Annotated in this window: 46 protein-coding genes and 2 pseudogenes (1 of these 48 running past the window's edge); 30 read left to right on the top strand and 18 right to left on the bottom strand. The window is 55.2% G+C overall.

The annotated features are described in order from the left end of the window. Nucleotides 1-336: the start of a TRAP transporter substrate-binding protein gene (locus ACR0IM_RS20730; RefSeq protein WP_480595269.1), read on the bottom strand. The gene continues 903 nt to the left of window position 1, outside the view; only the first 336 of its 1,239 coding nucleotides appear in the window; its start codon is at nucleotides 334-336; the stop codon falls past the left edge of the window. Nucleotides 337-445: 109 nt separating this feature from the next. On the opposite strand from ACR0IM_RS20730, the gene ACR0IM_RS20725 reads away from it, so the two are divergent. Beyond that, nucleotides 446-2,041 carry a GMC family oxidoreductase gene (locus ACR0IM_RS20725; protein ID WP_480595267.1) on the top strand — a complete coding sequence of 532 codons (1,596 nt, stop codon included), beginning with the start codon at nucleotides 446-448 and terminating at the stop codon, nucleotides 2,039-2,041. Nucleotides 2,042-2,805: 764 nt separating this feature from the next. Continuing rightward, nucleotides 2,806-3,279 (top strand): annotated as a pseudogene (locus ACR0IM_RS20720) (tyrosine-type recombinase/integrase). A gap of 209 nt (nucleotides 3,280-3,488) precedes the next feature. Here ACR0IM_RS20720 and ACR0IM_RS20715 read toward each other — a convergent pair. Next, nucleotides 3,489-4,409 carry a LysR substrate-binding domain-containing protein gene (locus ACR0IM_RS20715; protein WP_480683092.1) on the bottom strand — a complete coding sequence of 307 codons (921 nt, stop codon included), beginning with the start codon at nucleotides 4,407-4,409 and terminating at the stop codon, nucleotides 3,489-3,491. A 125-nt stretch (nucleotides 4,410-4,534) separates the two neighbouring features. Here ACR0IM_RS20715 and ACR0IM_RS20710 point away from each other — a divergent pair, with 125 nt between their 5' ends. The 7 genes from ACR0IM_RS20710 (at nucleotide 4,535) to ACR0IM_RS20680 (ending at nucleotide 10,542) form a co-directional block, all read left to right on the top strand. Next, on the top strand, nucleotides 4,535-5,014 hold the full coding sequence (locus ACR0IM_RS20710; RefSeq protein ID WP_480534004.1) for a TRAP transporter small permease: 480 nt from the start codon (nucleotides 4,535-4,537) through the stop codon (nucleotides 5,012-5,014). Continuing rightward, entirely contained in the window at nucleotides 5,007-6,305 is a 1,299-nt protein-coding gene (locus tag ACR0IM_RS20705) for a TRAP transporter large permease (RefSeq protein WP_480534002.1), read from the top strand. Before ACR0IM_RS20710 ends, ACR0IM_RS20705 begins: the two co-directional genes overlap by 8 nt. Nucleotides 6,306-6,341: 36 nt before the next feature. Beyond that, entirely contained in the window at nucleotides 6,342-7,331 is a 990-nt protein-coding gene (gene dctP, locus ACR0IM_RS20700) for a TRAP transporter substrate-binding protein DctP (RefSeq protein WP_480683091.1), read from the top strand. A gap of 83 nt (nucleotides 7,332-7,414) precedes the next feature. Further along, nucleotides 7,415-8,515, top strand: a complete 1,101-nt coding sequence (locus tag ACR0IM_RS20695) for an NAD(P)/FAD-dependent oxidoreductase (protein ID WP_480683090.1) — start codon at nucleotides 7,415-7,417, stop codon at nucleotides 8,513-8,515. Then, nucleotides 8,490-8,804, top strand: coding sequence for a (2Fe-2S)-binding protein (locus ACR0IM_RS20690; protein WP_480595258.1), 315 nt, complete (start codon nucleotides 8,490-8,492; stop codon nucleotides 8,802-8,804). The genes ACR0IM_RS20695 and ACR0IM_RS20690 overlap by 26 nt, the downstream gene beginning before the upstream one ends. Beyond that, the gene (locus ACR0IM_RS20685; protein ID WP_480683088.1) at nucleotides 8,791-10,185 is read left to right on the top strand and encodes an FAD/NAD(P)-dependent oxidoreductase; all 1,395 of its coding nucleotides are present in this window, start codon (nucleotides 8,791-8,793) and stop codon (nucleotides 10,183-10,185) included. Before ACR0IM_RS20690 ends, ACR0IM_RS20685 begins: the two co-directional genes overlap by 14 nt. A 12-nt stretch (nucleotides 10,186-10,197) precedes the next feature. Next, complete coding sequence (locus ACR0IM_RS20680; RefSeq protein WP_480595254.1) at nucleotides 10,198-10,542, top strand: RidA family protein; 345 nt, start codon at nucleotides 10,198-10,200, stop codon at nucleotides 10,540-10,542. 377 nt (nucleotides 10,543-10,919) lie between these two features. On the opposite strand, the gene ACR0IM_RS20675 is transcribed toward ACR0IM_RS20680, so the two are convergent. The 5 genes from ACR0IM_RS20675 to ACR0IM_RS20655 all read right to left on the bottom strand — a co-directional run bounded on the left by ACR0IM_RS20675 (nucleotide 10,920) and on the right by ACR0IM_RS20655 (nucleotide 15,713). Beyond that, nucleotides 10,920-11,222, bottom strand: a complete 303-nt coding sequence (locus tag ACR0IM_RS20675) for an SH3 domain-containing protein (RefSeq protein WP_480595252.1) — start codon at nucleotides 11,220-11,222, stop codon at nucleotides 10,920-10,922. 774 nt (nucleotides 11,223-11,996) lie between these two features. Beyond that, nucleotides 11,997-12,737: a maleate cis-trans isomerase family protein gene (locus ACR0IM_RS20670; protein WP_480643024.1), complete on the bottom strand. Its 741-nt coding sequence runs from the start codon at nucleotides 12,735-12,737 to the stop codon at nucleotides 11,997-11,999. A gap of 8 nt (nucleotides 12,738-12,745) precedes the next feature. Further along, complete coding sequence (locus tag ACR0IM_RS20665; RefSeq protein ID WP_480595248.1) at nucleotides 12,746-13,909, bottom strand: M24 family metallopeptidase; 1,164 nt, start codon at nucleotides 13,907-13,909, stop codon at nucleotides 12,746-12,748. Next, a complete protein-coding gene (locus ACR0IM_RS20660; RefSeq protein WP_480595247.1) occupies nucleotides 13,906-15,060 on the bottom strand; it encodes an amidohydrolase in 1,155 nt (384 codons plus the stop codon). Before ACR0IM_RS20660 ends, ACR0IM_RS20665 begins: the two co-directional genes overlap by 4 nt. 188 nt (nucleotides 15,061-15,248) lie before the next feature. Continuing rightward, nucleotides 15,249-15,713 carry an Lrp/AsnC family transcriptional regulator gene (locus tag ACR0IM_RS20655; RefSeq protein WP_480595244.1) on the bottom strand — a complete coding sequence of 155 codons (465 nt, stop codon included), beginning with the start codon at nucleotides 15,711-15,713 and terminating at the stop codon, nucleotides 15,249-15,251. A gap of 125 nt (nucleotides 15,714-15,838) precedes the next feature. On the opposite strand from ACR0IM_RS20655, the gene ACR0IM_RS20650 reads away from it, so the two are divergent. The 4 genes from ACR0IM_RS20650 to ACR0IM_RS20635 all read left to right on the top strand — a co-directional run bounded on the left by ACR0IM_RS20650 (nucleotide 15,839) and on the right by ACR0IM_RS20635 (nucleotide 19,939). Beyond that, nucleotides 15,839-16,888: a pyridoxal-phosphate dependent enzyme gene (locus tag ACR0IM_RS20650; protein ID WP_480643030.1), complete on the top strand. Its 1,050-nt coding sequence runs from the start codon at nucleotides 15,839-15,841 to the stop codon at nucleotides 16,886-16,888. A gap of 23 nt (nucleotides 16,889-16,911) precedes the next feature. Continuing rightward, complete coding sequence (locus ACR0IM_RS20645; protein ID WP_480643032.1) at nucleotides 16,912-17,961, top strand: TRAP transporter substrate-binding protein; 1,050 nt, start codon at nucleotides 16,912-16,914, stop codon at nucleotides 17,959-17,961. Nucleotides 17,962-18,057: 96 nt separating this feature from the next. Further along, complete coding sequence (locus ACR0IM_RS20640) at nucleotides 18,058-18,594, top strand: TRAP transporter small permease (protein ID WP_480643033.1); 537 nt, start codon at nucleotides 18,058-18,060, stop codon at nucleotides 18,592-18,594. A gap of 61 nt (nucleotides 18,595-18,655) precedes the next feature. Next, nucleotides 18,656-19,939 carry a TRAP transporter large permease gene (locus ACR0IM_RS20635; protein WP_480643057.1) on the top strand — a complete coding sequence of 428 codons (1,284 nt, stop codon included), beginning with the start codon at nucleotides 18,656-18,658 and terminating at the stop codon, nucleotides 19,937-19,939. Between the two features lie 604 nt (nucleotides 19,940-20,543). On the opposite strand, the gene ACR0IM_RS20630 is transcribed toward ACR0IM_RS20635, so the two are convergent. Then, nucleotides 20,544-21,305 carry a helix-turn-helix transcriptional regulator gene (locus ACR0IM_RS20630; RefSeq protein WP_480595233.1) on the bottom strand — a complete coding sequence of 254 codons (762 nt, stop codon included), beginning with the start codon at nucleotides 21,303-21,305 and terminating at the stop codon, nucleotides 20,544-20,546. Between the two features lie 129 nt (nucleotides 21,306-21,434). Between ACR0IM_RS20630 and ACR0IM_RS20625 the strand changes: the two genes are divergently transcribed. From ACR0IM_RS20625 to ACR0IM_RS20590, 8 genes are all read left to right on the top strand, one after another. Beyond that, nucleotides 21,435-23,411 (top strand): CocE/NonD family hydrolase, encoded by a 1,977-nt coding sequence (locus ACR0IM_RS20625; RefSeq protein WP_480683087.1) that lies wholly within the window; start codon nucleotides 21,435-21,437, stop codon nucleotides 23,409-23,411. Nucleotides 23,412-23,432: 21 nt separating this feature from the next. Beyond that, a complete protein-coding gene (locus tag ACR0IM_RS20620) occupies nucleotides 23,433-24,998 on the top strand; it encodes an ABC transporter substrate-binding protein (RefSeq protein ID WP_480683086.1) in 1,566 nt (521 codons plus the stop codon). 86 nt (nucleotides 24,999-25,084) lie between these two features. Next, nucleotides 25,085-26,023 carry an ABC transporter permease gene (locus ACR0IM_RS20615; RefSeq protein WP_480595226.1) on the top strand — a complete coding sequence of 313 codons (939 nt, stop codon included), beginning with the start codon at nucleotides 25,085-25,087 and terminating at the stop codon, nucleotides 26,021-26,023. Nucleotides 26,024-26,035: 12 nt separating this feature from the next. After that, complete coding sequence (locus tag ACR0IM_RS20610) at nucleotides 26,036-26,893, top strand: ABC transporter permease (protein ID WP_480683085.1); 858 nt, start codon at nucleotides 26,036-26,038, stop codon at nucleotides 26,891-26,893. Further along, nucleotides 26,890-27,870: an ABC transporter ATP-binding protein gene (locus ACR0IM_RS20605; protein ID WP_480683084.1), complete on the top strand. Its 981-nt coding sequence runs from the start codon at nucleotides 26,890-26,892 to the stop codon at nucleotides 27,868-27,870. The genes ACR0IM_RS20610 and ACR0IM_RS20605 overlap by 4 nt, the downstream gene beginning before the upstream one ends. Beyond that, nucleotides 27,867-28,790 carry an oligopeptide/dipeptide ABC transporter ATP-binding protein gene (locus ACR0IM_RS20600; protein ID WP_480683083.1) on the top strand — a complete coding sequence of 308 codons (924 nt, stop codon included), beginning with the start codon at nucleotides 27,867-27,869 and terminating at the stop codon, nucleotides 28,788-28,790. Before ACR0IM_RS20605 ends, ACR0IM_RS20600 begins: the two co-directional genes overlap by 4 nt. Before the next feature lie 11 nt (nucleotides 28,791-28,801). Beyond that, nucleotides 28,802-30,448 (top strand): amidohydrolase, encoded by a 1,647-nt coding sequence (locus ACR0IM_RS20595; RefSeq protein ID WP_480683082.1) that lies wholly within the window; start codon nucleotides 28,802-28,804, stop codon nucleotides 30,446-30,448. Beyond that, the gene (locus ACR0IM_RS20590) at nucleotides 30,448-31,953 is read left to right on the top strand and encodes a M81 family metallopeptidase (protein ID WP_480683081.1); all 1,506 of its coding nucleotides are present in this window, start codon (nucleotides 30,448-30,450) and stop codon (nucleotides 31,951-31,953) included. The genes ACR0IM_RS20595 and ACR0IM_RS20590 overlap by 1 nt, the downstream gene beginning before the upstream one ends. Nucleotides 31,954-32,305: 352 nt before the next feature. Here the strand turns inward: ACR0IM_RS20590 and ACR0IM_RS20585 are convergent. The 8 genes and pseudogenes from ACR0IM_RS20585 to ACR0IM_RS20550 all read right to left on the bottom strand — a co-directional run. Beyond that, a pseudogene (locus tag ACR0IM_RS20585) lies at nucleotides 32,306-33,310 on the bottom strand (IS1182 family transposase); the annotation flags it as partial. 403 nt (nucleotides 33,311-33,713) lie between these two features. Next, complete coding sequence (locus tag ACR0IM_RS20580) at nucleotides 33,714-35,069, bottom strand: NAD(P)/FAD-dependent oxidoreductase (protein WP_480683080.1); 1,356 nt, start codon at nucleotides 35,067-35,069, stop codon at nucleotides 33,714-33,716. Nucleotides 35,070-35,097: 28 nt separating this feature from the next. Next, nucleotides 35,098-36,525 carry an aldehyde dehydrogenase family protein gene (locus tag ACR0IM_RS20575; RefSeq protein ID WP_480683079.1) on the bottom strand — a complete coding sequence of 476 codons (1,428 nt, stop codon included), beginning with the start codon at nucleotides 36,523-36,525 and terminating at the stop codon, nucleotides 35,098-35,100. A 29-nt stretch (nucleotides 36,526-36,554) separates the two neighbouring features. Beyond that, on the bottom strand, nucleotides 36,555-37,376 hold the full coding sequence (locus tag ACR0IM_RS20570) for an ABC transporter permease (RefSeq protein WP_480683078.1): 822 nt from the start codon (nucleotides 37,374-37,376) through the stop codon (nucleotides 36,555-36,557). Continuing rightward, nucleotides 37,373-38,269, bottom strand: coding sequence for an ABC transporter permease subunit (locus tag ACR0IM_RS20565; RefSeq protein ID WP_480683077.1), 897 nt, complete (start codon nucleotides 38,267-38,269; stop codon nucleotides 37,373-37,375). The genes ACR0IM_RS20570 and ACR0IM_RS20565 overlap by 4 nt, the downstream gene beginning before the upstream one ends. 10 nt (nucleotides 38,270-38,279) lie before the next feature. After that, nucleotides 38,280-39,440 carry an ABC transporter ATP-binding protein gene (locus ACR0IM_RS20560; protein ID WP_480683076.1) on the bottom strand — a complete coding sequence of 387 codons (1,161 nt, stop codon included), beginning with the start codon at nucleotides 39,438-39,440 and terminating at the stop codon, nucleotides 38,280-38,282. A gap of 93 nt (nucleotides 39,441-39,533) precedes the next feature. Beyond that, entirely contained in the window at nucleotides 39,534-40,625 is a 1,092-nt protein-coding gene (locus tag ACR0IM_RS20555) for an extracellular solute-binding protein (RefSeq protein ID WP_480683075.1), read from the bottom strand. A 46-nt stretch (nucleotides 40,626-40,671) separates the two neighbouring features. After that, a complete protein-coding gene (locus ACR0IM_RS20550; protein ID WP_480683074.1) occupies nucleotides 40,672-42,084 on the bottom strand; it encodes an aminotransferase in 1,413 nt (470 codons plus the stop codon). A gap of 59 nt (nucleotides 42,085-42,143) precedes the next feature. On the opposite strand from ACR0IM_RS20550, the gene ACR0IM_RS20545 reads away from it, so the two are divergent. Then, nucleotides 42,144-42,881, top strand: a complete 738-nt coding sequence (locus ACR0IM_RS20545) for a TetR/AcrR family transcriptional regulator (RefSeq protein ID WP_480683073.1) — start codon at nucleotides 42,144-42,146, stop codon at nucleotides 42,879-42,881. Between the two features lie 167 nt (nucleotides 42,882-43,048). Here the strand turns inward: ACR0IM_RS20545 and ACR0IM_RS20540 are convergent, their stop codons facing one another. Then, entirely contained in the window at nucleotides 43,049-43,225 is a 177-nt protein-coding gene (locus ACR0IM_RS20540) for an integrase core domain-containing protein (RefSeq protein WP_480683072.1), read from the bottom strand. Between the two features lie 319 nt (nucleotides 43,226-43,544). Then, nucleotides 43,545-43,775, bottom strand: a complete 231-nt coding sequence (locus ACR0IM_RS20535) for a hypothetical protein (RefSeq protein WP_480683071.1) — start codon at nucleotides 43,773-43,775, stop codon at nucleotides 43,545-43,547. A 189-nt stretch (nucleotides 43,776-43,964) separates the two neighbouring features. Here ACR0IM_RS20535 and ACR0IM_RS20530 point away from each other — a divergent pair, with 189 nt between their 5' ends. The 8 genes from ACR0IM_RS20530 to ACR0IM_RS20495 all read left to right on the top strand — a co-directional run bounded on the left by ACR0IM_RS20530 (nucleotide 43,965) and on the right by ACR0IM_RS20495 (nucleotide 57,619). After that, nucleotides 43,965-44,612, top strand: coding sequence for a glycine-rich domain-containing protein (locus ACR0IM_RS20530; protein ID WP_480683070.1), 648 nt, complete (start codon nucleotides 43,965-43,967; stop codon nucleotides 44,610-44,612). 1,303 nt (nucleotides 44,613-45,915) lie between these two features. Then, complete coding sequence (locus tag ACR0IM_RS20525; RefSeq protein ID WP_480643051.1) at nucleotides 45,916-46,728, top strand: tetratricopeptide repeat protein; 813 nt, start codon at nucleotides 45,916-45,918, stop codon at nucleotides 46,726-46,728. A 450-nt stretch (nucleotides 46,729-47,178) separates the two neighbouring features. Continuing rightward, nucleotides 47,179-47,664, top strand: coding sequence for an invasion associated locus B family protein (locus ACR0IM_RS20520; protein WP_480595163.1), 486 nt, complete (start codon nucleotides 47,179-47,181; stop codon nucleotides 47,662-47,664). After that, nucleotides 47,664-49,388, top strand: a complete 1,725-nt coding sequence (locus ACR0IM_RS20515) for a ShlB/FhaC/HecB family hemolysin secretion/activation protein (RefSeq protein WP_480683069.1) — start codon at nucleotides 47,664-47,666, stop codon at nucleotides 49,386-49,388. The genes ACR0IM_RS20520 and ACR0IM_RS20515 overlap by 1 nt, the downstream gene beginning before the upstream one ends. Before the next feature lie 42 nt (nucleotides 49,389-49,430). Then, nucleotides 49,431-55,898: a two-partner secretion domain-containing protein gene (locus ACR0IM_RS20510; RefSeq protein WP_480683068.1), complete on the top strand. Its 6,468-nt coding sequence runs from the start codon at nucleotides 49,431-49,433 to the stop codon at nucleotides 55,896-55,898. Next, a complete protein-coding gene (locus tag ACR0IM_RS20505; RefSeq protein WP_480683067.1) occupies nucleotides 55,898-56,272 on the top strand; it encodes a hypothetical protein in 375 nt (124 codons plus the stop codon). Before ACR0IM_RS20510 ends, ACR0IM_RS20505 begins: the two co-directional genes overlap by 1 nt. Nucleotides 56,273-56,428: 156 nt before the next feature. Beyond that, nucleotides 56,429-57,094 carry a hypothetical protein gene (locus tag ACR0IM_RS20500; protein ID WP_480683066.1) on the top strand — a complete coding sequence of 222 codons (666 nt, stop codon included), beginning with the start codon at nucleotides 56,429-56,431 and terminating at the stop codon, nucleotides 57,092-57,094. Between the two features lie 102 nt (nucleotides 57,095-57,196). Continuing rightward, on the top strand, nucleotides 57,197-57,619 hold the full coding sequence (locus ACR0IM_RS20495; protein ID WP_480683065.1) for a hypothetical protein: 423 nt from the start codon (nucleotides 57,197-57,199) through the stop codon (nucleotides 57,617-57,619). Nucleotides 57,620-57,671: the final 52 nt, after the last annotated feature.

Here is a 57,671-nt window from a genome sequence, read left to right as displayed (position 1 = left end):
GCTCAGCTGGCCGCAAATCTGGTTGTCGCCGATGAATTCAATCCGAATCTCACCATCTGTGCGTTCTTCCAGATCCCGCGCAAACTCGATTGCGCCCGCGCGCTCGATCAGCAGATTGCGTGTATTGAAGCCAGATGCGCCAAATTTCAGCGTGTGCTTTGGCTCTTTCGAAAAGCGCTTTTCATAGGTTGATTCGGCTGCTTGCGCCAGATTCGCCAAGCTCATCGCGCCGCCAAACCCGCCTGCCGCCAGCAGTGTCGAACTCATTCCATAACGCCCGGCCACGCGGAAAAAATCCCGCCGCGAAATACCACTTAGTTTCCGACCAATCTCCATTGCTTACCTCCCTGATCGCAAATAATGAGACATTTTGTATCAAAAAATGCTAGTATAATTCTTGCATCTTGCATAGAGTTTTTTTCAACGACGTTGTGAGGAGGCGGTCATGGAAGTGGATTATGCAGTTGTTGGCGCGGGGTCTTCGGGCTGTGTCATTGCCAATCGGCTGAGTGCCGACCCCAACACAACTGTTGCATTGCTCGAGGCAGGTGGTCGCGATACAAACCCGTGGATTCACATCCCCGTTGGCTATTTCAAAACCATGCATAACCCTTCGGTTGACTGGTGCTATCGCACCGAACCTGATCCGGGGTTGAACGGTCGGTCCATCGACTGGCCACGCGGCAAGGTTCTGGGCGGCTCGTCCTCGCTGAACGGACTGCTCTATGTTCGTGGGCAAAAAGAGGACTATGACCGCTGGCGGCAAATGGGCAATGAAGGTTGGGGGTGGGACGATGTCCTGCCCCTGTTTAAACGCAGCGAGGATCAAGAACGCGGTGAAGATGAGTTTCACGGCGTTGGTGGGCCTTTGTCTGTGTCGAACATGCGCATTCAGCGTCCTATCTGCGACGCCTGGGTCGCTGCGGCACAGGTCGCAGGCTACCCGTTCAATCCCGACTACAATGGCGCTGAACAAGAAGGTGTAGGCTATTTCCAATTGACCACCCGCAACGGTCGTCGCTGTAGTGCTGCAGTGGCCTATCTTAAACCCATTCGAAGTCGTCAGAATCTTAACATCATCACCAAGGCATTGGTGACACGCGTGGTTTTGGACGGGAAAAAGGCAACCGGACTGGTTTACCGGGATAGGTCGGGGGTCGAGCAAACCCTGAAAGTTCGGCGCGAGATTATCCTGTCTGGCGGCGCGATCAACTCTCCTCAGATTTTAATGCTGTCAGGAATCGGCGACCCTGACCACCTGAAGAAAAACGGGATCGAACCGGTCCACACCCTGCCTGGCGTCGGTAAGGGCTTGCAGGATCATTTGCAGGCGCGATTGGTATTCAAGTGCAATGAACCAACGCTGAATGATGAAGTCCGCAGCCTCTTCAATCAGGCGCGGATTGCTCTGAAATACGCTCTGTTCCGTGCCGGGCCAATGACCATGGCGGCCAGCCTTGCCACCGGCTTTATGAAAACACGCCCGGATGTAGAGACACCCGACATACAGTTTCACGTCCAACCCTGGTCTGCTGACAGCCCGGGCGAGGGTGTACATCCGTTCTCGGCCTTCACAATGTCGGTCTGTCAATTGCGCCCGGAAAGCAGGGGGGAATTGCGATTGAACGGCCCGGACCCGTCCAATCATGTCAAGATCATCCCGAACTACCTATCCACTGAAACAGATTGCCGAACCATCGTCGACGGTGTGAATATCGCGCGCAGGATTGCCAAACAGAATCCACTGGCCTCGAAGATATCGGAAGAGTTTCGACCGACGGCAGACCTGAGTCACGATGATTATGAAGGCACACTTGATTGGGCCAGGTCCAACACCACATCAATCTATCACCCCACCGGCACTTGTGCGATGGGAAGCAACGACATGTCTGTTGTCGACGCTAAACTAAATGTACATGGAATAATGAACCTACGGGTAGCTGATTGCTCCATTATGCCGGAAATCGTCAGTGGCAATACTAATGCTCCAGCAATTATGATAGGCGAAAAGGCAAGCGAATTGATAAGTGCAGATGCCTGACGGACCCTCCGGTTTACCTGCATGCCGTGCTGAATGTTCAAAACGCTCGCAACCGATGGATCAGTGCGCCAATCGCGCAAGCTCAAACTGTTCGGTTGATGGTGTCTGGCCGCAACTCGCGCACTGCCCAGCACTTGCCTCATGACTGACCGTGAACTGGGAGGGTGAGCCTAGGTCAACGATCTGTGGAGCATTAGCGCAGATATTAACGTCACAACAATCTCGCGAAGCTTGCACAAGTGGTCGCGGACACTACTTGATTTTTCTTATAATTCAGATCGTTACGTCCGCATTCCTATTTTTAGGCGTGCAAGTACTGCTCTTGAAGAGAGAGACATACGCAGCCCTGGGTCGCGAGCCTGAATGCCCCTAATGTTCTGGCTGCGGGCACTGCGTCGGTTAACGCTATTGGCTGCTAAATCCGCTCACCCGTCAATAGTTATCCGGTTTTGAACGTCCGGAAAGCGACGTGCCGCACACGCACAAGGCCTAAGCTTGGGTGACGGCGGCTTTGGGCTCGGAGCCGCGCAGCGTTTCCGCGATATCGTGGTGCGTTAACAACGGGTTGTTGTTTTGGGAGGGCGTGGTGGATCGGAGGATCAGTCATGGAAACACCAAACTTACCTGCCATTCGTGCGCTGCGGCCTGCTTGGAACAAAGGTTGGGTCGCCGTAAAGAAACGCCCTCTGATGCCAATGCACGTCCAGGCTATCCGGGTTTGCCTTGAACTGGCTGAAAACCACCGCGACCTCGCATAGTTCAACATGGCCATCGACGGCAGGCTTTGGGGCTGTGATCTGGTGACGATTAAGGTTGTTGATGTCATTGCGTCGGATCAAATCAGGGAACGGGCCTCGGTGCTGCAAAACAAGACGCAGACGCTCGTGCGGGTCGAGATTATTGAGGGAACACGCGCCACCATCGAGAATTGGATAGAAGACGAGCTGATGGTCGGATCCGAATACCTGCGGCCTGGGCGACTTCATAAACGCTCGCACATCTCCATACTCCGGTACGCACCGATCGTACGCGATTGAGTCACCTCGATTGGATTGAAGGCGAGCGTTTACGAAACCCATTCCACGCGTCGGACGAGGGTGACGTAGATTTACAAGAAACCGGGCGACTTCAGAGCGGTATAACTGCTACTTGGACACACCAAGATAGTTATCACGGTTAGCTATCTAGGCATTGAACTCGAAGACACGTTGGCCATCGCGGAAGCAATTGAAATCTAATCCTTGAGGGCCGTCTTCGTGGGCGGCCCAAAGCTGCCGTTTGCCGATGGTCGCGATGCTGTGGTTACAGCCCGCTATCCAGACATTCGCCGCACCGGCATAGCTTACGGGTTGGCGAACTCACAGAAAGCGCAACGAAGATGACTTTCGGTACAGCTGCACCAAAGCCCGGTTGTGGAACCGGACTTTGCTCTGGTAACGAACCGAGTTCAGGGCAAAACGGTTGCCCTCATAGCGTTTATGTCCTCAGCCAGTTTCTGGCTAAAGCTTTGAGTTATCAGAGACGTCGGGCGATGTGCCGGGGTGAGAATTGAAACGCTGCTGCTGATTCTGGGGCTAAAGCGGCGAAATACGATACCATCGGTACCGTGTAGGGGGTCGTTGCAGCTAAAAGCTGTGATTAAATCGCAAATCAAATAGCACAGACCCGCTTTTACAAACTGCAGCCCCGGTAAGAAAGTCCGCAGTTCGAATCTACGCTCAAAACTCTTTCCAGTATTCTTAAAGGCCGCAGAGGTCTGAAGGAATGTCGGATGCTCTGAGAAAAGTGTTGCCAGATTTGCGCCATCCAGATCTTCTGTTGAAATTAGGGATCTTGCAGCCAGCGGATCCGAAGAGGGCATGGCACAAAGACACTCCAGATCGAAGTCCTGCTGATGAATTGATTTTCGCGGTTCAGGTGTTTCGGTAAATCCGAGGTCGTATTGCTGCGAGGCGATCAGTTCCTCAATGACTTTGGATGAGCGCATCATCAACGACGCCTTGATGGCGGGCTTGTCTTGCAAAAACTGACCAAGAACACTTGGCATGAAGAACCCTGATGCGGCTGGGTGGCAAGCGACGCGCAGACGGCCACGCTTCAGGTTCGATATCTCCTGTAAAGTGTTCGTGGACTGTGTAAGCCGTGACAGGACGGCCTCGGCCTCTTTCAGAAAATAATGCGCTTCGGGCGTCGGTGTCAGCCGGCCATGCTCTCGTTCGAACAGTCGAAATCCGATCTCATTCTCCAGGCCCGCAATCATCGCGCTGACCGATGGTTGCGTGCGCCCGAGCGTGCGCCCGGCTTCGGATATGGACCCAGTGCGTAACACTTCGCGAAATGTCGTGAGTTGACGGATTGTCAGGTTCATGTGGCTGGATCCCCATTGCACCCCATAGAGGCAAACTATGGATATAACGTAATTTCCAATTTGCTTCTATGGAAGTGGAGAAAGTAGGTATTTCGACGACGGACAATCACGTCGCGAGGGGGGAAATGGAGCGTTTCGTAAAATACCTGCTGACCAGCATTATTTGCATCGTGGCTTTGGGCCAGTTTGTTCAGGTTATCACCCGCTATGTTCTGCAAGTACCGGTGATGGGGCTTGAGGAAACCATGGCATATCCGGCGCTGTGGCTCTACGTCCTTGGGGCGGTAAATGCCTCGCGGGAAAACACTCATATCCGCGCAAATGTGCTTGAGATCTTCCTGAAGACGCCACGCCAGCACGTCATTCTGGCGATTATCGGCGAAGTGATCAGCCTGATTGTCGGACTCTGGCTGCTAAGTTGGTCCTGGGAATTCACCCGCTATTCGTGGCGTGTATGGAAAGAGAGCCCGACGCTCTACATTCCCACATTTTATGCTGAGGTGGCTCTGACCATCGGTCTGGCGCTGATGATGATCTACACGGCGATTCATCTGGTCCGCCACATTCTTGGATATGATACTGACGAGGAGATTCACCTTGGTTGAAGTCGCCCTGCTTGCCGTTGCTGTCCTGGTGATCCTGCTGACCCTCGGGGTGCCGTTGCCCTATTGCTTCGGGGGTGCGCTGATGGTGATGTATTTCATCGGCGGCGCCACCATGAAGGGCAACATGCTCTGGGGGTTCCAGCAACTTGGAAACCCGATTTTGCTGGCCATTCCGCTATTTGTTCTGGCCGGATCCATCATGAGCGAAAGCGGTATTGCCGCCTCTCTGCTGCGCTTCGTCAGTGCCTTTATCGGCCACGTGCGTGGCGGTCTGGGTGTCGTGGCGGCGGTCAGCTGTGCAGTGATCGGGGCGATCTCGGGGTCCGGCCTGACCGGTATCGCGGCGATCGGACCGCTGTTGATCCCGGAAATGGAAAAGCGCGGCTATCCCCGCGAATACGCGACCGCACTGATTGCCAATTCCTCGATCCTTGGTTTGTTGATCCCACCCTCGGTCACCATGATCATCTACGGCTGGGTCACTGACACGTCGATCCTCGCCTGTTTCCTCGCGACGCTTGGGCCGGGTCTGTTCATCATGTTCAACTTTTCAATGGTGAACCTATGGATGTCGCGCAAGTTCAACCTGATACTGGATGAAAAGCCCACGTTCAGCGAACTCAGTAGCGAGGTTGCCAAACGCGGCGTTCACGCCTTCCCCGCACTGTTGATGCCGGTAATCATCCTGGGCGGCATCTATGGCGGCATCATGACCCCGACAGAAGCTGCCGCAGTAGCGGTGATCTATGCACTGCCCGTCGGCTTTCTGATCTACAAGGGGCTCAGGTGGGAAAACTTCCTGATGGCCGGTAAGGAGTCCGCAACCGCCGTCGGTGCAATTCTGCTTATGATCCTGTTTTCGATGATCCTAAGCCAGATGTATGTGATGGAAGGTATCCCGCAGGCGCTGGTCGCCTCGATATTTGAGATCACTGACAACAAGGTTCTGCTGCTTATCCTGATCAACATTATGCTGTTTCTGGTCGGCATGGTCGTGAACGACGTCACCGCAATCATCCTGATAGCGCCGCTGCTCTTGCCTCTGATGAATGCCATTGGTGTCAGCCCGGTGCAGTTCGCCGCGATCATGGGGGTCAACACCGCGATGGGGGGCGTGACACCGCCCTATGCCTCGATCCTCTATCTCGGGGCTCGGATCGGCAACGTGAAGGTCACCAAGGTGATCCCGCCCGCGATGATCCTGATCGTGACCGGTTATGTGCCCGTGGTGTTCCTGACATCGCTCTGGCCGGACCTGTCGCTCTTCCTGCCCAGACTCTTTGGCTACTGATCCTGAACTAACTAAACCCAAAACGGAGGAAACCAAATGAAACGCATGATGATAACTGCTGCAACCGGCGCGCTGATGGCGCTGTCGACCACCGCGATGGCGGCTGACCTGAAGATGAGCCATGTGCGCCCGCAAGGTACGACGATCGACGTCGAGTTGAACGCCTTTGCCGCCGCCGTGGACGAAGCAACCGGCGGTGACGTCAAAGTGAAAATTTATGCCGCCTCGGCGTTGGGCGACTATACAACAGTGCAGGAACGTATCTCGGTCGGCGCGGTTGACATGGCGACACAGCCGGCCGCCGCCGCAGCAGACCGTAAGATGCAGATCAGTTCGTTCCCCTACCTCGCCGGAAACTGGGAACAGGCCCGCGCGATCTACGGCCCCGGTGGCGTGGTGCGTGAAACCATGGATGGGCTTTACGCCAAGCAGGACATCACGATGCTGGCCGCCTATCCGGTTTACTTTGGTGGCATCGCGCTCAACACCGACGCAGTGTCGCCGGGCGATCCGTCTGTCGACAACGGCATCAAGGTGCGGGTGCCCGGCATCAAGAGCTTCCAGTTAACCGGCGATGCATTGGGCTACATCCCCGCGCCTATCCCGTTTTCCGAAGCTTTCACGGCGGTGCAGACCGGCGTTGTTGATGGTGTGATCGGCTCGGGTGCCGAAGGCTACTATGCCTCGTTCCGCGACGTGACCAAAACATACATCCCGGCCAATACCCATTTCGAAGTCTGGTACATGATCATCTCGAATGAATCCCTTGCCGGCCTGGACGCCGAGGATCAGGACGCGCTGAAAGCGGCTGCGGCAGAATTTGAAGCGACCCGTTGGACCGTGGCAGAAGCCGACCAAAAGGCCAACGAACAGAAACTGGCCGATCTGGGAGCCACCATCGTCTCGCTAAGTGACGCAGAACTGGCCGCAATGTCGGCCAAGGTTCAGGCGGAAGTCTGGCCGGTCGTGCTCGAAGACGTGGGTGTGGAATGGGGTCAGGCGATCCTGGACAAGGTTTCCAAGTAAGCAGCCTCTCTTCTGTTAAAATCCGGGGCGACACCTTTTCTTCGCCCCGGCTCTACTCAAATCTAGGTTCAGAAACTGAGATCATGGAATCCGACTTTGCAATCATTGGCGGTGGTGTTGTCGGCCTGTCTGTTGCATGGGGCCTTTTGAAACGCGGCAAGCGCGTTCTGGTCCTTGATGGAGGCGACGACAGCTTTCGCGCCAGTCGGGGAAATTTTGGACTTGTCTGGGTGCAGTCTAAGGGCACCAAGCAACCCCGTTATGCCACATGGAGCCAGCAATCCGCCGCCGCATGGTCTGGGTTTGCCGATGAGCTTGCTGACGCGACCGGATATGACATGTCGCTTGAGCAGACGGGCGGCTACGACCTGCATTTCTCGGAAGAAACGCTGACGAAAACAATCTCGCAATACGAGGAGCTGAAGGCGAAGCTGGACGGCAACTACCCATATGAAGTTCTGGATCGGAAGGCGCTTCTCACAGAGGAACCGGAGATCGGCCCGAAAGTCGTTGGTGCGATCCTTCATCATCAAGATGGCCATGTAAATCCATTGAAGTTGCTGCGGTCTCTCGCCGACGACGTCCGGCGACTTGGTGGGCGGGTGCTGAACGAAAAAACTGTTACAGACGTCAGAAAATCGGATGGTTTCACTATCACCTGCGCGGACGGAAGCCACGTGCAGGCCGACAAGGTGATCCTTTCCGCGGGTTTGGGCGCGATGGAACTTGGACCCAAACTGGGGTTCAAAGCCCCAATCCGGCCACAGCGCGGTCAAGTGATGATCACCGAGAAGCTGCCAAAAATAATCAACCGCCCCTCGCTGATCGCACGGCAGGTCGATGAAGGTGGCGTCCAGATAGGTGCCACCAACGAAGAGGTGGGTCTGAATGATGGCGTCACCCAGCCAGGCCTCTCCGGTCTCGCCTCCGAGGCGATCGCGGCCTACCCGGTGCTCGCCACGGCGCAACTTGTGCGTGTTTGGGGGGCTTTGCGAATTCTGTCGCCCGATGGCCTGCCAATCTACCAGGAAAGCCCCGAAATGGCCGGCGCCTTTCTGGTGACTTGCCACAGCGGTATAACCCTTGCAGCGGCCCACGCCCGTTTCTTGCCCGACTGGCTGGAAGGCAATGGCGCGGCCCCGGATTTGGAGGTGTTCAGTGAAGACCGCTTCGTCATTTCTTGAGTTGGAGGTTGGGCGCCCACAGGTTCCAGTATGGTTCGAGGGCGAAGAGCTGCAGCTGCCCGAAGGTTCAAATCTCGCGGCCGCGATGCTGGCCGCCGGTGTGGGGACGTTCAGATACACGCCGGTATCGGGCGCTCCACGCGCGCCGTTCTGCATGATGGGCGCCTGTTTCGACTGCCTCGTCGAGGTTGACGGTGTGACCCGTCAAGCCTGCATGCTTGAAGTCACGGAAGGGTTGCGTTTGTCGATGCCGCGCAATGGAAAGGACGTGATCGATGCAGAAAACTGATCTTGTCATCATCGGGGCCGGCCCTGCCGGGATGGCTGCGGCCGCAACCGCCGCAAAGGCTGGTTTGCATGTTATTCTGCTGGACGAACAGCGCCGTCCGGGCGGACAGATCTACCGCGATGTGGATCGGGTCGCACCGGTCAGGGGCGAAATGCTTGGTAATGACTACACTGACGGATTGTCCCTCACGGCAGAGCTGGATCACGGCAACATCACCCATATCGGAGGAGCGGCGGTTTGGGCGATCGAAGAGGGAATTCGGGTTCTCTACACAGCTGACGGACGAGGGGGCGCAATCGAAGCGAAACGCATCCTCATCGCCACAGGAGCCCTGGAACGCCCGATGCCGCTACCGGGCTGGACCTTGCCTGGCGTGATGACGGCCGGGGCGGCGCAAATTCTGTTGAAACAATCCGGCGTCCTGTCAAAAAAAGCGGTTTTGGTCGGATCAGGACCGCTGCTTTACTTGATCGCCGCGCAGATGATACGGGCGGGCACACCGCCTCTGGCACTGGTCGAAACGCAGACACGGGCGGATTTTCTGCGTGCGCTTCCGCATCTGGGCGGGGCCCTTCGCGGCTGGCGATATCTGCTCAAGGGGTTGACGATGCTCACGGAAATCCGCCGCGCCGGGATACGCCGCTACACTTCCGCGACGAGTATTTCTATTTATGGAGAAACTACCGCCGAAGGCATCCGCTTTACCGCGGGCGGAAAGACCCGACATATTCCCTGCGACACAGTGCTCTTGCATCACGGCGTCGTGCCTAACACACAGGCGGCCCGCTCCATTGACGTGGCGCATCACTGGGACGCACGGAAGCAGTGCTTTGTGCCTAACCTTGATAACTGGGGCGGGACAAATGTCGAAACGGTCCATATCGCCGGCGATGGCGCCGGCATCGGTGGCGCGAAGGTAGCCGCCTTGGCAGGCCGCCTTGCCGCATTGAAAATGGCCGCCGATCTGGGGGCGACTTCGACGATCGAGAGGGACAACGCCGCCAAACCAATTCGGCGCAGTATCGCGCAGGAACTGGCGGTGCGACCTTTCCTTGACACGGCATTTCCACCCGCAATCGAAGCCACAAAGCCCGTCGACACGACTATCATCTGCCGTTGCGAGGAAATCACTGCAGGAGACATTCGTCGCCATGCCGGTATCGGCTGCTCGGGTCCGAACCAGGCCAAGGCCTTCAGCCGTGCCGGAATGGGACCATGCCAAGGGCGGTATTGCGGACTGACCGTAAGCAGCCTGCTGGCCGAAGCGAACAGCGCTACGATGGATGAAACCGGATACTATCGGATCAGACCACCGTTGAAACCCGTGACTCTTGGCGAACTGGCAGCGATGGGCGGTTCGGTGAACAGCGCAACCAACTAAGAAAGAAGCCCGATGATCGAACGTATCAACACCAGCCGACGCATGAGCAAGATAGTCAAACACAACGGCGTCGCATTTCTTTGCGGGCAGGTTGGTGAAGGTTCCACAGTGGCCGAGCAGACCCGCGAGTGCCTGTCTCGCGTCGACGCGCTTCTGGACAAAGCGGGTTCGTCGCGGGAACAGATGTTGCAAGCGATCATCTGGCTGTCCGACATGGCCGATTTTGGCGAGATGAACGACGTTTGGGATAGCTGGGTTCCTGCCGGGTTCGCCCCGGCTCGCGCTTGCGGTGAGGCAAAGCTCGCTCGGCCGGATCTGAAAGTCGAGATCATCATCACCGCTGCGTGTAATGCATGATGGCAAGCGGCTTGGAAAAGGCACATACAATTCACTGCAAGTTTAATAAGCTGGCGTGTCTAGAATGAACCTAATTTAAACTTGGCTAAGTCTTAAATGGCAGGAAAACCAACCGCAGACCAAGTGATTACACTCCAGTTGGTTGAATGTCGGCTCATTCAATTCGTGCTGCAAATATCACGGGTGCAGCGAATGACGGCTTCCCGTCGGACCTGCGGATTTGAATTGTCCGCTTTGGGTTGAGATTTGCCGAATGCACTCGTAGCGCCCAGTTGCCTGATGAAACCACTAAATGAAGAGTGCAATAGGACTAAATGGACGTCTCCCACTGGCATTTTGTGGGTAGCGTCAAAACGAAGGTGCTAGCCTCTAAAACATCAAATTTTTCGCAAATATGCCCATGAAACATACCCCTTTAGCCCACGCGCGCGTTGCAAGGACACGCGGCACCAACGGGTGCCACCGGTCTGTTCGCAACTGTGAACTCGCAAAGCGGTTCCGTTTGGAAGGCCCACGATTACGTTGAATCCTATTCCGGGTCCTGCACGCAGCTTCAGCATGTCTCCGCCTTCAACGCCAAAAACTTCGTATCGTCCAAGAGGAGCCGCCGCTGCAGATTTCGCTTCGAAAACAGCACCTAGGAAAAATGCTGCTAAGGGTAAGAAGATTATACTTCGCATCACGTTAGCCTGTCTGTTGCCTCAACTACAATCGTAGCGGCTTAGATCATCAAGTGGAACTACCTGACAACAGAATGCACAATTCTTGACCCACCATTGAAGCAATTTTTCAGTTGCGCTGGAGGGGCAATAGTGGAGACGAATGCGTGAACAGTTAGGCTGATCATTAAAAACTCGGCTAGATAGTTATCGTGGCGTGCGTCATGGGTGTGTCACTACATTCGCCAATGTCAAATCTCTAAATCCCAGCTTACAGATTGCTTCCTAAAGTAACGGCATAGGTATGTTGCCATCTCCATAGCGCCCAGCCATGCAGCGCAGCGCATGGCGCAAATGGATGTCATTGGCGTCAGGTTGCACACCGGCGTGTCGACAAGCGTCTTTGAAGTTGTGGCGAAAAGAGTGGAACGAGGTATTGATCGTCTTCACTCCAATTCTGTCGATGTACCGGTTAAAATCTCTGCTGGCCTGATCTCAGTAGTAGCCTGTCGCTCCCAGTTTTAGTTCCTGGAATAATCCTATTGAACGAGCAGCTGCTTTACGACCAAAGCTTCCAAGAGGGTGAATGAGGATTGATGCCGTTTGCAATGGGGATCAATTGCTTCCGCGTCAAACGCGTGACGGGCCAATCCCGGGAAATCAGTTTTTCACATCTCCAATCACCGCTGCGTTTATGACAGTAGGGCAGGCATGGCTGCCACTTGATAAACACTGGGCTTAAACGCGGGAAAATTCCGACACCCCGTCGGCGACGATACGCCCAGCATTACCATGCTATCCGAAGAGACGCCCGAACCGGGTATTGGTGTCCTCGATGCCTGCCAGCCGAAGCATGTGCCAGGCAAGCGCTTGGTTGCTCGAAAGGACTGGCACCCCGGTCTTTTCTTCCGCCCGAGCGATGACATCTAGGCATCGTAGATTCGTGCAGGACACAACCACGGCGTCACAGGGTGCTTGCGCGGACACTTTATCGACGGCCTCAAGGATTGACGCTTCTTTGATCCGGGCGACGACACGATCATTGCCTTCCTCGAACGAGCCGAAGCCCGCGATCTCGAATCCGGCTTCCTCAAGCTTTGCACGCATCCCGGCAGATACTTCTGGGATGTAAGGTGTTACAAAGCCCAATCGCTTGGCCTTCAGATGCTTACCGGCAGCGATGATTGCCGCCAGCGGGTCGGTGACGCAAGCGTCAGGGAATACGGTTTCGATGGCGTGAGCCACTTTCTCCGACCCGATCACCGTCGAGGCCGAGGTGCAGCCAAATCCGATGGCGTCAAAGCTGAGCGATGGCGGCAATAACCGCGCGGATGCCGGCAGATCCTGCTCCATTCGAGCCAGTGTGTCGGGCCGGATTTCGGGCACCATTGGGATTCTGCTGTGGTAAAGCGCAACCCCTGCGAGATCCATGATGCGCGAAAACTCTTGCTCAAGCGTTTCGTCCGTTTCAAGAACGATAACGCCGAGATTTGCACGTGTACCGATGCCTTCATCTGTTTGGAATTCAAGCTTCATAGAGGACCTCAGATGATTGGAAGCTCGGGCGCGGCGCGCTCGGTCAGAAGTTCCGCGCCACCTGCGCGGACAACTATGTTCTCTTCGTGCACCATGATCAGGCCGTCACCGTAGCCAAGCGAAGGTTCAAGGGTAAGCACCATGTTCTCTTTAATCTCGGTTGAATCCCAGATGGCATGCGAAGGCCATTCGGTCAGCTGCATGCCAAGCCCATGACCTAACCTGCCAACATCACCGCCCTGATCATCCAGTTCAGCGATCACTCTCTGCATCGCATGAAATAGATCGTGGCAAGTAGCGCCAGGACGGGCAGCGGCAATCCCGGCCTCGGTTGCACGCCAAAGAACGTCATAGGCGCGGCGCGAGGCATCATCCGCGCTGCCAATGGCCCAGTTCCGGTCGAAGTCGCAGAAGTATCCATCCCAGTTGGCGCCAGAGTCGAGCATCAGGATATCACCGCGCGCCAAGGGGCGACGAGAGGGGGGCGAGATAACGTCGTGATAGCCACCAGTGTCTGCACCGCCGACAAGATAAGGAACGTCATCGGCGCCCTGTGCCAACCCTTCACGGCGGAAAGCCCGGAATACGTCTTCGAGAGGCTGACCTTCGCGGGCGATTTCAGGCACCCGTGCAAATGTACGCGAACCGATGGCACAGATATGTGAAAGCTTTTCGATCTCGGCCTCGGATTTTACCATTCGCAAGCTGCGAACGATCTCTGAAGCATCTTCAATCACGAGTCCCTCAAGGCCAGTTATCAGCCGTTCATAGTCACCAAGCGGCATCCGCAGATGGGTTTCATGTCCCTTCATCAGACCGATTGTCTCGCCCCGTCCCGCATAGGGAGACAACAGATCGGTCAAAAGCCCAACACCGTCGTCTTGGGGTGCCGGGGCACTCCAAGTACGGATATCAGTAACCCAGGTGCGTCGCATCAAATCGGCCCCAATCTCGGGGATGATCGCAATTGGCTTTCCCATTGCGGGTATGAACAGGAACCACGGACGGGTTGGGCTTTGCCAGAACAGCGTGTGAAACCCGCTGAAATAGCGCACATCCGGTTCGGTGGTCAGCAACATGCCAGCCATTCCAGATTCAGTCATCTTTGCCTGTGCCGCCGCCGTGCGCGTGGCGTATTCTTCTTTGTCGAAGCCGCGTCGTGGGGCGATCATAAGTAGTGTTCCTTTCGAAGGGGCAGTCGGTCTTGAACCAGTCTGACCCAGAATTTTGTACCTATGGGCAACAGGGCATCATTGAAATCATAGTCAGAGGCATGGAGCGGTTGGGCATTTGGTCCGGTCTCGCCATTGCCCAGCAAGAGAAAACAGCCCGGCACGGCGGCTGACAGCTGTGCAAAATCTTCAGAAAAACTCATCGGGTCGCGATCTCTGATCAGGTCGCAACCCGCCGTCTCAGCGGCACGGTAAACTGCTTCGACCGGTGCTTCTGAGTTGATGGTCTCGACGAATTGAGTGTCAAAAGCCACGGAGGCTTCAATCCCGTGCGCAGCTGCCACCCCTTCGACAATCAGGCGCATGAAACGTTTGATGGCCACGCGATCATCGGGGGATCTGGCCCGGAAATCACCCTTAAGCGTGGCGTTACCTGGCAGGACATTTCGTTGACCGTCAGTCAGGAATTCGGTGACGGAGATGACTGCGCCGGACGCCGGTGCAAGCTTTCGCGCCACTACTGTCTGTAATGCGAGAACAATTTCAGCACCAACGGTTATGGCATCGACGCCAGTCTGCGGCATGGAAGCATGGCCGCCTTGCCCTTTTACATCAATCTCAAAGAGTGTTTCGCTGTTGCAGATGATACCGGTACGCGTCGAAATCTGGCCGGTGGGCGCTCCGGGCAGGTTGTGGATTGCATAAACTTCGTCGACCGGAAATTGCTTAAGCACCCCTTCGTCGATCATCGCGCGAGCACCAAGCCCATGCTCTTCGTTCGGTTGGAACAGAAAGACGACGGTGCCGTCGAAGGAAGGATCTTGCGACAGGCGTTCCGCCGCTCCTAGCAACATTGTAGTATGGCCATCATGACCGCAGGCGTGCATAACTCCCGGCGATGTTGAAGCATAGTCATGCGTGGATGTTTCGGTGATCGGCAGCGCATCCATGTCAGCACGTAGCCCGATAGCCTTGTTGCCATCTCGGGACCGAAGCACACCGACAACGCCTGCACCTTCGTGCACCTCGATCCCGAGAGCACGCAATCGGTCGGCAACAATCGCCTTGGTTCGTGTCTCTTGGAAACCCAGTTCAGGATTCCTGTGCAGATCTTGCCGAAGTTCGATTAAACGGGTCTCTAAATCACTCATTCCGTCATCCACGTGTAATTCAATCTTGTTTTACACATTGACGATGCGCGAATTGTATCAAGTTTCCGCCCCGTAGACAGAAAAACTTGCACCAAAGCGGCGAATCCAGATGGATTCATATAGGAGTTCAATTATCCTCTGGGAAACGGTCGAATCTGCGCTCAATGTCAATGAAGTTACCAAAGTGGTCAAATCGGAAGGTTTAGGCCGATTTTCGTACGATCCATCACTACAGATGTGCGGAATCTGCGGACGTTAGAGTTGTCGAAGAACAATCGGTGGGTCAAATCCTCAAAATCCTGCATGTTCCGGGCGACACAGACGAGAATAAAGTCGGCGTCTCCGGTTACATAGTAGCATTGCTGCACCTGTGGCTCGTTTCTGGCGCGCTTACGAAAAACATCCAGCTGCTGCAGCGATTCCCGATCAAGTTCCACGAGAACAACGAATGTCATCTTGTAATCGAAACGCGACGGGTCGAGGACGGCGACCTCTCTTAGGATCAGGCCGGATTCCCGGAGCCGCTTTAGCCGGCGCTGCACGGACGGAACCGAAAGGCTGCACTCCTGCGCAAGTTGTTCAAGTCCGATTCGGCAATCCTTCTGAAGCGTTCTGAGAATTGTGGTGTCTGCATCATCAAGGTCGGCGCTCATGAAAATTCTCCGCTCCACATTGGCCAAGAGTGAAATTGTTTTTCAACAATATGGCCAAATACGAAAAATACAAACAAGCGAGTCATGCAAAATCTCTGCTCACAGTAAAAGCGGATGAATAGCACATGACACGTACCGACAACCTCAATTTTGCGCCGGATTTTGCCCGCGCGCTGGAGTTTTTTCAGGCACAGGAGAACTATGCTGTTTCACCGCTGTTCGAAATCCAAGGTCCCAGTGGTCTGAGCGTTTACGCCAAGAACGAAACGCAGCGAATGGGGCTTGGCGCTTTCAAAGCGTTGGGTGCGCCATACGCCGTTGCGCGCATTCTTGAGGAGGCATGGCAGAAAGAAACGGGTGAAACGCTGTCCCAAACACGGATGGGGGATGCAGATTTTCGAGACTTTGCGGCAGTCCACACTTTCGTTTGCGCCAGTGCGGGCAATCACGGCATAGGCGTTGCTGCCGGAGCGCGGGCGATGGGGGCTAGGGCACGGATTCACCTTGCAAGGACTGTGCCCGAAGGATTTGGCGATCGGCTCAGAGTACTTGGTGCGGAAGTGGTCCGCTCAGGCGACGTTTATGACGAAAGCGTTGCGGCGGCCATCGCCGACGCTGAAACTACCGGCGCCACGCTTTTGGCCGACGGAACCTGGCCCGGTTACACCGAGATTCCGAAATTGGTGATGGAGGGGTACTGCGTCATCGCCGAGGAGATGCGCAAGCAGTTCTCAGCCTCCGGCCTCTGGCCAACACATGTCTATCTTCAGGCTGGCGTCGGCGGGCTTGCCGCCGCGATGTCACATATGATCCGTCTGAATTGGGCAGAACAACCTGAATTGATCGTCGTCGAACCCAGTGCAGCCGCTTGCCTGAAAACAAGCAACTTGGCCGGGAAACCATCCCGCAGTGACGGGCAAGACTCAAACATGGGTCGCCTTGACTGCAAGGAACCCTCGATCGTGGCCTGGGACGTGCTCGAACGCTGCGACGTGAAATACGAAACGCTTTCCGAAGAAGAAGGCAAGGCAGCTGCCGAAGCTGTCACCGCCCTTGGTATCTCGACCACACCATCTGGTGCGGCCGGTTACGGGGCACTGTGCAAAAGAACCACCGAACAAGGGAACGCAGAGGAAACGCGCCCTCTTGTTATCATCTCAGAAGGACTCGCATGAGCGGGCAAGAAAGGACCAACAGAATGAAATCTACCATTAGCAAGCTGTTCACTTCGGCAGTGCTTGCCGCCGGTCTGTCCACCGCGGCATTCGCGGACACGTGGAAATTCGCCTCGGAAGAGGACAAAGGAGACGTTCAGGACATCTTCGCTCAGGCATTTGCCGAAAGCATCAAGGAGCAATCCGACGGCGACATCAAAGTGCGCATCTACTATTACGGGCAGTTGGGCACCGAGAACGACATCGTCGAACTTACATCGAAAGGCACCGTCCAGTTCGTTTCTGTCGGCACAGGTCACCTTGGTTCCTATGTGCCCGAGGCACAGGTTCTCGATCTGCCTTATGTGCTTGGGGGAGATGTCGATGTGATCCGCAAGGTTCTGACAACGAGCCCGACAATCTACCAAGACCTGAGCGCGAAGTTCGAGAAAGTGAACCTCAAGCTGCTGACTATGATTTCGGAAGGCGAAATGGCCTGGGGCGCCAACAAGGCGATCCGCAGCCCCGCCGATTTCGAGGGTCAGAAAATCCGCACTTTCACCTCGACCATTCCTGTCGAAACCTTCAAGGCTTTCGGCGCCAACCCGACACCGCTGTCCTGGGGCGAGGTCTATGGCGCGCTTCAGCTGAAGACCGTCGACGGAATGGTGAACCCTATCTACTTCATCTACAACGCGAAGTGGCACGAAGTTCAGGATTACCTGATTTTCCCTGGTCAACTGCCTTATGTCGGCACCGTTTCGACCAACAGCGAATGGTTCAACGGTCTCCCCGCCGATCAGCAGGAAATGGTAGAGAAAGCCATCGCCGAAGCAGAACAGGCGGCGCATGACTACCAGATCAAGATCAACCTTGAGAACATGGACAAGATCAAGGCGGAACGTCCCGATCTGCAGGTCATTGTCCTGACCGAGGAAGAGCGCGCTGTCTTCGAAGCCCAAAGCGCCACCTTGCACGAAACTTTCTATGACGTGGTCGAAAATGCCTATGACGACGCCGAGAAACCCACTGCGCGTGATGGTGCCCAGAAGATCCTCGAAAGCTTGCTCAAAGAGGTCGAAAACGCCTCATAACTAAAGCTGAAATTGCTGGGGGGCGCGGCGTCCTGTTCAGGCGTCGCGTCCTTCGTTTTGAGGTGCGCCCACCGGTGTGCCTAGGGAGGGAAGTCCATGAAAACCTTACTGCTCGCCTTGAGCAAGGGCACTGAATTCATTGAGAAGCTCGTCATCATTTCAGCCATTCTACTAATGATGATGAACTCGACCGCCAACGCCATTGGTCGCTATGCCTTTGGTAAAAGCCTTTTCTTTTCCGAAGAACTGAACCAGTTCCTGATCGTCAGCGTGACCTTTTTCGGATTTGCATATGCGGTCCGGAAAGGCCGGAATATTCGTATGACGGCGCTCTACGATACGCTGAGCCGTCAGTCAAAAAAGGCCGTCCTGACACTGATTTCGATCACCACCAGCCTGCTGCTGGCATATCTGGCATATAAATCCGTTTTCTACGTTTTGGAGATCAAAGAACTGAACCGCCTGAGCCCGGCGCTGCAATTCCCGGTCTACATAATCTACTCGGTGATCCCGATTGGCCTTTTCATGGCCAGCCTGCAGTACCTGATCGCTTTTATCATGAACATCAGCCATGCCGGCGCCTGGCACTCTTATGAGGTCGAAGACAGCGACGCAGTAGAGATTGGAGTCTGACATGTCAGGTTTCCTTGAATTTCTCGGGGATATCGTGGCCGGTGAGCTGGATATCTACGTCATCACATTTACGCTGGTCGTAGCGATGGTTGTGCTGCTGTTTCTCAGCTACCCCATGGTCGTTCCCTTGGCAGTTGCGACCCTGATCGGCCTGGTACATTTCTCTCAGAGTGATACCGGCGTCATCATTCAGCAAATGGTAACCGGCATTTCACCGAACGCGCTCATCGCTGTGCCAATGTTCATATTTGCCGCCGATATTATGGCCCGCGGCCATACTGCCAACAACCTGCTTGGCCTGATCGAAGCATTTGTAGGGCACCGCCGGGCTGGCTTGCCGATCACTGCTTGCATCAGTTGCACGCTGTTTGGCTCAGTCTCGGGGTCGACCCAGGCAACAGTGGTCTCGATCGGTCAGATCATGAGGCCAAAATTGTTGAAAGCGGGTTACAAGGACCGTTTTGTCATGGCACTGATCATCAATGCCAGCGACATCGCCTTCCTTATTCCTCCCAGCATCGGAATGATCCTTTACGGCACACTAGCCAATACAAGTGTTGGGGAGTTGTTCATCGCAGGGATCGGACCGGGGGTTGTTCTGGCGGTCATGTTTTCGATTTATTGCTACTTCTACAGTGCGCTGCAAGGCGATCAGATTGCGCTTGTCCCGAAGAAATCTAGTGCTGAGCGCAGGGCGGCTTTCCGCAGAGCTGTCCTTCCTTTGGGATTCCCAGTACTGATCGTTGGCGGCATCTATTCCGGAGCCGTCACCCCAACAGAAGCGGCATCGTTTTCGGTCCTCTACGCACTGATCGTCGAGTGCGTGATCTACCAAGAACTGAAGCTCAATGATGTATTGGATTCGGCACTCAGTACTGGTTTGATCACAGCGGTCGTGTTCATTCTTGTCGGGGTCGGTCAGGCGTTTTCCTGGTATATCTCGTTTGAACAGATACCCCAGGGCCTGCTGGAGCCGCTCAACCTCGAAGGCGCGTCCCACGAATACATTCTCTTCATCATCGCCCTTTGTTTCTTCGTGGGCTGCATGTTTGTCGACTCGCTTGTTGTACTTGTCATCCTCACTCCGATCTTTGTTCCGATCGTAGATACCTCGGGGCTTGATCCGGTTCTTGTTGGCGTTATGGTCACGCTGCAGATGGCCATTGGATCGGCTACGCCACCCTTTGGCTGCGATATCTTCACCGCAATCGCAATCTTCAACAGGCCTTATCTGGAAGTAATCAGGGGGACTTTGCCGTTCTTCGCAATATTGGCTCTGATGACGGCGTTGCTGATATTTCTCCCGGGCATCGCGTTGTTCCTCCGAGATCTCGCGGCGTTCTGAATATGCAAAAGTCGGATGGCTAGCCCTTAGATTTGGCCATCCGCACTGGCCTATCGTTTCAGGGCCCAGGCAGGTCGGCTTCGCCCAATACCGTGGTAGATAAAAGCCATCATGTCACACGCCCACGCCACTGTCCGACACACCAGCACCGCAGGCATTCAACTTGGCTAAATGCGAACCTCGCCAATTTCTGCCTTTGTTACACCTGCCCGTCGTTTAACGCGTTCGTAGGATTAGGTGGTTCGTGCTCAGCGCGGGCAACGGAGCGAAAGCCGCCTTTTGCTCATGCTGCTAGTGCCGACGCAGTAATAGTTTGCAGGGGCAGTACGAATATCATTACGTTGCAGCTGATGTCTTTAGACCGGTCATTCCCAACCACAGTGAGTTCCAGGTCTCTATTGGCCTGGATGCGTCCACAGAGCCGTCTTGCAATGGTTGGGAATTTTGATCCCAGGCCTCAAATACTCCAGTCAAACATCAGTGATGTGGGTACGTCATCAGCACGTTTGCGAAGCTGATTGCGGAATGCCTGGATGAAAATGTGTCCTTTCAACTTTATATCGCGCCAAGGAAACCGCACCGCCGCTTATGTTGATCCGACGATTCAAGCCTCGGTCAGGTGCTTCCTGACAGTTGGGTCGATCTTATTGCTTTGGAATGGGTAGATACCACAAGCGGCAATTGCCTCGCGCGCAGTGACGCGCTCGTGCAATCGTTTCCAGATAGTTTTGGCAGCATAGGGATGAGGGTACGGGCGCCAGGCGACGCCCATGGTCATTCCTCGTAGATACTTCAGTTGCTGCCGGTGCGCGGAGTACAAGATGGTGTTGGCTACGCTGCCTTCTCGTGCAAGCTCGTGTTCTGTCACGAATATCCTGTTTCCCCGCATTGTCACCAAGCCGGAATAGCGGGAAATCTGGTGCATGCTTTTGTCTGTCGACGTGGCAATTTCCCTGGAACGAATAGTGAAAAGCCCATCAACTTCCTGGATGCGGATCAATGAACAGAAGATCTTTCCTTCCCAAGATGGCGTGCAGAAATATGAATGGTAAAACCCTACGTAACGCCTCAAGTTTTTCTGTTGACCCCGAAAAGGATCAAGAAATGCGTCTGTGGGCGTTTTGCCAACTTGTGGCACGACACCCTTTAGCATTCGTTCGAAGTTATCAGTTTCAGCGAACAGCTCTGCTTCTGTCAGATCGAAGTGACGCGCAATTCGGCGCATGTTGTGGGCCGAAGGCAGGCTAGAGCCATTCAGGTAACGATTGAATTGCTGTCTGTTGACGCCGATGTCACGACAAATCTGCGAAATGCTCCCGTGTTCTGCGCATAACGACTTTAGGTTTGTGGAAAAATTCTCTGTCACCGGTAAAACCTTTCGCGTTTTGACGCTATAGGACGACAGATAGCGTCAATTCGCACAAGATCGCACAATTTGTTTTCCCTGCAAATTGGTTTCTTCTTCGGCATCAACTCGCAACAGACAAGCCTCCAGATGCCAATTCAGACCATCGAAAACACATGGATCACACTCTCGGATGGACGGAGTCTTGCTGCGCGACTCTGGTTACCCGAAACGAGCCCTGTACCGGCTATTCTGGAATATCTGCCTTATCGCAAACGCGACGGCACAGCGCCGAGAGATGAAACGACACACACAGTGTTCGCTGAGGCGGATTATGCCTGCGTGAGGGTCGACATAACCGGCACCGGGGACAGCGAAGGTCAATTCGATGATGAATACTCTGAGCAGGAACTGCGTGATGGCGAGGAAGTCATAGCCTGGATTGCCGCGCAGGATTGGTGTGACGGGCATGTCGGGATGATCGGAATATCGTGGGGCGGATTTAACGGCTTGCAACTAGCCTTTCGCCGACCACCAGCTTTGAAGGCTGTTATCAGCGTTGCCTCGACCGTGGATCGCTATGCGGATGACATCCATTTTATGGGCGGGTGCCTGCTGAGTGATAACGTGAACTGGGGTAGTCAGATGTTTGCATACCTGACGCGCCCCGCCGATCCGGACCTACGTGCAGATTGGCGAGAGGATTGGCTGGCTCGCCTGCAAAACGTCCCATTCTCTGCCGCAGATTGGTTGCGTCACCAAACCCGTGACTCCTATTGGAGGCATGGCTCTGTTTGCGAGGATTGGTCTGCCATTCAAGTTCCTGTTTTGGCGATCACAGGCTGGGCAGATGCTTATGTGAATGCTCCACCCGCTTTGGCTGCAAATCTGAGGGCACCGAGCAAGGCCGTCATCGGGCCATGGGAACATCGGTATCCTCATATCTCGAAACTTGATCCTGCGGATTTCCATTCCGAAGTCATCGGCTGGTTTGATCGCTGGTTGAAAGGGCAAGAAAATGGTGCAGAGGACCTGCCTGCCTATCGGACATACATGCAGGAGCACTTTAACCCAGCGCCGCAAAATGGCCCTCGGCAAGGTCGTTGGATTGCGGAAGCTAGCTGGCCGTCGCCGCACCTACAGGAACAGATCTGGCACTTGGTTCCCGGCGGGTTTTCCCAAAGCCCAAGCCCTGGTTCCTTGGCAATCGCATCACCTTTTCATGTCGGTATGCAAGGCGGGTATTTCTGTGCTGGCATGCGGATTGACAACGAGCTTCCCGGAGATCAGTCAAGCGATGACGCCTTGTCGCTCTGTTTTAACAGCGCACCATTGCAAGCGCCGATGGAGTTGCTGGGGCGCGCTAAACTGAAGTTTCAGTTTTCGGTGGATCAGCCTGTTGCCCAGCTTGTTGCTCGATTGTGCGATGTGTCGCCGGACGGTGTATCACAACGTATCAGCTATCGGTCGCTGAACCTCTGTCACTACCGCAGTCATGAAGCGCCCGAAACCTTAAGGCCCGGAGAGATTTACGAGGCCGAGATTGCCCTGAATGAATGCGCGCACCGCTTGCGTGAGGGTCATGTGCTGCGGCTGGCCCTGTCGACGTCTTACTGGCCGATCGTCTGGCCGGCACCGAATGCCGTTGAGGTGACATTACACCTGCAGAATTGCACTCTGCACTTGCCTGTGCGCGAAGTTACGCACGAAATACAAGCCTCTGAACCTGGCCAAGCTCAAGGTTACCCGGTTCTTGATGCCGAGCAACTTCGGTCACCTGCATCGCAGTCCGAACAGATCGAGAGCGAAGACGGCCAGATAGTTCTGAAGACGTTTGATGACTACGGTAAAACGCGCGATCCCTACCACGATCTGATTGTCGGTAGCGACGTGCGCATGCACTATGGCATTCATCCGGATGATCCCTCAACCGCATGTTTCGAGACGGCTTGGAATTTCACCTTTGAACGGGCGGATTGGCAGGTTGCCATCTCGACCAAGTGCCGCATGAGTTGTGATGCACAGAATTTCTACCTCTACCGCAAACTACGCGCCACTGAAGGCGCGGATGAAACCGAAGTTCTGACGAAGGAATGGTCCGAAACCGTTCCACGCGGACTTCTATGACTTAGTCCAAGGGAGGATATTATGAAGATCGAATGGACAAAGGCCAATGTTGGCCGCAGGAAGTTTTTGAAAGGCGCAACCGCGCTTGGGGCGGCCACAGCTCTTCCGATGGGATGGGCAAACCGCGCATTTGCGGCAGATGACGGTGTTCTGCGGGTGCGGGCTTATGGTGATGCACAGAATATGGATCCAGCCCATTCCGTTGGTGTTGTTGAAGAAGAGGTTCATGCCTCCATCTACAACAAGCTGATCCAGTATAAGCCAGGCGAGGAATGGGGTTGGCAGCTGGATGCGGCAACGATGATCGAACAGGTTGATCCGACCCACATCAAGTTCGCATTGCGAGACGACATCGGGTTCACCAACGGTTTTGGCGCCATGACTGCCGAGGATGTTAAATTCAGCATGGAACGGGTCGTGGACGACGCGACCGACAGTCCGAACAAACCCGACCTGGGTCCCTTCAGCCATGTTGAGGTAACCGGTGAACGCGAGGGGACGATCGTTCTGAATGAACCGTTCGCACCGATCTGGTCGATTGCCCTACCTTACATTACCGGAAACATTGTGTCGAAAGCGGCGGTCGAAGCTGCTGGTGGCCGGATCGGCGCTGATCCGGTGGCAGAGTCCGGCCCCTACCTGCGGGACAGTTGGTCCCCCAAGGAAAAGACAGTTCTCAAGCGCAATCCCGACTGGAAAGGGGACGCACCCACCTGGGATACCGTCGAAATCTATCCGATCGACGACGAAAACACCGCCGAGATCGCGTTTGAGGCGGGCGAGCTGGATGTAACCCGTGTGTCGCTAGGCTCGGTCGAGCGGTATCGCGCCGGGGTTCCCAATGGTGGATCATTGGTTGAGAAACCCTCGCTTTATTATGTCTGGATGGGCATGAATGTCGAGCATCCGAAGCTGCAGAACCAGAAGCTGCGGCAGGCGATTCAGCACGCGGTGGATGTACCCAGCATTCTCGAGGCTGCATATTTTGGTGCTGCGGAACCTTCGACCGGCATCATTGCACCGGGCCTTGCCGGTCACCGGCCGTCTTCGATGGTGCCGCCTGAGGCGAATTTCGAGAAAGCGGCGCAGTTGCTTGCAGAATCCGGTGAGACCAATGTTACGCTGACCCTCGATACGCTGAACAAGACGACCTTCACCACAACCGCTCAGATCATTCAGGCAACGCTGGCGCAGATCGGGATCACGGTTGAGGTGAACGTTCTGGAATCCGGGGCATTCTGGGCGTCGGGTGACAATGAGAACCTGCAGCTTGTTCTGAACCGCTATTCGATGACTCCGGACCCGTATTATGCGACGTCGTGGTTCACGCCCGAACAGATCGGAAAATGGAACTGGGAACGCTTCAACAGCCCTGAATTCAATGAAATTCATGAAACTGCGGCTGCGGAAACGGATATCGCAAAACGGGCAGAAATGTATCAGCGCGCTCAGGACCTGATGGAAGAAAGCGGTGCTTATCGATTTATTACCCACGAGGCGACACCGGTCATTCACAGCGCACGCGTCATTCCGGCATTGCGGCCAGATGGCCTGTCCCTGCTTCGGTATTTCGGCAAGGCGACCTGAACTCCCCAGGTCGACCAGGTACGGCGGGCGCGTAATGCTCGCCGTACCAAAAACAACGCCACCAAGCCACAAGGAGCCAGTTGGCCATGCTGAATTTCGCAACCCGTCGCTTCGGGCTGTCGCTGCTTATCCTGTTCGTGGCGGTCACCGTCATGTTCCTGATGATCCGCGCCGTGCCTGGCGATCCGGTCCAGATCATGCTGGGCCCGCGTGCCACGCCCGAACTTCAGGCCCAACTCACCGCGGCGCTGGGACTGGATCAACCGATCTGGAAACAGCTTTTGATTTTCTATGGGAATCTTTTGCAGGGTGACCTTGGAACCGATGTTTTCTCGGGCCGGTCCGTGACTGACATCGTGTTCCAGCAATTGCCATTCACGCTGGAGCTGATCTTTGCGTCGATCCTTTGGTCCGCAAGCCTGGGCATTGCCCTTGGTGCTTATGCGGCGGCGCATCCCAATACTTTGATTGATCGGATCGCTGCTGCGATATCTGTCAGCTTTGTCGCTGCTCCGGCTTTTGTTGTCGCGCTTTTGTCGCTTTTGATTTTCGCCGTCCATCTGCAATGGTTTCCCGCCATCGGGGCGGGAGAAGGTTTTTGGGACCGCCTAAACCATCTGGTTCTGCCGGCTTTCGCGATCGGGCTCAGCTGGGTCGGCTATATTGCCCGTCTGGTGCGGGCATCGATGCTGGAGGTTATGGGCGAAAGCCATGTGCGTACGGCCCGGGCTTTTGGTATCGCCGAACGTCGCGTGGTCATGGTTTACGCGCTTCGCATCGCCATTCTGCCGGTGGTTACCGTGATCGGCGTTGGGATGGGCTTTCTTCTCAGCTCGGCCGTCTTTGCCGAAATCGTTTTTGCCCGGCCGGGGCTGGGTAAACTGGTCATCGATAGCATTACGACCCGAAACTACCCGATTGTTATGGGCTCAGTCCTCATATCCACCGCGTTGTTTGTGGTTTCGACCGCGTTGGCAGATTTGATCAACGCGTTGCTCGATCCACGTGCACGTACGGCTCATTGAGGGGGGAAAGTGATGGAAAAATCTCGTTCCGAATTGGGTCAGATCATCATCGGGGTCGCCCGCGACCCGCTTGGCCTAATGGGCTTGATCATCGTCGGCATCATCGTGTTCTGCGCAATATTCGCAGCCTGGATCGTGCCCTACGACCCGATTGCCATGGATATTAAATCGCGCATGCAAGGACCATCCGCTGCACACCTTCTGGGGACCGACCAACTTGGGCGCGATACGTTTTCGCGGGTGATTGCAGGGGGTCAGGTTGCGCTCAAGGTGGCATTGCCGGCCGTGTTCGGCGCAATGGCGATTGGTCTGACGCTGGGCATGATAGCCGGGTATGGGCCGAAATGGCTCGACAACTTACTGATGCTGTTCTTCGATACCATTCGATCCTTTCCGACCGTAATGTTCGCGCTGGCCGTAGTTGCGCTGGTCGGGCCCAGCCTGCAGACAGTGGTGTTCGTGGTCATGGCAACTTCGATCCCGACCTATGGGCGCGTTGCACGGACGCAGACACTGACGCTGCGCAATTCCGAGTTCATTCTGGCCGAGCGGTCGATGGGGGCGAGCATGGCGCGCATATTGGGCGTTCATATGCTGCCCAATATCATCGGCGTTCTGGCAGTGCTGGCAGCCATGGATATCCCTACAGTCATCGCGCTTGAGGCCGGACTGTCCTTTCTGGGACTGGGTGTAAAACCCCCCACACCTAGTTGGGGTGCCTTACTGAAGGATGGCTATTCCTTGATCCGTCAAACCCCTTGGCTGGTGGTTGGCGGGGGCCTGCCGATCATTCTGGCAACACTTGGGTTCACGTTCCTGGGCGAAAGCCTGCGCGACGTGGTTGATCCGAAACTGAGGAAACAGCGATGACCGATACACTTCTGGAAATCGACCACCTCAGCGTCGATTACGAAACAGGGCGGGGCTATCTCAAAGCCCTGAGGGATATCACATTCGACGTCAACAAAGGTGAAATCGTTGGCATTGTCGGGGAATCTGGTTGTGGCAAATCCACCCTGATTTCATCCATCCTACGGCTGACCGCGCCCAATACGCGGTTCCGTGAGGGAGAGATCAGGTTCAAAGGGCAGGATCTGTTGCAGGCTTCCGAGCGTCATATGCGCGATCTTCGCGGGGCAGACATTTCAATTGTCTTTCAGGATCCGATGCAAACCCATAATCCGGTTCTGACCATCGGGCAGCAGATGCTGGACATTCAGCACCGCTCCAAACAGTCAAAGGCTGATAAGCTGGCCCACGCGGCCAAAATGCTGGGTGCTGTTGGTATTCCCGATCCCGAGGCGCGTCTGAAACAGTATCCGCATGAGTTTTCTGGCGGGATGCGTCAGCGGATCGCCATCGCGATGGCCTTGATGTCCGAGCCTGATCTTTTGATCGCGGATGAACCGACCACCGCGCTGGATGCGACGCTTGAGGTGCAGATCATTGAGCGTCTGCAAGAACTGCAGCGCGAGTTTCACTGTGCCATCCTGTTCATCTCGCATCATTTGGGCGTGATCGCAGAACTCTGCGACCGGGTGGTGGTGATGTATGCCGGTGCGGTTGTCGAAAGCGGAGAGGTGCGTGAGATTTTCCACAATCCCAAACACCCCTACACGCGTCGACTGATCGAGTGTGACCCCGGTCACATCAAAGAGCGCGCCCGCGTTTTGCCAACTATTCCAGGCGAAGTGCCCGATCTGGCCAACCTGCCGGGGGGCTGTATCTTCCGCGACCGCTGCGATCAGGCCATGCCCCGTTGCGCCACCGAAGTACCCCCACTGGATCAACTGAAACAAGGCCACCACGCCGCGTGCTGGCTGAACCATGAGGAGGCCACAACATGAGCTTGCTGAACGTTGTGGACCTGCACACCAGCTACGGGCCGGTCAATGTGCTGGCAGGTGTGAGCTTTACCGTAAAACCCGGCGAGACCTACGCGCTGGTCGGTGAAAGTGGTTCTGGCAAAACGACCGTGATACGCGCCATTGCCGGTCTTGCGCCTGCGCAAGACGGCTCGGTCACTTTTGAGGGTCAGGAAATTCGTGGCGCCCCGGAAAGTGTCATGCGTCCGTTGCGCAAAGACATGGCAATGATGTTTCAGGATCCAGTCGGAAGCCTCTCGCCACGCCTGACCATCCGCAGCCTGATCACCGAACCCTATCGTATTCAGGGCATGAAAGACCGCGATCTGGATGCCGAGGCTAGACGCCTGTTGGAAATGGTGAACCTGCCGACGCATTTTGCAGATCGCTATCCGTATCAGCTATCAGGAGGTCAGGCACGGCGTGTGGGCGTCGCACGCGCGTTGGCGTTGGAACCCAAGCTGATCCTTGCGGATGAGCCGACTGCCGGTCTCGATGTGTCGGTGCAGGGTGAGTTACTGAACCTGCTCAACGATCTGCGCGAACGGCTGGGGCTGGCGATGGTGATCATCACCCATAACCTCAGCGTCGTGCGTCATGTGGCTGACAGAATGGGGATCATGTATCTTGGCCGATTGGTCGAAGAAGGTCCAACCGAGACAATCTTCAACGACCCGCGCCATCCTTATACCCGTTGCCTTCTAAGCGCCAACCCGGAACCAGATCCGGATGCGCGATTGGAACGGATCGCCCTCAAAGGGGAACCACCCAGCTTGCTTAAACGCCCCTCGGGGTGTGAATTCCGCGAGCGTTGCCCCTTTGCCCAGGGCATCTGCACCCAGACCCCGGAATGGGAAGTGGACGGTGGCCACGGGCTGCGTTGTCTAGCCCCGCTGTCGTAGCAGGAAAACCGATGCCAAGCACACTCTATTTCAACGGTACAATCCTGACGATGGATGAACAGAACTCATCGCCAGAGGCAGTTCTGACCGAAGGAAACAGAATTCAGGCGGTGGGTGCCGAGGCTGATCTGCGCGCACGCATGACGGCGGATTCTCAGGAGTACAACCTTCAGGGTCGTACTCTGATGCCTGCATTTATCGACCCGCACGGGCATTTCCCAGATCCCGGGTTTATCCGGTTGTTCCGAGTCGACCTGTCGTCGCCTCCTCTAGGGGATTGCAGGGAAATGTCGCAGGCGCTGGACAGGCTGCGAGAGAAGGCCGACGCAACGCCCGAGGGTGAATGGGTCATGGGGGTTTCGTTCGACAATACGTCCATTCTCGAGGGTCGAATGCCGACACGGGCTGAGTTGGATGAAGTTTCACAACGGCATCCAATCTGGGTGATTCACGCATCGGGACACAATGGCGCGGCAAATTCTCTGGCGCTCGAGAGGCGCGGGGTAAATCGTCAAACACCTGATCCAGAGGGTGGTCGCTTTGGCCGTGATCCCAAAACCGGAGCCCTGACGGGATTGATAGAAGGGTTATCGGCCATGGGAGAGATGGGCGATACTGACTTCCTGATTGACCGCGAAAGGTTCTGGCAAGGCTTTGACGCCTGTCGTGACGAATACCTCGCCCATGGGGTGACTTATGCCCAAAATGCCTGGGCTTCGCAAACCATGTTGGATCACTTTGCCAGCCTTTCTGCCGATCAGGACCCGGGAATTGACATAGAACTCTTACCTGTCGGAAGTCTGGAGCCTGAGTTGTCTGCCAACTGGATCGGCACGAACTGGCCGGGAAACTCGCACTTCACTCTGGGTCCACGCAAACTGTTCACTGATGGGGCATTTCAGTTGCAAACCGCGTATCTGTCTGCCCCGTATTTCAAGCCGACCAACCCGGATCACCCTTCTGGAATGGTATACACCTCGCAAGAGCAATTGGATGCCGACGTCAGTAAGCTCCATGGCAAAGGCTTACAGATTCATTGCCACTGCAATGGCGATGCCGGCGCAGAGATGTTCATAGATGCGGTGGAAAAGGCGCTTCTAGTGCACCCACGCCAAGATCATCGTCACACCATTATCCACGGTCAGGCCCTGCGGGATGATCAGTTAGAGCGTATGGCTCAGCTTGGAATAACAGTCAGCTTCTTTCCCGCTCATGTCTTTTTTTGGGGGGATCGCCACTATGACACCTTCTTGGGGCCCGAGCGGTCCGAGCGGATATCACCAGCGGCCTCAGCTGAACGGTATGGCGTGCGATATACGATCCACAACGATGCCTCGGTCACGCCAACACGTCCAATCCACTTGGCCCATTGTTCGGTAAATCGGAAAACTGTTTCAGGCCGCGTACTGGGTGAGGACCAGAAAATCAGCGTTCAATCAGCTTTGCGCGCCCAAACCATCGACGCCGCTTGGCAGGTTTTCAAGGAAGATCAGCGCGGCTCCATCGAAACGGGGAAAGTCGCTGATTTCGTGGTTCTTTCGCGCAATCCACTGCACGCGCCGGAGCGCCTGACCGATACACAAGTGCTCGAAACAATTCGCAACGGTCAAAGTGTATTTGCCGCCACGGGTGCCGAGCAAGAAATCGAGCACACATAATGACCTTCAAGCGTGTTGCGATCGCAGGGTTTCAGCATGAAACCAATTGTTTTGGTGTGACGCAAGCCGGTCTGCACGAATTTGAAATGGCGGATTCCTGGCCCGGTATGTTGTATGGAACGCAGGTGGTTTCGGAAACAACTGGCATGAACCTTCCGATCGCAGGTTTTGCCAAGACCGCAGTAGCAGCAGGGTTTGAAGTCGTTCCAATCCTGTGGTGCGCCGCCGAGCCGTCCGCACATGTGACCGATCATGCTTTTGAAACGATTTGCGGGATGCTGTTGGACGGGCTCAAAGATGCGGGCCACATTGACGGCGTTTATCTTGACCTCCACGGGGCAATGGTCACCGATAGTTTTGCAGATGGTGAAGGAGAGTTATTACGTCGTGTGCGAGAAACTGTGGCCTCCAATATTCCAGTGGTCGCAAGTTTGGACCTGCATGCCAACATCTCTGCTGAAATGGTTGAATACGCCGACTATTTTTCGATTTTTAGGACTTATCCTCACTTGGATATGGCGGAAACGGGCGCCCGTTGCGTAACCGTACTGCAGCGTTTAATAGCGGGTGAAACACTTTCCAAGGCGTTCCAACCGGTGCCTTATCTCATTCCCCTGCATTCGCAGCATACCGGATCCGCGTTGTTCAACGAAATTTATCAAATGCCGGCCAGATTTGAGCAGCAGGAAATCTTGGCCGAAATTGCTCTTGGATTTACAGCAGCGGATTTCCCCGACACCGGCCCGTCTTGCGTTGTCTACGCATCCACAGCCGAGAAAGCCGTCGCTGCCGCAGAAGAAATCGTCTCCTTGTTTATGTCCCGGGAAGCCGACCTCGATTGTTCGATGCTGTCTCTGGAGGAAGCCGTATCGACATGTCGTCAAAGGCGGAAGAAACCCATTGTTCTCGCAGATGTTCAGGACAACGCCGGTGCAGGCGGGACGTCTGATACCACGGGACTGTTGGCAGCACTGATTGAGGGTGGAACAAAGAGTGTCTTGATGGGTTTGTTCCATGATCCGCAAAGCGCAAGGCAAGCCCATGAGGTTGGAGAGGGCGCCTTGGTCGAATTGGCAATTGGCGCAAAGTTCGATTTGGCTGGCCAGATTCCAGTCATAGCAGAGTTTGAGGTTCTGGCTTTGAGTGACGGCACTTGCCGCTATACCGGAGAAATGTATGGGGGTGGTGTCGCAACGCTTGGTAAGACGGCGGCGCTACGGTTAGTTGGGCAAGAGGCCGAAATCGATCTTGTTGTCACAAGCCTACGCAATCAATGTCTGGATCGTGCACATTTTACTCATATCGGCCTAAACCCTGAGAGCTATTCAGTGATTTGCGTTAAGAGTACCGCACATTTCCGGGCGGATTTTGAACCTATAGCTGGAGATGTATTTGCGGTTTCTTCTCCAGGCGCATTTCTCTGCGACCTCAAAAAAATCCCTTACACTTGTGTTACCAGACGGCTGCCCAACACTTGCAGTGCTTCCACCAGCCGACACAAATGAAGGTCTATTGAATTCGGAACTACTCATTCTCCGGCTGACCAATGCGAACAGGCACGCGATCGGGAGGTTTAAATTCTGTCGCTTGATTGAGAGGGTATTTGAAAGGAAGGTGCTGCTCGAAGCCGTATTGAGGAGTTACGGCAAACTGCTCATAATTCCTATGATCTGAATGTCAGCTTTCGACATCGGATTTCAATTTTTTCGCAAATGCAGCGAAGGACCGGTATCCGCCGATTCTGTTGAAAAGCAACGTGTTGCCGGCGCAGAAAGTGAGGCGCTGAACAGAGCGCGAGCGCCTTTCTGGTCAGGCTTTGCGCGTTTGCTGCGGTGCAGGAAAGATCTTAGCTTATTTGCGGCGAAACTGCCTGAGCGCGTGGCCTGCTGGGCAGATGTACTGACCATTTTCAGCATCCCATTCGAAGTCGGCGCGCGTCCAGGTACCGTCGTTGCGCCCGGATTTATCAAAGACAGGAATGTGCGGCGCGATCTTGCGGTCGACCAGCCATCCAAGAAGTGGCCCGGTGTCATAAGCGGTGTCGGCGATCAGCCATTCTGGATGCAGGTCGAACTTGTCCTCTACCCGGTCCAGCATGGTTTTGGTTGATCCGACTTCAGCTTGTCGGATGGACCGTGTGACTTCCACATCGACGATGACCCCGTGATCGGTGTCGATCAGATAGTAGTCGGAATGGCTAAAGAATGCTGGGCCTTTACGGGCCGCCGTTCACTGGCTGGCCGGATCAGAATGAGAGGTGAACTTTCGTTGCACCTCGCTGGCGGCACCGAATGCGGCTTCATCTAACGTGTCCAGATACTCGCTAACGGCGCGAGGGGCATCGGTCGGGTCGATGTCGGAGGCGTCCCAATCTTCCTTCGGCGTCGAGTTCTGTTCGTTAGAGTCCGCCTCTATCAGGATGGCATCAATTGCCAGACGCTGGCCGCTAACCAAACCTTCCGCGATGCAACGCGCAACAGTCGTCTTGAACAGATGACGCAGCGGCTCACTCTCACGGAACCGGCCATGCCGGTTCTTGGAAAATGTTGAGTGATCTGGCACCCGGTCGTTCAGATCAAGACGACAAAACCAGCGATACGCCAGGTTCAAATGCACCTCTTCGCACAATCGGCGTTCTGACCGAATGCCGAAGCAATACCCAAACAGAAGCATGAGTATCAGCAGCTCCGGATCAACCTATGGGCGGCCAGCGTGGCTGTGGAAGTCGGCGAGATGCGCTGGCGTACTGGCCAGATCAACAAACCGATCAATCGCGCGCAGCAGGTGATCTTGGGCAACATGATGCTCAAGCGAGAATTCGTAGAACAACGCCGCCTGAGCATCCTTCTTCGGTCCCATCATCGCTTTTTCTCGCAATCCATACCGGAATTGAATCAGCGACTTACCTCACGATCAAGCAAGAGTTTTTCAACGAAATACGCCCGTGCTGTTTTTCGCTGCCAACGCAAAGCGTACAATGCAGCCGTTGGTTCCAGGAGCGGCAACGGCGGAGTTGTCCCGCGGAATGTAAGTTTGATCTGTTTACAGTTCTGCGCTCGCGGCGAATGTCAACAATGCGGGCTGCAGCCGCAGAAGCAGTGGTGTGTGGTGAATGTCTCTTAAGGGCCGTTCTCGCAGCTTTGCAAAGCGCGGTTTCTGAATTCAACTGCCGACGGTTGAAATCACAGCGAATGGCAATACCCTGCCCCTTTGCGGACAGGACGTGTTTGGTTTGGGCTATTTGTCAAAATTGGAATTTCCGGAACTACCAACCCAGATCCCTCATTCCGTAAAACGTGTATGCAAGCGGCAGGCTGTGGCGGCGAAGTCTGGGGAAAGGGATTGCCGCAGGCTGTTGTTGCATGAGCGAAGGCAAAGGTGATTTGTAGGGCTTGCCAGCCGCAATTCCTGCCAGCAACCGCCCGGTATAGGTCGCCATTGCAACACCGCCGCCGTGATAGCCAAACCCGGTCCAGGCGCGTCGCCAGTTTCCGATCTGCCCGGCATAAGGAATAAGGCCTCTGGTGAGACAGACCAGACCGCTCCAGTGAAACTCAGTTTCCGCGCAGATCAGCGCCGGGAACATGGCCTCGAATTCGTGGCGGATCTGACGCCGCATCCGCTGCATTGAGCCAGCTGTGATGTTGCTGGTGCCGCGCATTCCAAACAGCACACGGTTGTCCGGCAGCAGGCGAAAGTAGTGCAGGAGGTTACGGGTGTCGTATGCGATGCGCCGGGTCGTCCACCCCTGGGTCTGTTTTTCCAGTTCGGTCAATGGCCGCGTGACCATGATATGTGACACCACCGGCAAGTAGCGCCCCCGCAGCCAGTCCGGAAGGTTGTCGCTGCTGTAGCCGTTGCAGGCGACGATGAGACGATCAGCCTTAATCCTGCCGGTAGGCGTTTCGATGATGTAAATCCCGCCCGGCTCTTCATGCACCGAAAGCGCAGGGGTGCTGCCGTGAATCACAGCGCCGGCCTGCTGTGCTAGACGGGCCAGACCAGCAGCATACTTGCCTGGGTTCAAGCCGAAGCCTTGGGGCAGCAGAAAACCACCGTGGAAACCGTCGCCGTGCAAGCCTTCCTGTTGCATCTCCTGTGCTGACAGAATCGGGCAATCAACCCCGGCATAGCGGCGCAGACCCTCCGCCACCTCTGGTAGTGCACGCGCGGCTGAGGCGTTGTGGGCCAGGCAGTATTCTCCGTCAACCTGGGCCTCTGCCTCAATGCCACCGCTGGAGGTGAGATCTCGGACCAGGGCGACGGCCTCTTTCTGGGCGCTGTAGAAAGAGCGCAGGTCATCCTCGCCGAAGCGGCTGATGATCGCGCTATCTGCCAGTTTGGCGCCGCCGAAGCCGCAGAAGCCGGCATTACGCCCTGATGCCCCCCAGCCGGGCTGGGCGGCCTCGATTACAAGCGGCGCCTCGCCGTAGTCGCGGGCGAGATGCAGAGCCGTGCTGAGACCGGTGTAGCCAGCACCGATAATGGCCACGCCCGCGCGCCGATCCCCGTCCAGCGCCGGAAAGGCAGGCGTGGCAGGCATCGTAGCCTCCCAATAGCTGCCAATCGGTGTCTCGGTGTCATAGGCGTGGGCGTCGTAGATGCGGTGAAGATTTGGCATGGCGTTGGTCCGTTCCGGCGGCGCCCCTTCAGAGCGCTGCGATCACCTTGGTTTCAAGATATTCGAGAATACCTTCACGGCCGCCCTCTCGCCCGACGCCCGACCTCTTGATCCCACCGAAAGGAGAGCCCGCGCCAAGGAAGGCACCGTTCACATTGACCATACCCGCGTGCAGGGCGCGTGCGACGCGGGCCGCGCGGTCACTGTCGCCGGTTTGCACATAGGCAGAAAGGCCGTAAGGCGTATCATTGGCAATGGCGATAGCTTCCGCCTCGTTGTCGAAGGGGACCATTACCAGTACTGGGCCGAAGATTTCCTCCTGTGCAATGCGCATTGCATTGTTTACATCGGCAAAAACGGTGGGACGGGCATAGTAGCCAGTCTCAAATCCTTCAGGCTTGCCAAGTCCGCCGGCGACCAGCCGCGCGCCTTCGGCAATACCGGCCTCTATCATCTCCTGCACGCGGGTATATTGCTGCGCGCTGGACAGCGGCCCCATGTGATCGCCCGGTTCAGCGGGGTTGCCGACGGTCATTCGCTCGCATTTCACCTGCGCCAGTTCCACTGCGCGGTCATAGACGGTGTATTCTACCAACATCCGGGTGGCAGCATCGCAACTCTGACCAGTATTAATGAAACAGGCTTCGATACCCTCGGCGACAGCAGTTTCCAGATCGCAATCGGCAAAGATCAGGTTCGGGGACTTGCCACCCAGTTCCAGTGCCACCTTCTTGACCGTTTCCGCCGCGTCCCGAGTCACCGCGACACCGCCGCGGGTCGACCCGGTGAATGATATCATGGCGACATCCGGGTGGCGTGACAGCGCAGCACCAACCACTGGGCCTTCGCCGTGAACCAGGTTGAATACACCCGCAGGTACACCAGCCTCATGCAGTACTTCAGCATAAAGAACCGCGGAAAGCGGTGTCAGTTCCGAGGGTTTCAGAACCATTGTGCAGCCCGCCGCCAACGCGGGCCCGACTTTCAGCACGATTTGGTTGATTGGCCAGTTCCATGGGGTGATCAGCCCGCAAACGCCTACCGGCATCCGCACCAGCGTGTCGCCATTGGTCAGCCTCTCTTCAAAATCAATTGCTTTCAGGTCAGCAATAATGGCTTCCAGATGGTCGATGCCCACCTGGGCCTGCATCTCACGCGACATGGAGATCGGGGCACCCATCTCCAATGAGATGGCCTGTGCAAAATCATCAACGCGGGCGGTGTAGACCTCCAGCACTCTTTCAAGGAGCGCGATTCGATTCTCCCGGCTGGTGGCGGCAAAGGCGGGCAGCGCAGCCTTGGCTGCAGCAACCGCGGCATCGACGTCGGCTTCCTTGCCAAGTGCGAGATGGCCGAGAGACTGTTCGGTGGCAGGGTTGATCACTTCAGCAGTGCTGTTGCCGCAGGGTGTGGTCCAGTTGCCGCCGATATAGAACTGGGACATGTTGTACTGCATTGTCGTTTCCGATCTGGTTGGAGGGAAGGTCACGCGGCGGCCATTGCTGCGCGGGTTTCCTGTTTCTGGCGACGTTCTTGTCGGCGGTTGATGAGCGACGCGGCGATGACACCGGTGGCGACGACGCCTATCAGCATGGTCGAAAGAGCATTGATCTCGGGCGAGACACCAAGCCGGACAGAGGAATAGAGCTTCATCGGCAAGGTGGTGGATCCGGGTCCTGAGGTAAAGGTGGCGATCACCAGGTCATCGAGTGACAGAGTGAATGACAACAGCCAGGCCGAGATCACCGCAGGCGCGATTACCGGAAGGGTCACCTGACGGAAGGCGGAAAACGGAGTGCAACCCAGGTCCAGGGCTGCATCCTCCAGCGACCTGTCAAAACTTGACAGCCGGGAGGTGACCACCACTGAAGCATAGCACATGGAAAAGGTCGCGTGAGCGATGGTGATGGTCCAAAACCCACGGTCGAGACCAATGGCAACAAACAGCAACAGAAGCGACAGGCCTGTCACTACCTCGGGCATCACCAGAGGGGCGAAGATCATGCCGGATAATAACGTGCGTCCCGGAAAACGACCCATACGTACCATGACAATGGCGCTGAGGGTGCCCAGGATTGTGGCAAGCGTCGAAGAGACAAAGGCGATGCGGAGCGTACTCCAGGCCGCTTCAAGGTAAGCTTCATTGTTCAGCACGATACCATACCATTTGGTGCTGAAGCCGCCCCAGACGGTAACGAGGCGCGAGTCATTGAAGGAATAGATCACCACCAGCAGCAACGGCAGGTAGAGGAACACAAAGCCTAAGGTCAGCGATGTCAGGTTGAACAAGTTGAAGCGGCGGATCATCCCAATTCCTCCTGATGTTTCTGCTGATGGCGTTGAAACAGTACGATCGGCACTATCAGGATAGTAAGCAGCACGATGGCCACGGCCGCAGCGATGCCCCAGTCGCGGTTGGAGAAGAACTCGAGCCACAGGGTCTTGCCGATCATCAGTGTTCCGGATCCGCCCAGAAGATCCGGGATAACGAATTCGCCGATTGCGGGAATGAAGACCAGAAAACAGCCCGCGATCACCCCTGGCAGCGATAGCGGCAAAGTGATCTGGCGAAATGCTGCAAATGCACTGCAGCCGAGGTCTTCGGCCGCTTCCAGCAGACGGCCGTCAATCCGCTCCAGTGAGGCGTATAGCGGCAGGATCATGAACGGCAGGTAGGAATAGACGATGCCGATATAGACCGCGATTTCGGTGTGGATGATGGCCAGCGGCTGGTCGATGAGGCCGAGCTTCATCAGGGTGAGGTTCAGGAACCCCTCGTTCTTGAGAATGCCGATCCAAGCATAGATGCGGATCAGGAAGCTGGTCCAGAACGGCAGGATTACCAGTAGCAGGAGCGTCTTGCGCCATTCCTGCGGAGCCTTGGCCATGGCATAGGCAACCGGGTAGCCGATCAGCAGGGCGAGGAGGGTTGCGATGCCGGCGACCTTGACGCTGTTGAGGTAGGCCTTGAGGTAGATGCCGTCCTCGGCCAGCCAGAGGAAATTCTCGAAATCAAGCTCCGCGAAGGATGCACGCAGCCCGGCAAGCCCCTCATCCAGGCTGAAGGTGGGGGCATAGGGCGGACTGGCGGTGACGGAATCCGACAGGGAAATCTTGATGACGATCAGGAAGGGCACCAGGAAAAAAAGCGTTAACCACAGGTAGGGCACGAGGATAAGCAGGCGTCGTGATGTAATCATGATCCTGCCCTCACGCATCGACCAGCACGCAGGCACCTGCGCGCCAGCTGAGCCAGACCCTATCGTTCCAGTCGATCTCGCGCCGTGAGGTCAGCAACCGGTTGGCTTCCTGCGCACGGATCAGAAGGCCTCCGTCAAGCCGAACCAGAAAGGTTGAGGCGCTGCCGGTATAGGAAATTTCTTCGACTGTACCCTCGACCATGTTCACGTTGTGCGCTGCTGCCGGTTGGTCCTTGGTGAGGTGGATTTTCTCGGGGCGCAGCACCAAGATCTTGCGAGCACCGGGCGTCAGAACATCACCGGGCTGTGGGCGGAATACCAGTTGGGTGCCGCCGTCCCAACGGGCTATCGCCAGTTCTCCCTCCATGCCCGACAGCTCGATATCCAACAGGTTCACATTACCAATGAAGTCAGCAACATAGCTGGATGCAGGGTGTTCATATATCCGCGCGGGCGTGTCGGTCTGCAAGAGCTTGCCTGCCTTCATGACGGCGATACGAGAGGAAACGGTCATTGCCTCTTCCTGATCATGAGTGACGATTATGAAGGTAAGGCCCAGCCGGTCCTGAACGTCCATCAGCTGAAACTGTGTTTCCTCGCGCAGCTTTTTGTCGAGCGCGCCCAGCGGCTCGTCCAACAGCAGCACTTTGGGTTTCTTGGCCAAAGAGCGCGCCAAGGCCACCCGTTGCATCTGTCCGCCAGACAATTGGTGCGGCTTGCGGTCTGCAAACCCTTCGAGCTGTACCAGCGCAAGCATCTCATCCACACGGTCCTGAATGTCGTGCTTCTTCCAGCGTTCCTGCTTGAGACCGAAGCCGATGTTCTTGGCCACCGACATATGTGGAAACAACGCGTAGGACTGGAACATCATATTGATCGGCCGCCGGTTTGCCGGGATACCTGTAAGATCCTGCCCATCCAGCAGAATGCGGCCCGAAGTTGCGTCTTCGAAACCCGCCAGCAAACGCATCATCGTGGTCTTGCCGCAGCCGGAGGGGCCGAGGAGCGAGAAAAACTCGCGTTTCCGAATGTCCAGGTTCAGATCCGAGATTGCAGTGAAGCCACCAAAGGACTTGGTCACATTCTCGAAGCGGATCAATGGTGTCCGGGGCTGTTCCTCCGGACTGGCAGGTTCGGCGTGGGCGGCATGGGCCGGATCAAAGAGGTTCATTGCTGCAGGTTCCTCTGTCGCTGGTCTCTGCCGCGGACCGGGCGGGTGCCGAGGCAGAGCTAAGGATACGCGGCCCGAAAGCCGTGCGTCAGGTCACTCGCCGGTACGGACTTTCGACCATGTGCGGGTGTAAAGCCGCTCGGTCTTTCGGTCCTGCAACACAGGGGTATTCAGCATCTCCATCGTCTCTTCGGTCGGATAGACGGCGGGGTTGCTTGTCAGTTCCGGGTCTATCTCAGCCTGGGCGGTGAAGTTGGCGCTGCCGTAGCGGATGAAGTTGGCATTCTGGGCCGACACCGAGGGCTGCATCAGGTAGTTCAGGAAGGCGTGGGCCTCGTCCACGTTTTTGGCATCGGCCAAAATGGCGAGGCCATCAAAATCCAGCAGCGTGCCTTCTTCCGGGATGATGTATTCCAGGTTGACGCCATTGCTGGCCTCTTTAGCGCCGTCCGCAGCCCAGTAGGCATCACCGCTCCAGGTCAAGCCGAGGCAGGCGTCGCCATCAGACAGCGCTCCGATCATGCCATCGGTCGAAATCTGGGCGATATTGTCACGGATTGCGCCGATATGCGCTCCGGCTGCCGCAATCTGGTCCTTGTCGCTAGTATTCGGGTTGTAGCCCATGTCGATCAGCGCGGCACCAATCACGTCGATCGGGGAATCGGCGATCATTACACTGCAGTCAGTCAGCTTGCCGGAAATCTCGGGATCAAACAGTAGATCCCAGGATTTGGGATGGTCTTCGCCCAGACGCTCCGCCAGCTTGTCGGTGTTATATGCAATGCCGAAGGTCCACCAGTTGTAAGGTACCAGGTATTCGTTGCCGGGGTCGAAGGTCTCGATCAGCCCGGCGATCTTGGGCCAGACATGTTCCAGGTTCGGAATCTTGGACTTGTCGATCTTCTGTAAAACTCCAGCCGAGATTAGCCGGGCGGTGCCAGTGGAGGAGGGTACTATGATGTCATACCCGGAACTTCCCGCCAGCACTTTGGTTTCCAGCATCGCGTTGGAATCATAGGTGTCATAAGTGACGTCGATTCCGGTTTCCGCTTCAAAGGCTTCGATGATCGCAGGGTCGAGATAGTCGCTCCAGTTATAGATCACCAGTTCGCCCTCTGCCGCAGCGGCGATGCCCCAGATAATCGCGGCCCCGGCCATAAGGCTGGTTGTCAGCTTGGTATTCATGGTTTCCTCCCGTGATGGGGTTACGTTTTTTCTTGGGGTGCGGACCTCAGGCCCGCTCCTGTTCCAGTTCGAGCCCCTGACCCAGCAATTCCTGAGTAGCGTGCTCGACGCCTTCGGTAAGCATGTCGAACATGTCGTCGATCTGTGCCTCGGTGATCACCAGTGGAGGTGAGAAAATCGCCATGTTGCCATAGGGGCGGACCATCAGACCCAGTTCCTGGCAGCGAGCGTCAATGACGGCACCAATGCTCGCATCAATCTCGGTACTGGCTTGGCCGTCGCGGGTCAGCGAGCATTCAATGCAGCCCACCAACCCCATTCCACGCACATCCACAATCAGAGGTAGCTCCAACATTTGACTCAGGCGCTTCTGGAAATGCGGGGTCACGTTGCGGACGTGCTCCAGAATGCCGTCGCGCTCAAAAATCTCAATGTTTTTGAGACCGGCGGCGGCACAAACCGGGTGTCCGGAATAAGTGTAGCCACTGGTGAAATAGACGTCCCTGGAGATATCACCCTCGATGTCCTTGAACAGACGGTCGGAGAAGATCGCGGCCCCCATCGGTGCATAGCCCGAAGTCAAACCTTTGGCGCAGGTGATAATATCCGGAGTGACACCGAAGAGTTCCTCGGAAGCGAACCAGTAGCCAAGCCTGCCAAAGCCGGTGACGACCTCGTCCGAAATGTAAAGGACGTCATGTTTGCGGCATATCTCCAGGCAGCGTTTGTGGTAGCCTGTGGGCGGTACGATCACGCCACCGGAGCCCAACACCGGTTCGGCGATGAAGGCGGCAACGTTATCCGCGCCCAGGTCCAGAATTGCGTTTTCCAGATCCGCCACCTTTTCTTCGAGGAAGTCTTCGATGCTCATGCCCGCGGGGCGGCGGAAGGCATTCACGTCAGGCAGGAAATGCGGGATGGACTGGTCGGTGTCGAACCACTGGCGTTCGCTCGGTTTGCCGCTGAGCGAGGCGGTCAGGTAGGTGCCGCCGTGATAGGCATGCGCCCGGGTGATGATGCGCTTCTTGGACGGCTTGCCCAGCAGATTATTGCGGAAGTGGACAAAGCGGATAGCGGTGTCTACTGCCGTTGAGCCGCCGGTTGTGAAATAGACCCGGTTGAGGTCGCCCGGTGCAAGCTGGGCAATGGCGTGGGCGAATTCTGCGCTCACCGATGTTGCCTCGCTGAAGGGCGAACAATAGGCCATCTTGCGGGCTTGCGCCGCCATTGCATCGGCAATTTCAGTGTTGCCGTAGCCGAGCTGCATGCACCACATGCCGCCGGGGCCGTCGATCACCTTGTTGCCATGCTCGTCGTATACATAGATGCCTTCGGCATATTCGCTGAACGTCCTGTCGGCTTTTCCGGCGCCTTGGACTTCCAGTCCTTCCCACGGATGGAAGTAATTTTCCTTGTCCCAGGTTTTGAAGTCTTCGAAGTCGTTTCCAAGTTTGGTCATCACGGTCCTCTGTCCGGAGTTATTGCTGTCATGAATGAACGTACATTCATTAGATGTAAATGAATGTACGTTCATTGTCGATGGAAATTTATTTCGATATTGGGCAAGGTGTCCTAAAGGCGCTAACCCGGCCGGGAGAAGAAAAGGGCAGGCAAATGACAAGTATCGAAGATACAAGAAAAAAGCGGAAGGTGGACAAAGATTTGCACCGTGAAGTGCTGCTGGAAGCTGCTGCCAACGTGATCCTTCGCCATGGGGTGAGCGGCGCGACAATCAGCCGAATCCAGGAGGAATCCGGTCTCTCCCGCGGTATGATTAACCTGCACTTCCAGTCAAAGGACAATCTGATTCGCGAACTCGCGATACACATGACGCGGGAATACAATGCGGCCTGGCAGGGCTTTACCAGCCAGGCACCACAAGAAGTGTGTATCCCGGAAGATGCCGCTGCCCGTCTGCAAGCGTTATTCGAGACGGATTTTTCAGAAGCAGTGCTGAACAAGCGCAGCGTACGACTGACCTTCGCCTTCCGCGCTGAACCTGATCTCCAGGCAGTTGGATCAGGTTACATCGAGACCCGTGGAACTGATCTGCATGATCATGTACGCGGCTGCTGCAAGGTGCTCTGCGAGGCTTGCGGAACTCAAGGTGATCCCGAAAAAGTAGCTATGGCAATCATGTCTTTGCTGGAAGGGTTGTGGACCGATTTTCACGCCCACCCCGATGAGTTCAGCAGGGAAAATGCGGTGGATATCTGCCAAACTACCGCTCGTGCTTTCTTCCCAGGTTACTTCTGAGCGTTAACACTGTGTCCAGCCCCTGTTCCTAGGTCACTGATTTATCGTTTCTCTAATACGGTTTCCGGAGCTGGTGGTCTCATGTTGAGCACCTGGTGAGGGCGGGCATGATAGTACTGCTTGTGCCAGTGATTGATGATGATCTGGGCCCGTTCGGTTGTGGTGAATCATTCGGCATTGAGCACTTCCGGGCGGAGCGTGCCATAGAACCGCTCGTTGTGACCATTCTCCCTGGGTGACCCCGGATAGATGCGGGTCGGCTTGACGCCTACAGAAACAAAATGCGACCCGAACGCGCCCCCTACCGCAGTGGTGGGACATCTCACAACACGGGTGGGGTCCATACTTTGTTGTTACCGAAACGCCAGAACTTACCACTCAGAATCACAAATTGAATGGCCGGTTGGTCCGCGAAACCTGAATTGGAGCTTATCTAGATTTTTGAAGCGCAACGAATGTCCGGAATGCGGGCTGCAACTGCAGCATAACAATAGCATGACGAACTTCCGGAGTGGGCCGATATTGACCGACGCTTTGGTTACCATCGGTATCCAAACAGGAGTGAAGTCTTAATTGGCAACCCGCCAGACACATCGAAGAAGCGTGACCCAGCGCCTTGATCGAGGCCGTTTGGATGTAGAAACCGTTCCTGTTTTGATGTTTCTAGTTCAGACAGACTCCATTCTTATAGCTTCCAACTTCGCGGATCACGTCCCGGCTCGATGCTTCGATGCGATGCCGTTTAAGCTCGCTTTGAATGACGCGAACCATAAGGTCGTTGAGGGGGGTCACGCGATAACATGTCGTCGATGGTTCGTTGTGTGCATATCCGACACCGCTGTCGTCGGTCAGGAACATGTATCGCCCGTTGGAAACCAGCGCGCCCTGTCTCATAAGATATTCAAGATGCGGCCCTTGGCTGCTGGCTTCGATGCGATGTTGCTTAGCGCATTAGCGAGGCCAGTTTTGCTTTGAATTCGTCTCCGGCATTCTTGCTGCAAGCAGATTCCGGAAGGTGTCACATACTTGTCATATTTGTGCGCTAGTCAAAAACTGAAAAAAGAGAAAACATAGGAGGCTCCGATGACCTCTCTCAATACTCAGCTATGGGAGCTGATTAAAACGCACAAAATGCCTGATGATGCCGCAGGCACGCCGTTCATTGAACAACTGATGGCCGAAAACCGCATCTCTCGCGATACCGCCAATGTAGCGATCGCCGAATATCAAAAATTTATGTATCTTTGTGCCACGCGAACTGAGCGCAACGTGCCCTCGAAGGCGGTCGATTTGGTGTGGCATTTGCATATGCAGCACAGCCGCGACTATTGGGATGTCTTTTGCAAGAAGCTTGGCAAACCCGTGCACCACAATCCCGGCAGTCCGGGCCCGCAACATCTGGATGACTACAAAGCCACAGTCAAAGCTTATTCGGCCCTGTTTGGAACACCCCCAAAAGGGATTTGGAAGCAAAAAGACAGGTTTGGAACTTTCGTGTTGCTGATCTTCTTGGCGGTGTTCATTTGCGTCGGCGGCAATTCTATCGTCCAAAGTGGCAATCTATTATTTGGAGCGCTTTGGTTGAGCATACCGCTCGTCTGTTTTGTGTTCACCCTCAATGGACTGACCTCCACAAGTGAGATGACGCTGATTTTTGAAAGTGGCGACCCGTTTGCCGACGATGATGCAGGTGACTGTGGTTCGGGTGATGGCGGTGGTTGCGGCGATTGAGCCGCCAGTCTTCCATTCTGGTTACGTTTGCTCTGGGCTGAATCACGGTTATAGAACGGCAAATTGGCCCTTGATCGGTTTGACCCAAAATCGCGATCGTATCCGTGCGGCTTCTTGCCGATACGCTGCGCATCTGGCGCAAGATCGATAATAAATTCCGCATTTCAAAATTACAATAAACCGCTTCAAACCGGTCGATACTCCCGAACGGAATATATGCAGCGATGGGTCACGTACTGGGTGTGAAATGGCGCGTTGGCCATAAAATGGAAGAAACACGCGGATTAACGGAAGAACTATGGTGAATTTTCCAGTTAGTGGATCGCCCCTTAAAGGTTTACCTTTTTGCGAAGAAAAAACTCAATAAAATCAAATGTGACTATGCCAATTACTTCATCGGACCTTCCTTTTTGGCAGCATAGTTTTTCCTTCCGACGGCAAAGAAAAAAAGCCGGCGGTGCGCCGGCTTGCAAAAGATAGAGGTGAGTTTAGTGTAGGTCGCGTCGACGGAATACTATCCGGTTGTTCCCATTAATCGCCAATGGCTCAACACCCTGCTTATAAAGCTCTATACACATATTTGATGGGTCTCTTTGAAGGTCAGCGGCCAACGCTTTTGCCGAAATGTACTCCTTTTCGAATTCGAAGACCGAAGCCGCTTCGACGACTTTCCATCTCTGAGAAGATCTGCCTTTGGTGAGCGCAGGACTAAGGAACCCATCAGTCATCAAGTTACTGATGGTTAAAGTACATTATGCAGCGTGCGGACGAGATCGGAGAGGTCGATCCTGATTTTGACGTAAAAGCATACTTGGAAGAGATGTTGGACGAATTTTGAGAGCTGGCAGGATGGTCCCAAGAATTGACGTTTTCTTCATAAAAAACTATCTCTTCCAGCCAAGTCATTCTCCGAGCGACATGCGTTGTAGCCATCCAGCAGGCGTTTTTGTCCCGTTGGAAACTCGAGCGCGACATTCTACTGTATTTTTGCTTGTCGATAACCGCATCACACTTGCGAAGTAACTTTTTCGGAAATCGATTCGTCGTTTAGCAGCTCTGAAGCTGGATCGCCTGTCTCCCGGGTCAGTTCGGTAAAGTTAAAAAGCTCAGACATTTTGTTTTCATGGATACAAATGTGGCGCCAAACAGGCCATGCACCTCTCCAATCGACGCGAATTGCCACATTGCGGTCACAGACCAAAGGCGCATAACTTTTTAGTGAAGTTCGATATGATTTTCCCCCTTAACGTGTGCTGTGAGCTTTGTTAGCGAGAAGCTAATAAAATAAACAAAAGGTTACGGAATGGGTATTTTGAGAACCGCTTTTGGCGGAGCAGTTTTTGCATCTATCGCGTGTGCCGCATATGCCGACGTTCCTGCGGGCATTGCTGCCCTTGAAGCTGGTAATGTTTCGGGCGCAGTCGAGGAGTTTCAGGCTGGTTTTGACGATGGTGATGCAGATGGTGCGTTCTTCATCGGGCGCCTGTTTGAGATGGGTCTGGGAACTGAGCGCGACATGCGCCGCGCTGTCGAGCTCTATAGCGCGGCAGCTGATCAGGGCAGTGCGTTAGCGAAGAACCGGCTCGGTTTGATGTACTTGAATGGCGAATTGATCTTGCAGGATTATCAGCGCGCTGCGGAGTTGATTTGTGCGGCGGCAGAGTCCGGCGATGCCAACAGCGCATTCAATTGCGGCTTACTATTCGCGGATGGACAGGGCGTAGATCAGGATGCGGCAAGCGCAGTGGCATTCTGGCAGCAAGCCGCAGAGCAGAACCACGTAGCAGCCATCAACTATCTGGGTCAGGCCTACCGCGATGGCGCAGGTGTAACGCAGAATTATGAGACCGCTTTTGAGATTTTCTCGCGCACCGGGGGAGCTGGCAATCCTCTGGGGCTCTTTGAGTTGGCCAAAGCCTATCAGTCAGGCAACGGCGTGGATAAGGATCTTATCAAAGCGCATGGCTATGCCAATTTGGCGTCCGCGCGGGGCATGGAAGAAGCTCGCACCCTGCGAGACACTCTGAACACACAACTGAACCGTGATGATCTGGAGGCAGCACAGAGCTTTGCCCGCGAATGGCAAGCAACTCCACTGCATCAGGCTTCGCAGTAGTCCCCGTTTTCAGGTCTTCGAGTTTTTGTTGGTTCAGATTGGTTCATCTGTTATGAAAAATCTGCTTTTTCTCACGGTTGCTGTTCTGTGTCTCCTGAGCGGGTGTTCAGGTGCATCGCCTGAGCGCCTGAAAGAAATCTATAGCGTCTCTCCGTCGAGCAATGGCGGCTTTACGGCCTCCATAGAAGTGCGCGCAAACCATGCCGATCAGCAGGATAAGTTCAGCCAGAACGCATTCAACGAGATTTGTGCGGGACCCGCGACCAACATGTCCCGCTCAGTGTCGGCCCCTTTCGACAAACAAACGACATACACACAAAAGACATGGAATGCTGCTGCCGGGCAATTGGTCCAGACTGCGAGCTTTCCCGTAAACACGCCGCATGTTCGCATAACCTACAGGTTTGAATGCGCATGAGGAGCGGATCTCTATACCGGCTGGCCGTGAGTATGGGTCTCGCCCTCTTCCAGTCGACGGCCTTGGCACAAGTGATTGAGCCCCAGTCTGCGGAAGAGGTGTTTTCGGACTGGCGGGTATTGTGCCAGCCGGTGGAAGAGGATGTCGCCTGCCATATGATGCAGAGCGTTGCCGCCGAAGAGAATGGCCCGCCAGTCTTTCTGCTTAGCGTTTCTGACGATGAAGACACGGGCCAAAGCTATGCAGTCATAACGGTTCCTGTTGGTGTCTATCTGGCTCCGGGCATCGAGTTGCACGTGGACAAACGCCGTCCCTTCAAAGTCTTGTATGAGGTTTGCGATCAGCTTGGCTGCCACGCGGGGTTTCGGATGGACGGAGATGTCCTGGCGGCATTCCGGAGGGGGCTGGAAGTCAAAGCCCGAGTTTGGACCGCTCGCGACAAGGCGGTTGATTTCCCGGTTTCTCTGCGCGGGTTCACCGCCGCTTACAATCAATTCAGAACGGCGGGGGACAACTGATGGGTTTGCGATCCCTCTTCCTGACCTCAGTACTCGGTCTCAACGCGCTTCTGCTGACGGCAGCAGCCGTTTCAGCGCAAGGCGTCTCACCCGGTGATTTGCAGCGCATCGGCAACGAAATTCTTCAGCAGCAAACCCAGCAAACGGAAGAACAGGAACAACGCCGCCGGGAATTCGAAGAACGTGAGGATGTGGTACAGGACCGAGCCACTGGAGAGGAGCTCTATGTTCCTCCCCCGGGTGGCCCTTGCTTTGAGATCCGCAGTATTGATCTCAAAGGTTTTGAGGCCTTCAAACGAGAACCCGAAGGCTATCGCGATCTGATCGGCACCTGTGCGACAGCAGCCGACATCGCGCAGACATTGAACCTGATCAACACATTCTATCAGGAGTTGGGGTTCATCACGACCCGCGCTTACGTGCCGGAACAGGACATTGCAGACGGGTCTCTGGCGATCACCATCGTGCCGGGCCGCATAGAAGGCTATGTCTATGGAACCGGCCAGCCAGCGGATGCGCGTCTGAATACGGCCTTTCCGACTGCACGTGGTGACCTTCTGAACCTGCGCGATCTGGAACAGGGGTTAGAGAATATCAACGCACCCCGGTCGGCCAGCGGCCAGTTCCAGCTCGTGCCCGGAGAAACACCTGGCGGGTCCTTCATTCAGGTTGACGTGCAAGAGCGACGCCCATGGTACTTGGATTTCCAATTCGACAATTCCGGTTTTGAGTCCACCGGCCGGATCAAAGGCACCAGCACATTTGGACTCGATAACGGGTTAAACCTCAATGACCAGCTGCGGATCGGAATCACCACCACTCCATTTGAAGAACGTGGTGAACGCTATTCGGATTCTGTTTCTGTCAACTGGGGCTTGCCGGTGGGCAACTGGTTGTTCAATGCGGATTTTGGAACGAGCGACTATCGCTTCATCACCCAAGGCATCAACCAGTCCTTTGTCACAGAAGGACGCAGCCAATATCTGATCCTGCTGACTGAGCGACTGTTGATGCGGAACCAGACATCGAAGGTCTATGCCTACGGTGATCTGAAGCTGAACAGAACCAAAACCTCGATCAACGATATCGAGATCACCAGTCAGCGCCAGCGCCTCACAGTTGCCTCGCTTGGCCTTCGGGGCGAAAGCACCATCGGGCAGGGTCGGCTGTTCTGGAACATAGGCGTGAAAGCCGGGCTTGATGCGCTAGGGGCAGACATTCCTGAACTCAGCGTCATCGATCAGGAATTCCGTCTTGTGAAACTCCGCGCTGATTTCTCTGCTCCGCTAGGGAAAAGCGGGCTTACCTATCGGGGTACGCTGGCCGGGCAATACTCGGACGATATCCTGCCGGGTATTGAACAGTTCGGCATTGGTGGCTGGAGCACCGTTCGGGGCTTTCACGACAACAGCCTCTATGGCGACACCGGGATCTATCTGCGTAACACCGTCGAATGGGGAGCCTATAAGGCGCCCAGGTTTGAAGTGCGCATGAATGCGGGCCTCGACTTCGGGTATGTCAAACCGTCGGCCCTGCTCCGCTGGTCTCAGGATCATCTGGCAGGTATCAGCCTTGGCGCAGACATCATTATGAACAATCAGGTTACCTTACAGATGCAGGTGGCGCACGCGTTAAGCCGACCTGACGAGTCCCCACCCAACACCAATCCAGCCTTCGAATCCGACAAGACCGTTGGGTATGTCAGTCTGAGGTTGCAGTTCTGATGAAGCGTTTTGTTGAGCAAAGTAATTTGGGAAGCCGTAACCATGCGTAGTCGTGTTTTTGAGAAAGTTGTTTCTTCGGTCCTGACGCTTGCGTTGACGATACAACCTGCTTTGCTTCATGCGCAGAACATCCAGCCTGTCGGCCCGAACACAGGTCCGCGCCCACATGTCGACCAGTCGCTAAACGGCACAACGGTCATCAACATCTCGACCCCAAATGGCGCGGGTGTCAGTCACGATGTCTACACCGACTTTCAGGCCGACGATCTGATCCTGAACAACTCGGCCACGATCACCAACACGCAGCTCGGTGGCGTGATTGAGGGCAACGGCAATCTGAGGCCTGGACGAGAGGCCGATCTTTGGATCGGTGAGGTCGTCGGGGGCAATCAGACTCAGCTGAACGGCATTCTGGAAGTGGCCGGAAAGCGCATGGACGTGGTGGTCGCCAACGAGTTTGGCATCACCTGCAACGGCTGCGGCTTCATTAACACTGGCCGTGCGACCCTAACGACCGGTAAGCCGCAATTTGCCGGCAACGGTGCGCTCACCGGGTTCGATGTACGCCGGGGTACGGTCACAATCGGCACCGGAGGTCTGAACCCGGAGAACAGGATTGCTCTGACCGACACCAGCCGCGTCGATGTGATCGCCCGTGCCGCAGCGATCTACGGCAAGATGCGTGCAGATCAGCTCAATGTCGTCGCCGGTGCCAACCAGGTGGACTATAACTGGTCTTACGATCCGGAAACGGGCGCGGTGACCGGGATCACCGAGCAGGCCGGTGAAGGGGCTGCCCCCGCATTGGCTGTGGACGTCTCCGCTCTTGGTGGCATGTATGCCAACGCAATCCGTTTGATTGCCACCGAAAATGGCGTGGGCGTGCGTCTGAATGGGGATATGGCGTCCTCAACCAACATTGCGCTGCGGGCTGATGGGCAGCTTACGCTGGGCGCTCCTGCTGGTGGTCATACACCGCAGATCCGTGCGGGTGGGCGCGTCCAGGTCCGCAACCAGGGTCCGATCCTTCTGGAAGGTGCGATCACCTCCGAGAGCGGAGATTTGATCGACATCAGAACCAGCAATGGCGACCTGACCTTCAACGGTCAGGCAGCGGGCGGTGCAATCCGTCTGGAAAGCGCGGGGATGCTGAACATTTCCGGCGCGATTGTGGCGCGCAACGCGTTTGCGGCTGCATCAACTGGAAGCTCTGTGGGGCTGGACGGCAACTCCGAAGTCTTCGCTCAGTCCATTGATGTGAATGCGCTGACACTGCTGACGTTCGACGGCAAAGCCGCTGCCCTGGAAGCGGCTTCGCTGACGGCCGGAACTGAGCTTGTAACAGGTGCGGATTCTGAACTGATTGCGGAGTCTGTGGCTCTCACCGGAGGTGACGCCCGGATTGACGGTCAGGCGCAGGCGCTTGAAGAGCTGACCATTCAGGCGACAGACGGGTCGGTTGTTCACACAGGATCGTCACGGGGGCAATCTGTCACCGTAGCCGGTGACGAGATCCGGACAAGCGACGAATCCCAGATCGCTGCCGTCGAAAGCCTGTCGGTGACAGCTCAGGATCAGGCGATCATCGATGGTGATCTGGTCGCAGGGCAGCAGGCAAATCTGTCGGTGACAGCGGGGGATCTCGACCTTCAGGGGCAGATCAATGCGCGGAACACCAATGTAGCGGTGACTGGACAAACCAGCTTAGGTGCAGATGCACTGGCGGTGGGTCAATCCGTGTTGGAGTTTCAGTCGGGTTCATTGAACGGCGGGCTCAATGCATCTCATTTCAACCAGCTGCGCGCAGGTGATGGGCTTGCCGTCACCTTGGACTCAGGTGGGTTGTCTGTCGGCGCATCAGAAAAGGTGTTGTTTGATGGAGATCTCCTGCTCGATCTTGGCGGTGATCTGGAAAACCGCGGCACGATCAAAGCCAGCGGTGACCTTCAGCTGCGCAGCGGTTCGGATCTGAAAAACCGCGGTGGTCTGCTGAAGTCCGGTGACACAATGCAGCTTGTGGCCCGTGATGGCACTGTCCTCAACCAATCTGGACGCATCGAAGCGGACGGTGGCCTCGCTATCGAAGCAGAGACTTTTGACAACCGTTTCGACAGCATAGTGACTGAACCCTCACCGTCGGGTGTGGAGATATTCGCGGGAAATCCTGACAATAAGACAGCCAGCCGAAGGGTTTCAACCAATCCAGCTGATCTCGAACTAGAAAGCTGTTTCACCAGCAGCCGGTCGAATGGCGGTGCGGATAGAGCGAGCAGCTGCGCAACCATTTATAGCTTTGACGGCGTGTTCTCGAACAGGGGCGGTGTTACATGGAGCACAGGCACGTCTGTTGCGGCTTCCGGGGCTAAGCCGGAAATTCTGTCGGGCGCAGGCATTGCAATTCAGGCAGATACTGTGCGCAACGACGCTGGTTTGATCTCTGCTGAAGGCGGCATCGACGTTCAAAGCTCGAGTTTTGCTAACAATGGGTATCAGGACACCCGGGTCACGCACACTGCGACATACACGAGAAACCTGACCATCGAGATCAACGAGGGTAGCGGCGGAAGTGACGCGGCCTTCACCACACGCACAGAAAGAGTGACCTATTCGCCAGTCTCGCGTGAGACTTCCAACGGAGCTACGTCGGAGATAGGCCAAATCCTGGCGGGCGGCGCTGTCAACATCAGCAGCACATCAGTTGTGGCGAATGGCGATATCAGATCCGGAACCTCGAACGTTGTTGCGCCGCGCGATAGTTCAGCCGTGACAAGCGCGCCATTGCCTGACCTCGTTGTCCCCGGGGCGTCTCTGACACCGGTTCAACCAGAGCTTCAGGAACTGGCCAGCCTGGATACCTTGATTGGAGTGGGTCGGACAAACTTCGGGACAACCCCGGTTTCCTACGAAGACTTCATCTCTTCCGACTATTTTCTGGATCGCCTGCAAATCCAGGATGAGCTGTTCCAGAACATCAATCGACCCGCTGAATGGAATGGATATCCGAGCGACGAAACCTCCTATGAAGGCGGGGACGCAGTTCAGGGTCCGGGGACAGGATTCAACGGCTTTGGTGACCGGTTCGGCTTGTCAGATACAGGCTTGCTCGCTTCCCTGGACAAAGCCAACACCTCAGAAACTGGTGATCTGACAATCGTTGCTGGCCGGATTACCGGTTCGGGTGGGTCGCTGATTTCTGAGAATGGCTCATTGTCCCTGACATCCTTCGGGAACATTACATTCGAGGACACCGAACTTGGTGGTGATCTGGTTGACATCATCACGGGTGGGAATTTCTCAGGCAAGGCGCTGGTGATCAGATCGAGCTCTGACACCTCAATATTTGCTGCTGGCAATGTTACTATCGAAGGTCTGGCGCAGACAGAAGAATATTACACCAATACAAGCGTCACCAAGATCACCGAGAATCTTGCCTCGCGCTTTGACGTGGGTGGTGACCTGTCGATCATCTCCTCTGCTGACATGACGTTAGCCGGTGTTCAGGCTCAGGTCACAGGGGACACGCGTCTGACGGCAGGTGGCAGTCTTTACCTGCTCGCCGAGCAGTCTGGTGTTCAATACAGCGAAGGCGATGCGAAAAACGGCACGGATCACCTGACCCTGACCGCCCAGGTTACGCAACTGTCCACAGGTGGGGACTTTATCGCCAACGCGGGTGGTGATGCGGTCCTGGTCGGCACGCAGATTGATGCGGGCGGAAAGGCACATCTGGCAGCGGCTGGCGATGTGGTTCTTGCGGCTGCGCAAGACATCTACCAGTCAGAAACCCGCAAAACCAGCAGCGGGTTCTTGTCGAAGAAGAAGGAAACGCGATCCACACTTGCCGTCACCAATCGAGGTGTCGGGATCACCGCTGGCAGTGACATAGATGTTATCGCTGAGACAGGTGACCTGACCACGGCTGGGACAGAACTTGCCAGCGTCACAGGTGATATCAACCTCACTGCGACTGAGGGCAATATCCTCGTTGGCACCTACACCGACGTGTTCGAAGAGACGCATGTCAAAGAAAAGAGCTACCTTGGTGGGCTGCTGAGCAAATCCAGCCAACTGCATACGGTCGATCACATCAACACCGGCACAGATGCGTTGGCGGCCCTGGATCTAAGCATCGTGTCCGGCACTGACACAACGCTTGTCGGCGCAACGCTGTCTGCTGGTCAGAACCTGAACATCACAACAGGTGGTGATTTCTCGGTTCAAGCCGCCATCGACAGTCACCGCTCCGAGTTTTTCGAGACCGACATGGGTCTGGTCACCATGACCACGATCACCGAGACCAGCTTTACGGAAACGGCCGTGTTGACCGAATTGCTTGCCGGACAAGGCATGAATTTCGACATCGGTGGCGATGCTGAGTTGGTGGTATACCAAACCGCAGGTGTTGATGCGCTGAACCCGCAAGATCTCTATCCTGAGGAACTTCTGGCCATAGACGGGCTGGAACTGATCAGCCAGGAACTGGCAGATGAGTACTTCTATGAAGAGAAAACGCAGCTCTCGCCTGCGTTTAAGGCGCTGGTGTCAATTGTGGTGGCGGCATATGTCGCGCCTCAGCTAGTCGGTGAGTTGCTGCCAAACCTGACCTCGGTAGCTGTCTCCAATGGAGCCAATGCGTTCACTTCAACAGCGCTCGTCGAAACGTTGGATGGTGTCGTAGCCGGAGATCTCGACCTGGGCGCGATTTTGGAAGCAGCTGCGTTCTCAGGTGCATCAGCAGGACTCACATCAGGCATCAACCTGAATATCCCCGAAAACAGCCCCCTGAATGATGCGCTGATCAATGGTCTTGGTAATCCGAAAGGTCCACAACTCACGGTGGCCGGCATTCTGGAAGGGGCGTTGGACGGCTCAATTTCCTCCGGTCTGAGTTCAGCCGTCTACGGGACGGACTTCGCTGAGGGGTTCTCTGCAAGCCTTGTACAGACAGTCACCAATCTGACGCTGGCAGATGCTCAATTCGAGATCGGTGATTTGGGTAGTGGCATTGAAAATTGGGAAGGTTCGGCTGGGCATGTACTGCTCCACGCCCTTGCAGGCTGCGCTGCTGCCGAGGCGTCTGACGCCGATTGCGCCGCTGGTGCAGCAGGCGGAATCGCACAGAGTGTTTACGCAGGAACGCTCGGAGACTTGCCTCCGGAGGAGAGGGCGCAGGCGCTTGCAAACTCTGAAGTCATTGGTGCGTTGGCGGGGTTTGCCTTCTCAGGTGGTGAAGCAGACAACGTTGTGGTGGCTTCGAGCGTTGCCAGAAGTGGCCTCGAAAACAACTACCTATCCCATGATCAATGGGCCGAACTCACTGCGAACATAGAGAGCTGTGAAGGTGATACTTCCTGTGTGGAAGAGCATTTGCTGGAATACACTGCCACATCAATGGCTCAGAACCTGGAGCTGAACAGCTGTATCAGCAGCAGCGACATTGCCTGCGTCCAAGGTATTCTCGACGATTTGAGGGACTTGAAGTCGGTTTATGCGGATACCTTCAATAGGTTTGAAGAAGCACTGTCGGACGCGGGTCTGGATGTAAGAGACAACGCACTTGTCGAAGGTCTGCTCGGCCTGGATGATCAGGGCCTTTATCAAGGCTACGTCATTTCCTTCAACAAGGGTAACTTTGATGGCACCTTGTTGGGTGACTATCACGAGTTTGCGGCAGCAAATTGCTCTGTCGGCACGGATTGCCTGAGATCGTTTTCCAAACACAGACAAGAGGAGTTTGAAAACGGCGCAACGGCACTGATGATCGCAGGCGCGGCCCCAGCGCTGGTTGGAGCTGCAATTATTGCAGGGCCAGAGGTTGTTGCGGCACTTGCAGCTTGCTCGTCCAATCCTCTCTGCTTCACCAATCTGACCGCTGCCGTCGGTGAAGCAGGGCTGGGTTTAAGTGGTGCCACTGCGGGTCAAACCTTCTTTGCTGTGGGTGGTGCGACAGCTGCGACAGGCGGTCGTTTAGTAATGCAACACGGCGATCAAATCATCGCGGTGTTCGACGATGTCGGCAACATCCTCAAACCCGTGTCTCAGACCGTCGATGACACCGGACGCTTTTTGGTCACAAATATTGATGGAGCCATTGGGTATCTCGACGACGGAAACCAGTTTGTACCCAATGTCGTTAATCGAACTGGGTTTGAGGACCTTGCGCAGTTTAGGGATGAACTTGGATTGCCGCCGGCAGGCTCGACATCAGATCGAAGCACATTGGCGATGGTGGAAGTGAACGGCCAACAGATTTACGGCATCAACGGGCACGGACAGCCTGTGGCAGGTGTAAATGCGATTTCACGTACCCATGCTGAAATCGATGCACTGAACCAAATTCAACAACGCGGGATTGATGTACGTGGTCAAGATTTAACACTATATGTGGACCGTACACCCTGTACAGCATGCAACCAAAATGGTGGGATTAGGTCAATGGTTGAACAACTTGGCCTAAACCAGCTTACAGTCATTGGGCCGGAGGGCCCGTTAGTAATCAGGCCAAGATAATGAAAGCGATCTTAGATAAACGCCAAGGTGTAAAAAACGTTGAGCAAACCTATGAAGTTACGCAGGTATCCGAAGCAACAAACATCGTTGGTATGTTGGATGGTGCTGTTCACACCCTTGCCTATTTTGAGCGCGCCGACGGCAGTACACTAATGGTTGGTGGAGGAGGACAGCATTGTATTGTCACCTTTACGGGCGGTGGACAGAATTTGACGCTTGCTAGCGATGCCGAGGCAAAGGACGATCTGATTGAAATTTGTGCCGGTGGCCAATATGGCGAATATCCTGCGGAAAATGTTTGCAGTGTTGATCAGGCCAACACCGCGGTTACCAAGTTTTATGAAGGCAACGAAGCAATTCTAAAGTGGATTTAGAATGCTCAGTGTAGCCTCCTAAAGGTTGAAACCGAAAGTATCCTTGCTGGCAATCCTTTCAATGACGACAAAACTCAAATTTCTCATTCAATAAGATTCACCTAAACAGCCCACATCCGGGGCTGAGTTTTTTCTTTTTCATGAAAGGTGCGAACTGTGTCGATCACCGGCAAATGTTACATACTGATCATTTTAGCAAGCCTTGGAACGTTTCTGACGGCGTCAGCCTCTGATGGCGAGGAAGGTTCGAAACTGCAAAATGGGAAAGCGCGCGCAAGTTTCCAACAAGCATTCAACATGTTCAAAGAAATCTGCCTGGATGGGCTTCCCGACTTCAGACGATCTAAAGACTACGCTTCCGAAAAATTTGGAGCATCATTTGATGATCGAAAGGACAGAACTTGGACACCTCTCAACTCTGGCAGTTTTGTTAAATCTGTGACTATTTCCAGGGGCGATGAATGCTCGGTATACTTGGACGTGGATGGCAGGGATGAACAATTATCCAAGAAATTTCGAACCCTATTACCTGATATTCCCTCATCAGGCATCCACTATATAAGTGCAGGAATGGGTGATGATGTAGATCATCTTGCGAAATGGCAGTATCTAATTAGTGCCGATGAGAACACTGACTATAGACTGCTTAAAGAATACCGATATTTAAATACGAGGTTGGGAGATCGTGCGACTTTAACTTTAAGTGTTGCTTACCATAGGTTTGAATGCACGGTCACAAGGGAACAATTGGAGTTGTTCGGTTTAACCGGTGCCCCTCCACGAGAAGGATTACTACTGTCACATGCCGAAAGATGGTGTTGATTTTTGTGCCAATATTTCCTCAGCGCGTAATCCGGTATTGAGCGGGTGTTATCAGCAAAGCGGATATAAAAAAGTAAGAGAAATGGAACGAGTGAAAGTAGCGTGAAACGCGTTCCATTACGTGCTCAGTTTGCCGTGGATGTTACTAGCATCAAAAATAATAGCCTAAGTTGTGATTATGACGAACTATTCACGTATAGGAAGGTATCAAGACAAATGCGAAAGTATGCACGTGGCTGTTGGCTGAGCGTTGTACTGGGCTTCAGCGTCATATCAATCGCATCGGCCCAAGGTAGTCAGGTGGAAGATGGAGCGCACCGTCTTCTGGAAGCATTCGAGGTGGTTTGCTTGGAGCATTTACCAGAATTCAAAGGATCAATTGACGAGTCAAAGAACGCTTATGGTCTTTCTGAGGGGTTGCGAGACGATGGGTTCATCTATTTAGGAAACGGAGGCTGGTTATATGTGGTCATTCGTCCGGGAGATTGTCCGTCGTCAGGGATTTTGGGACAGATGGCGCTCTGATCTAAGAGAGGATGTGGCCCATCTGATTGGTCTGATTATGCGGCGGATTTGC

The sequence above is a fragment of the Ruegeria sp. BF6 genome (assembly GCF_056538665.1).
Note: the sequence above shows the minus strand (reverse complement) of the source record. Positions and strands in the feature narration are given on the sequence as shown.

Excerpts from the sequence above, each read along its gene's own strand:
- ACR0IM_RS20515 (WP_480683069.1), top strand. The coding sequence starts at position 47,664 with ATGGGTTTGCGATCCCTCTTCCTGACCTCAGTACTCGGTCTCAACGCG.
- ACR0IM_RS20710 (WP_480534004.1), top strand. The coding sequence starts at position 4,535 with ATGGAGCGTTTCGTAAAATACCTGCTGACCAGCATTATTTGCATCGTG.
- ACR0IM_RS20600 (WP_480683083.1), top strand. The coding sequence starts at position 27,867 with ATGAGCTTGCTGAACGTTGTGGACCTGCACACCAGCTACGGGCCGGTC.
- ACR0IM_RS20640 (WP_480643033.1), top strand. The coding sequence starts at position 18,058 with ATGAAAACCTTACTGCTCGCCTTGAGCAAGGGCACTGAATTCATTGAG.
- ACR0IM_RS20650 (WP_480643030.1), top strand. The coding sequence starts at position 15,839 with ATGACACGTACCGACAACCTCAATTTTGCGCCGGATTTTGCCCGCGCG.
- ACR0IM_RS20695 (WP_480683090.1), top strand. The coding sequence starts at position 7,415 with ATGGAATCCGACTTTGCAATCATTGGCGGTGGTGTTGTCGGCCTGTCT.
- ACR0IM_RS20530 (WP_480683070.1), top strand. The coding sequence starts at position 43,965 with ATGACCTCTCTCAATACTCAGCTATGGGAGCTGATTAAAACGCACAAA.
- ACR0IM_RS20590 (WP_480683081.1), top strand. The coding sequence starts at position 30,448 with ATGACCTTCAAGCGTGTTGCGATCGCAGGGTTTCAGCATGAAACCAAT.
- ACR0IM_RS20715 (WP_480683092.1), bottom strand. The coding sequence starts at position 4,409 with ATGAACCTGACAATCCGTCAACTCACGACATTTCGCGAAGTGTTACGC.
- ACR0IM_RS20725 (WP_480595267.1), top strand. The coding sequence starts at position 446 with ATGGAAGTGGATTATGCAGTTGTTGGCGCGGGGTCTTCGGGCTGTGTC.
- ACR0IM_RS20545 (WP_480683073.1), top strand. The coding sequence starts at position 42,144 with ATGAATGTACGTTCATTGTCGATGGAAATTTATTTCGATATTGGGCAA.
- ACR0IM_RS20510 (WP_480683068.1), top strand. The coding sequence starts at position 49,431 with ATGCGTAGTCGTGTTTTTGAGAAAGTTGTTTCTTCGGTCCTGACGCTT.
- ACR0IM_RS20565 (WP_480683077.1), bottom strand. The coding sequence starts at position 38,269 with ATGATTACATCACGACGCCTGCTTATCCTCGTGCCCTACCTGTGGTTA.
- ACR0IM_RS20605 (WP_480683084.1), top strand. The coding sequence starts at position 26,890 with ATGACCGATACACTTCTGGAAATCGACCACCTCAGCGTCGATTACGAA.
- ACR0IM_RS20675 (WP_480595252.1), bottom strand. The coding sequence starts at position 11,222 with ATGCGAAGTATAATCTTCTTACCCTTAGCAGCATTTTTCCTAGGTGCT.
- ACR0IM_RS20535 (WP_480683071.1), bottom strand. The coding sequence starts at position 43,775 with ATGAGACAGGGCGCGCTGGTTTCCAACGGGCGATACATGTTCCTGACC.
- ACR0IM_RS20680 (WP_480595254.1), top strand. The coding sequence starts at position 10,198 with ATGATCGAACGTATCAACACCAGCCGACGCATGAGCAAGATAGTCAAA.
- ACR0IM_RS20505 (WP_480683067.1), top strand. The coding sequence starts at position 55,898 with ATGAAAGCGATCTTAGATAAACGCCAAGGTGTAAAAAACGTTGAGCAA.
- ACR0IM_RS20520 (WP_480595163.1), top strand. The coding sequence starts at position 47,179 with ATGGGTCTCGCCCTCTTCCAGTCGACGGCCTTGGCACAAGTGATTGAG.
- ACR0IM_RS20610 (WP_480683085.1), top strand. The coding sequence starts at position 26,036 with ATGGAAAAATCTCGTTCCGAATTGGGTCAGATCATCATCGGGGTCGCC.
- ACR0IM_RS20660 (WP_480595247.1), bottom strand. The coding sequence starts at position 15,060 with ATGAGTGATTTAGAGACCCGTTTAATCGAACTTCGGCAAGATCTGCAC.
- ACR0IM_RS20665 (WP_480595248.1), bottom strand. The coding sequence starts at position 13,909 with ATGATCGCCCCACGACGCGGCTTCGACAAAGAAGAATACGCCACGCGC.
- ACR0IM_RS20670 (WP_480643024.1), bottom strand. The coding sequence starts at position 12,737 with ATGAAGCTTGAATTCCAAACAGATGAAGGCATCGGTACACGTGCAAAT.
- ACR0IM_RS20655 (WP_480595244.1), bottom strand. The coding sequence starts at position 15,713 with ATGAGCGCCGACCTTGATGATGCAGACACCACAATTCTCAGAACGCTT.
- ACR0IM_RS20685 (WP_480683088.1), top strand. The coding sequence starts at position 8,791 with ATGCAGAAAACTGATCTTGTCATCATCGGGGCCGGCCCTGCCGGGATG.
- ACR0IM_RS20620 (WP_480683086.1), top strand. The coding sequence starts at position 23,433 with ATGAAGATCGAATGGACAAAGGCCAATGTTGGCCGCAGGAAGTTTTTG.
- ACR0IM_RS20595 (WP_480683082.1), top strand. The coding sequence starts at position 28,802 with ATGCCAAGCACACTCTATTTCAACGGTACAATCCTGACGATGGATGAA.
- ACR0IM_RS20570 (WP_480683078.1), bottom strand. The coding sequence starts at position 37,376 with ATGATCCGCCGCTTCAACTTGTTCAACCTGACATCGCTGACCTTAGGC.
- ACR0IM_RS20550 (WP_480683074.1), bottom strand. The coding sequence starts at position 42,084 with ATGACCAAACTTGGAAACGACTTCGAAGACTTCAAAACCTGGGACAAG.
- ACR0IM_RS20580 (WP_480683080.1), bottom strand. The coding sequence starts at position 35,069 with ATGCCAAATCTTCACCGCATCTACGACGCCCACGCCTATGACACCGAG.
- ACR0IM_RS20625 (WP_480683087.1), top strand. The coding sequence starts at position 21,435 with ATGCCAATTCAGACCATCGAAAACACATGGATCACACTCTCGGATGGA.
- ACR0IM_RS20525 (WP_480643051.1), top strand. The coding sequence starts at position 45,916 with ATGGGTATTTTGAGAACCGCTTTTGGCGGAGCAGTTTTTGCATCTATC.
- ACR0IM_RS20540 (WP_480683072.1), bottom strand. The coding sequence starts at position 43,225 with ATGGACCCCACCCGTGTTGTGAGATGTCCCACCACTGCGGTAGGGGGC.
- ACR0IM_RS20645 (WP_480643032.1), top strand. The coding sequence starts at position 16,912 with ATGAAATCTACCATTAGCAAGCTGTTCACTTCGGCAGTGCTTGCCGCC.
- dctP (WP_480683091.1), top strand. The coding sequence starts at position 6,342 with ATGAAACGCATGATGATAACTGCTGCAACCGGCGCGCTGATGGCGCTG.
- ACR0IM_RS20575 (WP_480683079.1), bottom strand. The coding sequence starts at position 36,525 with ATGCAGTACAACATGTCCCAGTTCTATATCGGCGGCAACTGGACCACA.
- ACR0IM_RS20615 (WP_480595226.1), top strand. The coding sequence starts at position 25,085 with ATGCTGAATTTCGCAACCCGTCGCTTCGGGCTGTCGCTGCTTATCCTG.
- ACR0IM_RS20555 (WP_480683075.1), bottom strand. The coding sequence starts at position 40,625 with ATGAATACCAAGCTGACAACCAGCCTTATGGCCGGGGCCGCGATTATC.
- ACR0IM_RS20560 (WP_480683076.1), bottom strand. The coding sequence starts at position 39,440 with ATGAACCTCTTTGATCCGGCCCATGCCGCCCACGCCGAACCTGCCAGT.